Below are 57671 nucleotides of genomic sequence, written 5' to 3'. Positions count from 1 at the left end.
AGCCCGCCGTACCAGTAGGTAACATTAACACGATAAAGACCAACGTAGCGGATCGATGTTGAATTGATTCTATCACAGAGAGCGCGAATGATTGCCGTACCAGACGCGTCGGTTATAGCACTTCCGTACACCGTACCATTTATGTAGTTTACGACATTCACATACGCCCCAGACAAAGGCGCCCCAACTCCGTCAAGTACTGTTACCGTGAGCCATCTGTAGTGCCATGCCTCTGCTGCACCCACAGGCGATATTGAAGGTATTGAAATACTTGTGAGATACGCTTTCGCACTTCCACCGAAGGAGGACCAAGTCTTAGTGAAGGTCGTATTGAAGGCAATAATGGTAGCGTGTGAGGCGGAGGGCGTAATCACGTCGCAGTGGATCACTGACGCTTTAATCGATATTGTCGAATTCCCATCCGCCATGATAGTGATTGTGGGCCCAATGATGGAGTTATTTGCAGTGATCGTAGCTCGGTCAAAAAGATAAATTTTTAGGTTAAAGTTCGAAGCTAGTATCCCAGAATTGAGGTTGAGGACACCGTTGTCCTCAATAACAATGAGGAATTCATCAGCCGCTCTTTGATTGATCGTTAATGTCGATTGGTCGAGAATCAGAGTACCGTTATCCTTTACAACTATATTGCCGCCGAACGAGAAAGACCCAGGGAGGAAAATGAAGGTATTGTTATCATCGACGACAAGATCACCTTCCCCCGTGGATAATTGAACACTGATATTCTTAAATGCTAAATTGTTAGCATAGGAGTACTCCACGATAGATCTCAGCCTATTGATGTACACATAAATTGGATAATTGCCGATCTGAGACGGTATCCAACTAAAACTTGTTCCGTTTGATCCACCTGCTGGAACATTGATGTACCGAGTGCCCAATAATTTGCCACCACTCAGAGGATTACCCGAATAAAACTCTACGCTCCCATTTATTGCGTTTGCCCGTCCTAAATTATTATGAATGGTGACATTCACAAAGGTGAGCTTGCCAGTATAAATCGGTTCGGGTCCAATGGTGATATCAGCTGATGTAACTGACAAATCGGGCAAAAGAGATAGAACTGTTACTTGCGTTGAAAAATGATTGTTCGTTTCATCGAATTCGGGAATGACCATGAATTTATCCACTTCGACGCTAATCGTATGCGTCCCAGGTGATGTGCCATTCCAATTGATTGTCACATCCGCATAAGATCCCGCAGAAATATACGATATCGTACGGTTACCGATCGCGATGGATGAGCCGCCGTAGAAATCCGAGAAATCTATTCTGACATTAGAAACTGCTGTAATACCAACATTTGAGATGCGAGCCGTGAAGATTACTACATCGTTTTCATAAATCGTAATTGGCGTATATGTAAGAGACACGACTGTAAGATCTGGCTTATCGATAATCAAATTGGACAACACAACCGTCTTCGAAGTCATCTGATCGTTTTCACCGATTGCTGGATATGCTGGAAAGTCGACACCGCACGACCCGTAGAACATGCTCCCCGTCGTGTTTCTATATGTTATATTTACAGAGTATCCGCCGACGATCTGTTGCGCATTCGGCAATGTTGTTTCGTTGATAACCTCCCACAGCAGCGGTATCTTAACTTCTCCAAATTGTCCTGTCTGCTTGAAACTTGTTGCATCCTTTCCGAGATACTCAAGAACTACACTCGGCGGAATTGTATCGACACCGTCAGGAGAGACATAATATGCTGGAATGCCCGACCCTGATACAGTTACGTTTACGATGGCATTGGCGACTGGTAGAGATTGAGAATCTAGTAATGTGAGATTTAACCATTTATAGATGTATATGTTTGGCCTCAGTGTGATCTCGAGCCAGACTCTGTCAAAATAAACCAAACCGCCTCCTTCATTATTAAACATTATATTGAGATTTGATATCTTCTGAAGGGAGTCAACACCCGCTGAAAATATGTCGTAAGTTTCGATTTGTTCAGTTACCGTGTTTTCAATCAGAATTGAAGAGTTTCTTTCACTCTCTCCTGTCACATTCCACGAAATATAACTGCTCGAAGCATAACCAGGCTCAGTAGAGTAAATCACTTTCAGAGTAGCACTTATAATATCTCCAGTTAAGTCGCTCGTGTTGAATCCCAAAATATGCATCGTTTTATTGTCACCGACAGAATAATACGAATTATCGTCTGCTGTAAGGTTCGCGAGCTGTTCTCCAGTATTATCATATACGCCCTTTGCAAGAGGCAGCGCAATCACTACCCTGTCGGTTGGGACGTAGGCCATTGAGCGATCAGGCAATCTGGCGATCCCCTGCAGAGTATCGACGTAAACCCCATACAGATACGCCCTAGCGCCATCAAGAACAACTAGCTGGTTATGCTCAGAAGCTTCGCTCGAAAAATCTACGCCGAGATACGAATTGACAGCGGTCAGTTGAGTCGATCCAGCTAAAGTGATGTTCCTGTACGTGCTAAGAGACATTTCGACCGTGACCCAGATCCTGTTAAAGTACACTTTTTTGCCATTGGGATCATTGTTTTCGAAAGTGATGTTCAACTTGCTGAGGTCGGCGGAAGACATATCGGGAAGTATTGAGGCGGCAGTGACTTCATTGTTGATCGAAGGGTCATAAGGAGCTGCCGTGTCGCTAGGTACGATCGTTGACGACGATACACCACCGTTTCGGAAGGACCAGTTCAAAGCATTTGTCCCGGTGTATCCTGCATCGGTCTTGTACTTGGCGTATAGTGTAACCCTAACGCCCTCTCCTTTTTCAAAAACTAATCCCGCAATATCGATGCCCTCGATCGCGAGTTTCTCATGTGGGTCAACGGCGAAAAGCTTTCTATCGTCGATCGTCAAGTTAGAAAATTCTTCACCAGCTGCCGTGTTATCATCACCAAGTGCAAGAACATTCCGTGTGAGATTATAAATGACAGTTACCTTCGATCCGTCGTCAGTGGCGAAACTGTAGCTGTGATCATACGCAGGGGAAGTCGAGTTTCTTTCGAGTAAACCAGTGATGCTCGAATCATAAAGATAAATATTTGATGAGATAAAGGCTAGCACTGCAAAGTCGTCGAAAAAGTCAGCTGGGAATTGCGTCTGATTGCAATACTTTGCGATGTCGGCCGAGGAATGTCCTTTCATCGTCGAATTTCGCATAATAAGTGTTGAATCGTCAACAACCATGTGCCCCGGGAACTTCAGGACGGAATTGATCGCTTCGAGCACGCCGCCATTCCTAACGATGACACCGAGGCTCGGATAATCATTAATTTGATTAAGATTGGTCGTGAGGATCGAATTGTTGAGGATGAGCTTCCCGCCGTCCTCAACAATTAAGGTATAAACATGATCGTCATCAGTTCCCGCAATCCCATCAGGACCTGTGTCCTGATCGAAAACGAGGCCCCCGTTTACGACATTGACAATTCCACCAGATCGTATAATGAGATTACCCCGCATGTGATAGAGCGTATCCGTGATGTTCCAGTAACGTATTGAATAATCCGCACCAACAATCATATCGTTCGATGGGGAAGCGGCTTCTCCTTTTTCGGGGATCGTAAAGACAAAGAATCCGGCCAGAGAGGAAAAAATCAAGCTCCACACAGTCAGGATACTAACTGATTTGCTCACAAGATCTCGCCGTAACATTATCCCACCAAATACATTTCCGCCAGTTGAAGTAGCTATTAAACATTATAAATACATATCCATTCAGGTAATTCATCATGATAATAAGGAAAAGATCTGATGAGTAACCATCTTTAAATCGAGATGTGCTTCGTTTCATGAATCGATAATTGTGTTCGGATCCGATGTGAGCTCATAAGAACTCTGGTGGCTGGTAGCCACAAACTGATTTGACATCCAGAATTTGGCGTCTATTGATTAATTTTGCATACCAGATAGATATGTCCATTCTACTTGCGTCTTGATATTTGCAAGATTGCGAGACTGCTAACCCAACGAGATATCCTTTAAGGTACTTTTGGACGGAATAAAATATTGAAGAGAAAGGGTGATGAAGACTCTGACTCTCAGAAATTGGTTTATTTCTTCCTTATAATCTTTCTGATCGAAATCGAGCGCTTGACACTAGGCTCCTTCTTCTCTTCCGCGGCTTGAGTTTTTTCTTCAGTCTTTTCTTGTATTTCTTCTCCAGCTGGCTTTTCTTCGACCTTCTCTTCAGGCTTCCTTTCTGCCTGAATTTCCTCTTTTTGCTTTGGCTCTTCCTTCTTCTCTTCCTTGAGAATCGCTCCACAGGCGTAACATCTCTCCGCATCTGCATCGACAATCGTCCGACAGTTCGGGCAGAATTTCTCCATCGGCCGCTCACTCGCCTTCTCCTCGATCTTTTCTTCCATTCTCGCTTCGGTTCCGCCCACACCTACCTCAGACATAGCTAGAGTTTCCTGAGTCGCTGACACAGAGCCCGCCTCTGCATGAGAAGGTTGACTTATAGCCTCACCTTGCGAGAATCTTTCAGATCCAATTTCTGATTCCGCCTGTACAGCCGAAACTTCGGGAGCTCCAGTTCCGGAGATCGATGGCGCTACCGAAGGCTCAGTTATCGGCGATACCTTAACTTCCTCAGTTTCTTCCGCTTCAGAAATCAGAGCTTCTCTCCTCGCAAGGATCTTTTCGCGCTCGCTGAGCGCCGCCTCTCTATCGTTAAGAATCTTTTCCCATTCAACCAATCTCTTCTGTTCATTCACCAAGATTGCCTTGCTTTCGGCAAGAAGTGTCTGTTGCTCCTCGAAAATCTTTACCTTCGCAAGGATCTCCTCTCTCTTCGCAGAAATTTCTTCGAGAATCTTTTTCAGATCCCTTTCCTCCATGAGCAATCTCTCTTCGAGTTCTAGAATTCTACCAGCGGCCTGCCTGATCTTTTCCTCGTATCCCTTTACCTGTTCGCCGAGTTCAAGAATTTCACTTTCTTGTTCGGTGATTTCTTTCTGGCGCTTTTCAAGGATAATACGCATCGAGTGGTTCTCCTCTTCACGAAGCTTGAGTTCCCTTTCTAATTCGAGTAATTCCGCTTCCGTCTTCTTGACCGCCTCTTCACGCGGTACTAATTCTGATTCCCTTTTCAGTAACTCCTTTTCTTTTTCATCGAGTTTTCGTGCATATTCGTCAAGCTGCTGCCTCCGCTCCCTCAACTCCGCGTCTTTTCTATCAAGCTCTTCCTTTCGTCTTCTAATTTCGACTTCCTGCGCCTTGATTTTCTCCTTGAATTCCTCAATGACCTGCCAAATTGGGATACTGTCCTCCGATGACACTCACCTTCCTCCTCACATCGCTACTTTCATTCATTAACTCCCTCTCAGGGATTTAATATCATTCCATCTGCGATTAATTAATTGTGCTACGCCAATGTAGGGCCAAGAACCATGAGACCGTTGCTTCCAATCTCAATCGTATGCTTTTCCATACTGTGCTCACAAGCCCTCATTTTCTCAACTCGGATAAATCGGACAAGTTTGCCGCGTGTCCGATCGAGACCTAACTCAATGATTCCATCCGCAAGGAAAACCTCGTTGCCAACGAAATCGACCGATCCTCCTTGGGAACGTTCCATAATGATGAAAGAGATGAGATTAAAATCGCGCAGCGTCTTGAAGAAATAGAACATCTTCTTTCGCATTCCTCTCATATCATCCATAAGCGAGTAGAGAGCACCTAGCGAATCGAGGGCGAAGACCGTGAACTTGTCCTGATGTTTTTTCTTGAAGTATCCGATGACTTGCTCAACAAAGTGAAGATAATCTGTCGGCGCTTCGGATTCAATGATTTCATCGAGTTCTCTGAGGTCTGTAAAGTCGGATATCTCAAGATTTGACGCTATCTTAATTCCCAGACTTCTCATATTCTTAACGTGACTTTCCGCCGATTCCTCAAGCGTTACATACAATCCATATTCGCCTGTCTTTTCGAGATATGTGGAAATCAGGGAATATGTGAAACTCGTCTTAAGAGAGCCCGGCGGTCCTGTGACGAGTACGACCTTCGGCGACTCGATATCTGTCCGAAAGACCTTTTCGAGCCCCTGTATCGAATTCTTGAACATCTTTACGCACCAGTACCTGGGGGGAATTCATTGATATTGCCACTAATAAACCTTTGTGAATGAATTATCGATTTTGATAATTTAATTAATGGTATCTGAAAACGATTGAAATCGACACAGATCTCGTGTACTTATCGAAAAGCAATGTTTTGTTTATAGATTGGCATTACGATTTTGTGCGTATGATTGCAGGTGAGATTGCAAGCCAGCAACAGAAGGGGCCTCTTTCATCGATGCTCAATCCAATAGTCCCTATTTGATTTTCATCCTTCATTTGTTCGAAAAAGCTTCAAAAAATGTAAAAAAAAAAATAAGGTAATGAAATTGAATGTTGGATTATACACGATCCTCAGAACTCATCGATAGAATCGAAATCCTCGTCAGAGACCTCTTCCTCTGGTTCCCGCGGGATCATATCTTTGTCCTCGGTCACTTCCGCCATGTCGACCATTTTCTCTTCCTTCTCACCGATCAGGCGCGCGATGGCTGTAACCTTGTCGCCCTCGCGGAGCCGCATGATTTTCACGCCCATTGTCGCCCTTCCCATGACCCTGATGTCAGCAACGGGAATCCTGATCACCATGCCTTGCGTGCTGGTCACAATGATTTCGTCGTTTTGAGCGACATCGAGAACTGAAACGACTTTGCCATTTCTTTCTCCAGTTTTAATCGTAATGACGCCTTTACCCCCTCTCTTCGTCTTCCTGTATACAGACACTGGCGACAACTTGCCATAACCGTTTTCGGTGATCGAAAGAAGCATCGAGTCTGGCCTCACTGCCGCCATGCTGACGACCTCGTCGCCAGGGTAGAGTCTGATCCCGATGACACCTTTTGCAGGTCTTCCCATCGGCCTGACTTCTGTTTCGTTGAATCTGACTGCTTGGCCTCCCTTCGTTGCGATGACGATTTCCTTCGTGCCATCCGTCAGTCTCGTGTCGACGAGCTCGTCGCCAGGTTCGAGGCCTAGAGCGATGATACCAGACGATCGCACATGGGAATAAGCGGTGAGAGGTGTTTTCTTGATGATACCTTTTTTCGTCGAAAAAACAAGGTAATGATTTTCGTCAAATTCCTTGATGGGGATCGTGTCCAAAATCTTCTCCCCCTCCGAGAGCGCTGGTAAGAGGTTAACGATCGGTTTCCCTTTCGAGTGTCGACTGCCGACCGGCACTTGGTAAGCCTTCAGCCAGTAAGCTTTTCCCAAATTCGTGAAAAACATCAGGTAGTTGTGCGTAGATGTGACAAAGAGATTTGTCACGTAGTCCTCCTCCTTCGTCTCCATCCCGATCAGGCCGACCCCCCCCCTCCTCTGCTGCTTGTACATATCAAGGGGCACCCTCTTGATGTAGCCGTCATGCGTGATCATGATGACCATTTCTTCATCCGGAATGAGATCTTCGAGATCCATTTCCAGCACGTCGTGAACGATTTCTGTTTTCCTTTCATCACCGTGTTTTTCTCTGATCTCGAGCATCTCTTTCTTGATAATATCCATGATCTTTCTTTCATCCGCCAGAATACTTTCTAGTTCCCGCACTTTCTTCTCGATCTCGATGAACTCGCTGCGCAGATTTTCGATTTCCAGACCTGTCAGGCGTTGTAATCTGATGTCAAGAATCGCCTTAGCCTGTTCTTCCGTGATTGCCAGACGCTGCATGAGTGCGATCCTCGCCTCCTCAGGCGTCTTCGCCGCCCTGATCATCGCGATTGTATCATCGAGCGCGTCGACCGCTTTGATGAGACCTTGCAGAATGTGATCGCGCTTCTTCGCCTCTTCAAGCTCAAACCGCGTTCTCCTGATCACGACGCTCTTCCGGTAGTCGATGAAATGCTGGAGCGCTTCTTTTAACGTAAGAACTTTCGGCTCGTTGTTGACAAGTGCGAGGTTGATAACGCCAAAGGTCACTTCCATCTGGGTATGTGAAAAGAGTTGGTTGAGGACGATGTCCTCCATCACATCTTTGCGAAGCTCAATGACAATCCGCATGCCCTCGCGATCAGATTCATCTCGCAGATCGACAATGCCATCGATTCTCTTATCTTTGGCGAGTTCGGCGATCGATTCGATGAGATTGGACTTATTGACCTGATAGGGAATCTCGGTGATCACGATTCTCTTCTTATTCTCTAACTCTTCAACCTTCGTCCGCGCTCTCACCTTTAGCTTTCCTTTACCCGTTGAATACGCTTCGAGGATGCCACTAATCCCGTAGATGATACCACCGGTCGGGAAATCGGGTCCCTTGATGTACTCCATCAGATCCTGCGTTTCCATTGATGGGTTATCAATCAGATGGACGATCGCATCGACGACTTCCCTGAGATTGTGAGGCGGGATATTCGTCGCCATGCCAACGGCGATCCCCGATGAGCCGTTGACGATGAGGTTCGGAAACTTGCCAGGGAGCACTGCCGGCTCCTTCAAACTCCCGTCAAAATTATCGACGAAATCGACCGTATCTTTCTCGATATCGGCCAACATTTCTTCCGCAATCGGCGAGAGACGGCACTCGGTGTACCTCATCGCCGCCGCTGAATCGCCGTCGACGCTACCAAAGTTACCCTGACCATCGATCAAGGGATACCGCATTGAGAAATCCTGCGCCATTCTCACAAGGGCATCGTAAACTGCCATGTCGCCATGGGGATGATATTTACCGAGGCAGTTGTGCGAGACGATACCGTTTGCAACAAATTCATGCGGTCCTGCGACCTCGAGGTCATATGTCTTCTGAGGCTCAGCACTCTCTACGCAGTTTACGCGAATGAAGAAGAGGTTGTACTGAAGAGCGTCCCCCAGCAATGGCAATTCTTCGCCGACCACATCGCCGATCAAATTGCAATCTGTTTCCTCATCAACCAACGACAAGACCGATACTGGGAATTGCGATATTTGATCTGCGAGTTTGCAAGAAAGAGATTGATCAAGTTTACACCTTTCTCTTTGATCGATGAATTTGGCAATCTGAGAGCTAGACCACGCTACCTTATCGACGCTGGTCCTCGGAACCTTTTTCTTGATATATGTAAGAGGCGATTGTTCCGTGTCATTCCTGCCTTGACGTCGATGCCCAGTCAGTTTTAAAAGTCTTTCAGCGAACAGACCATTTACTTCGATTGCATATGCGGAATTGGCGTGAGTCTGATCACGCTCAACTGGCCTTTCGCTGGATTGTTTGTTAATTGGGGTTAGGGAAGCGATTACGCCCAGATGATGTAAAATCAGCTGGACATCGGCCGCCATTTTTCGCGATACAAAAGGTAAACGGATTGATTCACTTTTAATAAGGGGATTGAGACCAGCATCAAGCATTCCTTTTAAAAGAGAAAGCAAGACATCACGAGGCGAGTGGAAAAGGGGCTCGGGAATGCCATCTTTTTCATGAATCAATTGAACGATCTGTTGAAGAAGTGAAGATGAGACATCGGGAGAAATATGGGCAAGCGATCCATGACATAAGATAGAGGAGGTCGTGCCATCGGTACCTTTTCCGTTACAAGAAATCTGGTTCAGTGCTTTAGAGAGTTGTTCTTGAGTTGCATTATCACAAATGGTTAAAAACAGATGATCTTTTTCCCTGGTCATCGAGTTCCGCATCAGGAGATAACCGAAAAGATAGGCAATTTTCTCGTTGATTTCGATCTGCTTCCCGTCTTTCAATCGCATGCTCGCATAACCAAGATTTTCTGGATAGATGCACCGTGCAACGACAAGATCTCCTTCCGTAAGATCTTTTGCAGCCTTCCATTCGTAAGATAATGAAGAGTTGAGAATTTTAATCGGCTGCTCTGGTGTACAAACAATTTCTGCGCCAGTTTCCAATCTTATTCTGACAAGCGGTTTCGGAGGCATCTCGTATAGCTCGATCACCGGTGCTCGTCCGCGGTGCGTGTAAACAATGTCACCGTGTTCAATCTCTTCAATCGGGATGAGACCACGATCAGTCAGCACCCGCGTTCCGGCAACAAAACATTCACCAACAACACGCGCGCTCTTCTTGTGTGGTCTGTTCGAAAGGAGCCCCATATCGTACATCGCGTAAAGGATCCTTCTTTGAACTGGTTTGAGTCCGTCCCTGACGTCCGGAAGAGCTCTGCCCACGATCACGCTCATCGCGTAATCGATGTAGGATTTCTTCATCTCGATCTCAATGGGGCGCTGGATAATTCGCGTCGCTTTGTCTTCCATGAAAACACCTATACGTCAAGATTCTCCACTTCTTTGGCATGGGCACTAATGAATTCCCTTCTTGGGAGAACCGCATCACCCATGAGGATATTGAAGAGCAAATCTGCCCTTCTCGCATCCTCGATTGTCACCATTTTCATCACACGTGTCTCCGGGTTCATCGTCGTTTCCCAGAGCTGTTTCGGGTTCATTTCACCGAGACCTTTATATCTCTGAATCGATACACCTTTCCCGAGGCGCTCGACTGCGTTGATTCTTTCTCTTTCTGTGTACGCGTATATCTCCGCATTTCCTTTCGAAATCCGATAGAGTGGTGGCTGCGCGATGTAAATATAACCGTTTTCGATCAGTGGCCTCATATATCTAAAGAAGAGCGTCAAGAGGAGAGTCCGAATATGTGCACCGTCCACATCGGCATCTGTCATGATGATGATTTTGTGATACCGCGCCTTGCTAATATCGAAATCTTCCTTGATACCAGTGCCGAGCGCCGTGATGAGATTCCTCACCTCAACATTCTTCAGAATCTTGTCCATCCGCGCCTTCTCCACGTTGAGGATCTTTCCTCTCAGCGGAAGAACAGCCTGGAACTCCCTGTTTCGGCCCTGTTTTGCGCTACCACCAGCCGAATCGCCCTCAACGATGAACAACTCTGATTTAGCTGGATCCTTTTCCGTACAATCCGCTAATTTGCCGGGAAGACTCGTCGATTCAAAAAATCCCTTTCTTCTCGTCAGCTCTCTTGCCTTCCTCGCGGCTTCCCTTGCCTGAGCCGCAAGAATTGCCCTCTTGATGCAGGCCTCCGCGACCTTCGGATTCTCTTCAAGGAATTGATATAATTTCTCGTAAATCATCGAATCGACGAGACCTCTGATCTCGCTGTTTCCGAGTTTTGTCTTCGTTTGCCCTTCAAATTGTGGCTCGGGCATCTTGATGCTGAGAATCGCCGTCAATCCCTCCCGGACATCATCGCCACTGAGACTTTCGTCTCCTTCTTTCAAAAAATTGTATTTTCTCGCGTAGTCGTTCATCGTCCTAGTCAGCGCTGATCTGAATCCGATGAGATGCGTTCCACCTTCGATCGTATTAATATTATTAACGAATGTGTGGATGTTTTCGGAGTAAGAATCGGTGTATTGAAGAGCTGCTTCAATCAGAACATCTTCACGTTGTCCAGTGATGTAAATGGGCTTATCGTGAAGTACATTCTTCGTCTTATTGATGTATTGAACAAATTCCACGATGCCCCCTTCATAATGGAATTTTTCTTCTCTCCCTGTTCTTTCGTCTCTGAATGTGATGATGACATTCTTGTTCAGGAAGGCAAGATCCATCAACCTGCTTGCCAATGTGTCAGCATCAAAGCTAACATCCTCGAAGATCTCTGGATCTGGTTTGAATGTAATTGTCGTGCCCGTTGTGCGCGCATCTCCGATTACGCGTAGCTTCTCAACAACGACACCTCTTTCGAACCGCGCGAAATGTTCCTTTCCTTCTCTTCTGACTTTAACCTCGAGCCATTCCGACAGGCTGTTGACGACGGAGAGACCGACACCATGAAGTCCTCCAGAGACCTTGTAACTCTTCCTGTCAAACTTCCCGCCAGCGTGAAGGGTTGTCATCACAATTTCGACGGCTGGACGATCATATTTCGGCAAAATGCCAGTCGGAATGCCCCGGCCATCGTCTTCAACAGTGACACTCCCGTCCTTGTTAATCGTCACATTGATTCGTGTGCAAAAACCGGCCATCGCCTCGTCGATACTGTTATCGACGACTTCGAAGACGAGATGATGGAGCCCTCTACTATCTGTGCTCCCGATATACATGCCCGGTCTCTTTCGAACCGCTTGCAGGCCTTCGAGGACCTGAATCTTGTCTTCGTTATAACTTGAGTCTTCCATCCGATCCCAACCTCATGTTTCTCAGGTTGAACTTTAGCGTGTCAAATGGACATGTTCACAGTTTAAAGGGATGATATGCTCTCCCATCCCTTTTCTGACATACTTTCCTAATGTACTCATAGTATTAATATTCTTCTAAATGTCTGGCTATTTAAATAAAATGTTGAATTTTAATGATGTAATGACTCCTTTTCCGGAGGGAAATTACACGAAATCACCATTTTTCAATTTGCAACTTCAAATGCTCTCCTTAAGGTCGAAATTGAAGATATCAAAAGGAGGGTATTTCGATTTTTCAAGAAAGAATTGAGAACTCGTAAATTTGATATTGTAGCATCGAAAACTAGATGTGCTCAGGCACAAACACTAAAAACCGAGAATCTGTTGGACCCGGCAATGGTAACGATTAAAGATGCGAAAAGAGGACTCACAGACGAAATCGTCAGTGTCGCACGCCGTGAGGGTGTTGACCCAGAATTCGTGAGAAGGGGTATTGTAAACGGTCGGATCGTAATCCCCTCAAATCCCATTCATTCGCCAGAACCTTGCGGAATAGGCGAAGGTCTCACCGTCAAGGTCAATGTCAATGTCGGTACATCGAGGGACATGCCGCGTATGGAAGATGAGATAGAGAAAGTGAGAATCGCTCTCAAATATGGGACAGACACCATCATGGACCTGAGCACTGGCGGGGATATCGACCTCATCCGACGGACAATCATTAAAGAGGTCAGAGTCCCTGTTGGCACCGTCCCGATTTATCAAACTGGTTTGAAGGCCGCGAGGGAAAGCGCCGTTGTGGACATGGACGAGGATGATATATTCAACGGCATCATCAAGCACGCGAAGGATGGCGTTGATTTCATGACGATTCACTGTGGCGTCACAAAAGAAAGTGTTGAATATTTGAGACGCTCGAAGAGGATCACGGATGTTGTTTCGAGGGGGGGATCGTTTCTTGTTGCATGGATCTTGCACAACGGAAAGGAAAATCCCCTCTATGAGAACTTCGATTATTTACTGGAACTGGCGTCAGAATATGAATTCACGATCAGCCTAGGCGATGGACTTCGTCCCGGATGCATCCATGATGCCACAGACGTTCCGCAAATTCAGGAACTCATCATCCTCGGAGATCTTGTTAGAAGAGCGAGGGAGAAAGAAGTCCAGGTCATCGTCGAGGGCCCCGGACATGTACCGATTGACCAGATTGAGGCGAACGTGAGAATTGAAAAAACGATTTGCGATGGTGCGCCATTTTATGTGCTCGGCCCCCTTGTTACGGATATCGCACCTGGCTATGATCATATTTCAGGTGCCATCGGCGGAGCGCTCGCAGCCTACTACGGCGCAGATTTCCTCTGCTATGTCACACCAGCTGAACACCTTTCCCTTCCGAGCGTCGAAGATGTAAAAGAAGGGGTGATTGCGGCGAAGCTCGCAGCGCATGCTGCAGATGTTGCAAGGGGGAGGGGTCTGGAAAGGGATCTCAGGATGTCAAGAGCAAGGAAGGCGCTTGACTGGGAAGGGATGTTTAGGGAGGCGCTCGACCCTGAAAAGGGTAGGATGTACAGGGCGAGAGGAATTACCGAGGCGAGCGAGGGTTGCTCAATGTGTGGCGATGTTTGTGCGATCAAGATTCTGAGGGAATACCTGAAAAAGGATGGTGTTTGCTGAAAGTTTGCTTTAGAAGCTCCGACAGTTTACTGTGAACACCAAACCTAGATTCTGCTGCTTAAGAGACAACAAAAAAAATGGAGCCACTGGAGGGATTCGAACCCCCGACCTACGGTTTACGAAACCGTCGCTCTTTAGCGATCAGAGATTACCGCTAAGCTACAGTGGCATCGATCCGGCACATCAAATCGTCACGTTGATTTAAAATTTTCTTAGGTATGCGATGAGCTGAAGATGCAATCATCCAAAGGCATGGATGCCTTGTGTTTTGATATCGTGTTGTTTATTCCCACAAGAAATGCCATCCTTCGAATAAAATAGTGGATTTTACCTGCAACTGGCGATTTTGTGCGTCTTTTGGGAATTTTTGGCGAATTTTTCGGCCTATCCTTTTGTTTAATGAAAATAGATACTCTTCAGATAAGCCAGTAATCCAAGTACATAAAAGATTTAATCAATCATGTTGATTGAGTCTTGATCATTTTGCTGATCGAAGCAGGAATCCCTGACGCGAAAATCGTCGAAAGAATGAGCGGTGGTGAAGGTGTTTTATCGAATATTATCGATAAAATCAAAAAAGAATTTTTTTCTGGCTATGTAAAAGTGAGCCTCCAGCTACCACAGAATGAATCAGAGGGTGTAATTTTTTTCGACGCAGGCGAACCGATAGGCGCTTTGTATGTTGACAAAAGGCGGCAAAATAATGCTGAACAGATTTATGCAGGAGAGAGGGCACTCAAGTTCATTTTCGAGGATTCGCAGCATATCAACGCAATTGTCTCTCTTCACACCGGGTTGGATCCGAGGGCGATGTTAAAAAGATTCGAAGGGGCCGAAATCAAGGGCCTCCAACTCGTGTCCTCTTTTTCGATCCCTTCACCATCGAAACCGATCGATCTAGGTGTTCTCGCTGATGATACGAGTGCGGTCGCGAAAAAAATTGAGAAATGGGCCCGCGAAGGTTTCAATGTATCCCAAATACTAAATATATATCTGGACGATCCTGAAAGAGCTTCAAAAATCCTTCCGTATTTCGAGGCGAATATCGAAAGGGTGAAGGCTCTCGTCGAGCGTCTTCGTTTTCTGAAAAGAGCAGGAATCGAAAGGGACATCGACTCGATCCTTCGAAAAGCGATGAATCCCGAACGAATTGCCGAGGTTGAAATGGAATTCGATCTCCTTGTGAAAAAATTAGAGAGATCGGAAAAGGAAAGGCTTGCGGAGAAAGAGATCCGCCTTGATATTGAAAGAAAAAAACAGAATGAGCGGATCGATCACGTCTATGATCTCATTCTCCAATATCATAGGATGAGGGCTCTTGGTGTAGAGAAAAGAGCGAGATGTCCGAAATGCGGCGAAGCTTTGGACCGCGATGGTTTCTGCTCAAAATGCAACGAATTTGTGCCTCAGAGACCTCGATATGGGAGGGCGATCAACACCCGATACACCTTCTCGCGGTTTGTTGTTGGTCATGGCAACAGATTTGCCGAGGCCGCGGCGAAAGCCGTCGCGAGCAACCCAGGAACCGCATACAATCCTCTTTTCATTTACAGTAGATCCGGACTCGGCAAAACTCACCTCCTGCATGCGATCGGCAACGAAATCGTTGAAAAACATCGGAACCTCTTGGTGATTTACACATCGATGGAAAAATTCGAAACAGAGCTCATCGAGGCAATATCATCAAATAAACTGGATGAATTTCGCAAAGCCTACTCGGGCGCGGACGTGCTTTTGATCGACGACGTACAATTCATCGCTGGTAGAGAGCGGACGCAAGAAGAGTTATTCCAGATCTTTAATGATCTCCTGGAGAGTGAAAGGCAGATTGTGCTCGCCTGCGACCGGTTGCCGAAGGAAATCCCGTCGGTCTCAGATAGGCTTCTGACGCGATTCGAATCTAGTCTCATTGCAGATATTCAGCCGCCCGATTACGAAACACGCGTCGCGATCCTCGAAAAAAAGGTGAGAGAAGAGAAAATCATCGTGCCGAGAGAAGTGCTTGAGTTCATCGCGGACGTCTGCAAGGACAACGTGAGACAACTCGAGGGCGGCCTGAATAGGATCGTTGCGTTCTCTTCGCTCATGCGCACTGAAATCGACCTCGAGCTTGCGAAAGAGGTGTTGAGTCATGAGACCGAATGGATGCGCGTCAAAGAGTTCAAATTTGACCTTGCTGGCGGTCAAAGTTATTTGGTCGAAGAGCCGAAACCTGAGGTTGCTCATAGAGCATTCGTTACAAAGGTCCAGGAGGGTTACAAAGGACTCGCGATCACGAGAGGGCACCCGAGAAACCTCGCTGGAAAGCTTGGACAACTCGAGGCTACGATCTACTGGCTCACCGATCGCGAGTCGGCAATGGCACAGACCTTACCGCCATCGCTTGAAAGAATCATGCTCGTGATCGAAGAGTTCATCAGAATGAATGGGAAATGCGTCATTCTTCTTGACGATATCCAGTATTTAGTCAGCAACACGACCTTCGAAGGAATCGTGAGGTTCATCAGAAGTGTCGTCGATGAGATCTCAGAAACACCTTCGATTTTTATCGTCTCGGTTAATGAAGAAAGTCTTAACCCTCAGGATAGATCGATCCTAGAAAGGGAAATGGAAGTCCTCAAGCCTTCCTGATCACGAGAGTCGCTTCATTTCGGCCTTGAACTCGACGAGTCTCTCGAGCGTTTCCTCAATATCATTTCTCTTAAAGGCTACAGCTCCATCTTTCAAAATCTTGATGAGGGAGCTGACATCTTTACCTTCGGCTTTCGCATCGAGGAGTGCTTCCTTTGATTTCTTTAACTCTTCTCTTAGGACCTCTGGAAGCATTTTCAGCAGTTCTTCCCTCCCCTTTTTTGCGAGAACACCCATCATTGTCCAATCGCCATGTTTCCCCGCATCTCGAGCCTCGTTGAGAAGCCTTCTCGCTTCCCTAACGTCGACATAGAGATACTCGGAATTCTTGATGAGTTTCTCAAGAGCTTCGCACATCTCGCTCGCTTCGACGTAACGACCCGTGATCTGTTCGGCGACACTCTTGGCATTTCTTATCTCGATCAAGGCTCCCTTCAAATCACCGCCATTTCTCTTTGCCTTGATCGCCTCAATCGATTGAAGAATCACTTTCGGATCTGAGCCTGTTTGACTTGAGACTTCCACGAGCTTTTCGAGATATTCGATTTCCCTTGCAATCTTTTCCTCGATAGTTTCTCGCGCCCTCGCCAGACTTTCCTGCACAAAATTGACTGCAGAAGTAACATCTCTCTGCTTTCCGGCTCTAACCGCTTTGTCGATGAATCGCTTCGCCTCATTCACTTCAATGTTGAATTCATTTGCCAGTGCAAGAAGCGATTTGACTTCCTCGACGAGAAGTGGGAATTGCTTTCTCAATTCGATCTCTTTCTCTTCGGCTTCTCTCTCCTCAGCTTTTGCCGATGGTTCTTCAATTGTCGTGCCCATCGCTCCCACTTCTCCCTTCATTGATGTCTTGACTTCTCCAGCGCCTTCCTTCGAAATTTCCAACTTCGCATTGCACTTCGGGCAGCGTTCGAGATCGGCAGGAACAACCGCTCTGCAATTGGGACACTCAACTTCGATGACTTCTTCGATCACAAATTCGACGCCACACTTAGGACATTTCGAGACTTCGCCAACGATATGCGTCCCGCACTCAGGGCAATCGAATTCCACTTGATTACGATCCTCATCATTTCCAGAGCGGTTGGCTTTCAATAAACCACCAGTGTCAGGTATCGATAATCTCTATTGAGATATTTAGTTATAATCATGATCACTCAAACAATGGCATCGAGTGAAAAATCTCGTTCAATGTGATTCCGATTGACTCTCGTTTCCATTGGCTTGATAATTTCCTTTAAACCCTAATCCTTTACATTCAAGAGTATTTCTCTCATCCTAACCGCGTCTTTTTCGAGTAATGGAGTCTCGCTGATGATCGTGATGTCGTTAGATCTCTTTTTAAGACAGGGAGCGAGAAGTGCAAAATCCGGAGATTTCGCATCGAGAGGCAAGTGTTTCTTCTCACCAGCATCGGTAAATTCAACGGAGCTGAAATGAATGTGAAGACGTCCAGTGTAGATCTCTTCAAATGACTTGATCAAGTTTTCAAAATCATCTTCGGTCTTGATACTACCGTTGCTCCTTGCATGAAGATGCGCAAAATCGATTACTGGACAGGTGCCTTCAATCTCTTCGACAACTTTTGCAATTTCTTGAGGCGTTCCCCAATATCCTTTTTTCCCCATCGTCTCGAGCCCGAGGTATACGCCGCTACCTTCATCTTCAAGCTTCTTGCAGCAGCTCCTGATGCCTTTGACAATATTCTTTGTCGCGACGTCTGGGGATGTCGTGCCGTAAGAGCCGGCATGAATGACAACGATCCATGCACCCATCGCATCGGCAGCCCTCGCCGATCTCAATACCCATTCTACACTTTTCTTGATCGTCTCTTTATTGGAAGAGTTGAAATTGATGTAATAGGGCGCATGAACACTCAGCAGAATACCAAAATCCTTTGCTTTTTCGCCGATCAATCTCGCTTTCTCTTCGGACATCATGACCTGCCTGACAAACTGCACTTCGAGCGCGTTAAGACCGAGAGTCCTAATTCGTTCAAGGGCGTCAACTGGTCCTTTGCTACCCTCTGGATATCCCGCAGGTCCGAAATAATACACAAAGATGAATCGACGAGCAGCGATATTAACACTGCTTTTCCACCTCGACGATCATTCATCGATCGCGCGACAGTTAAAAAGTCGTGCGGTAATCGGTCTTTGAAGTTTTCTAGTAGATTGTAATTGTTGAGCTTCATAGTAATTCGCTGGTGCGAACACTTCTGATCGCATCAATTCCGGCTCTAAAGATTTTTATTGGTGGAGATGATGTATACACTGGGATGAAAAGATGAAGATCGAATCGGTGCTCATTGAGAAACCTCACGACACGAACGTCATCATCGGGCAGTCACATTTTATCAAGACAGCTGAGGACCTCTACGAAGCGCTCATTACTGCCGCACCTGGCATTAAATTCGGGATCGCATTTTGCGAGGCGTCTCAGGACAGGCTGGTGAGAGTTGAGGGCAATGACGAAGAATTAAAATCCTGCGCAAGTCGCAATGCGATGAGAGTCGGCGCTGGTCATTCCTTTATCATTATTTTGCGGAACGCGTATCCGATCAATGTTATGAAGAACATCAGGGACGTTCCAGAAGTCTGCTCGATTTTTTGCGCAACTGCCAATGAAGTCGAAGTGATCGTTGCTGAATCGCAACGAGGACGTGGGATCGTCGGCGTGATCGATGGTCAGCCACCAGTAGGAGTCGAGGGTGATGAAAAAGTTAAAGAAAGACGTGAGTTCCTCAGGAAGATCGGATACAAGCGATAGGGGAGCATTCGAAAGTCTGGATGAATACGAAGCATCGGCGAAATACTACGATATCTGGACGGAAGATTTCAAAGACGACATCGATTTTTATGTTCAGCTCGCTGAAACGGCGGGATCACCGATTCTCGTCTGCATGTGCGGCACAGGCAGAGTTCTGATTCCGCTTGCTGAGAAAGGTTATGAAGTGACCGGCGTCGATAGAAGCTCCGCGATGCTCGACCGATGCGCTGAGAAAATTGAACTTCTCGATGAAAAGATCCAGGAAAGAATTGATATCATCCAGGGCGATGTGAGATCGTTCAGAACATCGAAACGATTCAAATTGGCGATCCTTCCCTACAATTCATTCATGCATCTTCTTGACACAGAAGATCAAGAAAAGGCACTAAGGAACATCGCCGCGCATATGACTGATGATGGTTTGCTCACAATCGCTATCATCAATCCGAAGTTCACGAGGATGGGCGGAGCACTATACCATGCTGGAACGAAATTGACGCCCCAGGGTGAAATCATTTCTCGATTTGAATCATGGGATTATGATTTAGCTTCGCAGAGAATTACGATTCACTCTTTTTACGATATCTCGAGACAGGACAGGCAATTGAGGCGCGTGACGACGACATTTACGCTTCGATATTCCTTTTACAGAGAAATGGTTGAACTTCTCAAACGATGCGATTTCGACATGCTCGATGTTTATGGAGACTACTCGTTCTCGCCGTTCAAGAAGGATAGCGAACTAATGATATTCCTGGCAAGGAAGATGCGATGATCGTAAGACCGATCAACCTTGATCACACCCTTGGTTGTGGACAAGTCTTTCGATGGAGAAGGCAAAAGGATTGGTGGGTCGGAGTTGTTGACTCGAGGATCATTGAACTGAAACAGAAAGATGATTCGATTGAAGTGCGTGGAAATGTTGATGAGGATTTCCTTTGCCGATATTTCAGAGCAGAAGATCAGGTTGAGCGGATTTACAGCGATATTTCCAGGGACAATTATATCTCAAATCTCGTGATGCGATACGCAGGGCTAAGACTGATCAGACAAGATCCCTGGGAATGTTCCGCATCTTTCGTCCTTGCTACCTACGCAAACATTCCGCGCATTGAAAAAATGATTGAGAATCTATGCATGGCTTATGGAGAAAGAATCGATGGCCACCATTATTCATTCCCCACACCAGAGAGCATTGTAAAGAATGAGAGAGCTGCACATGATTGCGGTCTTGGCTTTCGATGTAAAAGATTCATCCAATTTGCCAAGCAAGTTTATGACGGCAGCATCAATTTTGATGAGCTCAGAGAAATGGAATACGAGGATTGCATTCGGGAACTCAAAAAGTTTGAGGGGATCGGCGATAAGGTCGCAGACTGCATCGCGCTCTTTTCTCTCGATCAACTGGAGGCTTTTCCAATCGATGTTAGGATTGCGAGAGCCATGAAAAGGCACTATGGTGTCGAAGGAAACTACAAAAAAGTCAGCGCCTTCTGTCGATCGTATTTCGGCGATTATGCTGGTTATGCACAAGAATTCATCTATCTTTCAGAGGCGAGGCGTGATTCGGGATGATTTTGCACTGATGAAAAAGCCTGTTATTCCATCTGAGGGCAGATGCATTGAGGTGCTTTAACGCCCGTATAACTTTCGTAAATCGAAACGAGCATCCCGCTCTTCTTGACCATTTCGCAGATTCTGCAGGTCTCTGTCACAATGTCCGATCCATTGAGGATCCTCATGGCTGCTCGCTCTACCTCTCTCTTAAATTCCTCGTATTTTTCACTTGTCTCGATTTCCCTGCTCGTACCGCGCTTCGATTTCAGATACTGCGAGATCGCAGCGTCAGTTACTCCGAAACGGCGGGCGACCTCGGCCTGCGTCATTCCGTGCTTTTCAACAAGTTCCCTAGCCAATTCCCTGCGTATTGATGGCAGCACATACCAAACAATCAGCTCACATGGGATCTTCATATCGACCCGTGATATCTTAACGATATTAAAGATTTTATAATTTCTCTTTCGACTTTCTTGTAGAATCGACAAAAAACTTGGCCAGATGCAGCTTCAGATTCTTCGTATTGATAAATGAGATCTTCACCAGAATTTGCGAATAAAAGGTAATCGAAGGAATTGATTCAGAGGCAGATCACAAACTAGATTTTCAATTTCAGACCATCCCTTAGAACAATTTCGTAATCGTGCGGCACTTTTGAACTCTGAGGTTGCTAGAAAATATGCGGGATTTTTCATAGCTAGGAAGTTCTCAAATTTATGTAAACGCACAGCGTTGCCTCCAGATTTCACAGTTGTTCGCATTTCAAACAACAAATTCATAAAGGAAGATTGTTGTTTCATGGGTAATCCTAAAATTGAACAGGTGTCGTCTCATGCCAATTGACGAGGTTATCATTACAAGAAAAATCGTCGAACGGTTTTCGAGAGAGTTTATCGAGAATCTCGATGTAGATGTTGTCATTGCGGGTGCTGGGCCCTCGTCCCTCACGGCTGCGAGATATCTGGCCAGGGGAGGAAAAAGAGTCGTTATTTTCGAGAGGCGTCTCTCGCCCGGTGGCGGCATGTGGGGAGGTGGAATGACTTTCCCGATCATCGTCGTGCAGGAGGAGTCAAAATTCCTTCTCGAGGAGATCGGAGTCAGGCTCAAAGACGAGGGAAATGGCTATTACACAGCGGATTCGGTTGAATCATCAGCTAAGATGATTGCCGCTGCAATCGATGCAGGCGCTCGACTTTTTAACGCGATTACGGTCGAAGACGTGATGATCAGGGACTCAAAGGTGACGGGTGTTGTCATAAATTGGAGTGCCGTGGAGATCGCGGGTCTTCATGTTGACCCAGTGAGTGTAAGAGCAAAATACGTGATCGACGCGACAGGTCATGCAGCGGAGATCTGCAAGATTGTGCAGCAAAAAGCAGGAAAACTGCGCACGCCTTCAGGCAGGATCGAGGGCGAGAAGAGTATGTGGGCAGAGGTTGGCGAAAAGATGACTGTCGAGAACACCGTCGAGGTATTCCCGAATCTTTACGTAACGGGTATGGCCTGCAATGCTGTTATGGGAGCGCCCCGGATGGGGCCGATCTTTGGCGGCATGTTGCTATCCGGAAAGAAAGTCGCCGAACTCATCTTAAGCAGAAAGGAGTGAATCAAACTTCGCCCGGATGAGTTTTCTCGTAAAACTCCTGCACTTCCCAGTCAGGGATCTTCTCCTCCCTGCTCTTTCTAAGCGTGAAATGATTAATCCGTAAATGGGTGTTGAGTATTCTCTTCGCCTCCTGACCACCAGAGAATTCGTCGAGGTACAGATCGGTGCCAAGGCGATGAGCTTTGAAACTGCCGATCAAACGAGACCCTTTGAAAATCGCTTCAGCACGCTGTCCAATCTCTTTCTTTAACCACGGTTGCAAGTAGAAAAAGAGATGATCGTCCGTCGTGAGAACGAATCCGTCCTCACATTCGATCTCCTTCAAAGGCAGATCGTCCTTCAACATCCAGTAAAGCGTTTCATCATCGCTGACGAAATATCCTTTGACAAGGAGACCATCTTTCTCGAGAGAAGCGAGCAACTTTCTCAATTCCCTCATAGGCATGATGAAGTCCAGCATCCTCGCGAGGTTTTCAGCGCTGAAGATACCGTAATTCTCGAAGAGATGTTCAACGAGTTTGACGCGCGCGGCGTCCGCGCTGAGATCGATCTCTGGCACGACCGATATTCGCCTTCTCCCATCAAAATAGACGGCTGAATTTTCCACGAGTTTTTTAAGCGCCTCATACGTTTTTCCGTAGCCAAGCGGTGACGCCGAGAATAATTCCTCTTTTGAGATTGAAGAATGGTCATTGAGGACGCGGAGGAGGAGTTTCATATCATCGGTCATTTCGCCATTCCTTGCCTTTCGGCAAAGTGAGGCAAATTCGATGGTCGTGTAAGTCATGAAGGAGGGGATCACCTGCGCTCGAACAAGCATTCCCTGTTCAACGAGTTTTCTTAACGGGACCTTCACCCTACTCCTGAGAAAGGCGGGCGGATCGGCCCTGAATCCCCCTGTTTTCCTCACCGCCTCGAGCACGTTCTCAAAGTTATTCTGCGGATAAATCGATTGTTTCGAGAAGATGTATTGAAGAATCTGTTCCCATGCGTAGACCTGCGGAACAAAGTTTCCTTTGATCAGAGATCTTCCTATTCGGTGATATCCAGCATTGAAAAATTTCCCGAGGAGCTCGCTGGATATCTCCTCAGCTGGTACGCCAAGTGCTTCTTTTACTCTTACAATATCGTAGCCCAATTGCCGATAGAAGACCATGGTGTCATCGATCGCATTCAAAACCTCATCGAGTGCGCCATGGTCATCAAGATCGATCGCCCTGATTTCGACGCATCCGCTCATTTTCCACTTTTCGATTGCTCCAATCAGTGTCCCATCACGCATGACTGGATAAATCCATTTATCGCCGTACCTCGATGTGATCTCGGCCCAAAGGAGTTGAACCGAGGGATCGTGAAGCGATCTGATACGAATCTTTTTTCCGGACTCAGAGAAACTTTCGAGCTTTTCGAGCTCATCCGCTAAGACAAACATCTCCGCTTGCGATTCTCCCACAACAATTTTCGCTATCCCCTCTTTATCAAGAATCGCTTCAATTTCTCCCGATGAGAAGCCAGTATAGCCTACAATCGCTTGCATCGAAACTGGACCATAAGCTCTGATGAATCGCCTAACAATTTCCTCCTTCGCATCACCTTCGTACGGTGCGACATTGAGATAAGCGTAAATGTTCTCTCTCGAAAGATTTTCGTTTTCGTCATACAGCCTGATGACCAGGAGATTTCTATCGAGCCTCTCGAGACTTGTTCTCAGCTGCTCTTTCGTCATGTTGACCAGGGAGGCGAGTTGCCTGAAACTGAGGCCATCGTGGCGCCTGATGAGATCAAGTATCTCCATTTCCCGCTGTCCAATCGCCGATGTTCTGTATGCAGAAACGTAAAGTGGCGCATCATCCGACAAAACATACCTAACCCTCCCCCTATGGAAACGTCCGAGGAGTATCTTGCCCGACTTTCTTAAGCGCTCCCATTCATCCATCGTAAACCCTGATACACGGTAAAAGACGTCGAGGGGATCACCCACTCCTCCAAGGAAACGAAGGCATTCCTCAATCGAATTGAAAGGTCCATCAAGCTTCCACCTGCGATAAGATTCGACTGTCTTCGAATCGAATGCCGCAAAGTTCTCACTTCTCAACCTGAGATAGTCGATGCGAAGCATGTACTGTGGCTTTTCTGAGACGATGAACTTTCCTTTAACGAGGATGCCCTCGTTGACGAGCGATTCAACGGTATCGAGAACCTTTTCCTCTGCCAACATCAATGCATATGCGATCTCCTCAACTGTCGCTGGACCGTTTGAGGCGAGGAATTTGCGCACAGCGATCTGCAAGGATTCCTCATACGGTCTTCTCGAGATTTCTCGTCGCTTAAAGTACCACTGGCCACCTCTATGTGCAACTCTTCCGACGAGCTGGGTTGACTCTAGAACATGGATAATCCTGCTCACCGTATCAAAATTAATTCCGAGAATTTGGGCAATTTGCGCCTGCGTTTTTTCCTCGCTGAGCGTTTCAAGAGCTTTTCGCTCGAGATCGCCAAGCGGTCGTTCTCTGCTGAAAATGGTCGCGTATGTATTGAGATCTTCAGCAGCAACGAAGTAAAAGTCATCGATGAAGACCGATGCAATCTTCATCTCTTCGAGAAGTTCCTCTGCCCACTTTTCGACGATCTTTCTTTCTTTCGAAGCATATGGATAGATACTCCGCGCTCGCTCTTTGAAAATTCTCATTGGCCCTGTGAGTTTGAGCAAATTGAGAATATCCTCTTTTTTCTCGATCATCCCGATTTTCTTTCTGAAATAAGCGGTGACCTGCTCCGCCTCGAACTCAAATTCCGATAGTTCCGTAACAAGAACTTTCGAGAGAATCTTGCGATGGAGCTCCTTCAGGAGAGAGCTGCGGTCCTCCATCAGCACGATATCCGAGATACCAGCAAGGATCACTCCGTGCGCGAACGGCGAAGGAATAGAAGAGTAGTCAATCGCCTCGACAGCGATCTCCCCTTTTTCAATTAATGATAAAATGAGCTTTGCATTTTGAAGATCCATGACGTCGTTGAGAATTTCCCTATAGGTCTCCTCAACGATCGGCATGTTCTCAATGTTACCAAGTGCGTCGAGAAGATAACTCGAACGGATCTGTTGCCTGTTGACGGAAACCTCCCTCCCTTTGTAGTTACGCAGAATCATGAAGCTCCTTGCGGCCGTGTGGCGAAACCTTTGTTTGAAAATCTCGGAATCCCTGACGGCGCGCCGGAGAATATTCTCAAGCTCGTCGCTCGACACAAGCTTCTCAATCCCATCGAGATCGACCCGCTTCGGCACGTTCAACAGGAATGCGTCGTCGGTCACTGATACGCTGACATTGCAGTTGAGAGATTTTGTGAGTTGGAATGCGTACGCACGAGAAAGAGCATCGTTGACGCGCCTTCCGAATGGAAAGTGAAAGACGATGCTGTAATTACCAGCCATATCCCTGTAACCTTCGACCGCGAGTACGCGATCATTCGGTATTACGCCGCAGGCTGCCTGCTGCTCCTTGAAGTAACTGATAATTGAATTGGCAGATCCGTAATCGATGTTGAAATCAGAGACGAGCCACCTCATTGTTTTTTCGTCACCTTCCTTCAGTTTCGCCGCCATCTCCCTGCGGAAACGTGCAATCTCGATGGAGAGATCAAAGCTCCGCGGTAACATCTCGCCTGTCCACGAAGGGACGGTCGGTTTCCTGCCTGTCGCCGTCCTGACGAAAACCCTCATACCTTTTGTCCTAACATACTCGTAAGTTCTACCACCAAGAACAAAGATGTCTTTTGGCGTGAGACGCTCGACGAATTTTTCCGAGAGATCACCAACTTGTCCTCCTTTTTCCGTATAAACGGTGTAATTCGCTTCCTCGGGAATCGTGCCGAGGTTGAGCGAGTAAATCATCCTCGCTCCCCGTTTCCTCCCAAAACGCCTTTCCTCCTCATCGTACCAGATTTTAGAATAGACACCCTCAAACTCATCCTTGCTTCCCAGGTAACGGAGGACATCGTAAAATCGCTCTTCCGGCAGATTCCTGTAGCAGTAGGAGCGACGGATAATTTCCAGCGCCTCTTTCACATCCCACCGCTTTTCGATCGACATGCCGACGATCGTCTGTGCCAACACATCGAGACAGTTCTCGGGGATGCTCACCCTGTCGATTTGATTTCTCTTAACAGCCCTCGAGAGCACGGCGCATTCGACAAGATCGTCATTGTCAAAGACAATGATTCTGCCCTTCGAAGTCTGCCCATAACCATGGCCGCTTCTCCCGATTCGCTGGAGCGCTTTCGCCACCGACTTAGGCGAGCCGATCTGGCACACGAGATCAATCGACCCGATGTCGATTCCCAACTCGAGGGATGTCGATGAAACGACGCATTTCAATTCACCTTTCTTCAGTCGCTCCTCGACATCAAGCCTTGTCTCCTTGCTCAAACTCCCGTGGTGCGCTTCAATCGCCTCGACGCCTCTTTCTTTAAGCTTGTAAACGACGTTTTCTGTGCCAGATCTTGTGTTGGTGAAAATGAGGGTTGTCGTGTGCTGCTCGATGAGATCCTTCAATAAATCGTACATCTTCGAATTGACAATTTCGTAAGGCAAGGCGGTCATATCGTCGGTCGGACAGAGGACCTTCAAATCAAGATTCTTCTGGCTTCGAACCTCAACAATCTTGATAGGCCTTTGCCTTCCATTCTCAAAACCGACGAGAAACGCAGCAATCTCCTCAATCGGAGCGAGGGTCGCCGAGAGACCGATTCTCACGAATGGTCTTTCGCAATACGCTTGGAGCCTTTCAAGCGTCAGGGAGAGCATCACACCCCTCTTTGAGTCGCAGAGCTCATGGATCTCGTCTACGATCACGTATTCCACTTTCGAGAATCGCTCTCGAAACTTCGGGGCTGCCAGAACCAGCGCAAGCGATTCCGGTGTGGTGATAAAGATGTGAGGCGGCTTTCTCAGCATTCTCTGCCTTTCGTAGGAGGAAGTATCACCGGACCGCACGCCAACTCTGATATCTGGAAATTCTAAGCCTTTTTTTTCAGCGAGTGCTCGCATTTCCCTCAACGGTTCCTCGAGGTTTCTGTTGATGTCGTTCGCGAGCGCTTTTAAGGGGGAAACATAAACTGCGTAGACTCTGTCTTCCAGTTTTCCTTTCTTTGAATAACTGATCAGTTCATTGATGATCGCCAGGAAGGCGGTCAGGGTTTTCCCTGAACCAGTTGGCGAGGATACGAGGACGTTTTCCCTCCGATGGATGAGGGGGATCGCATAAGATTGCGGCTCAGTCAGATCCGCAAACTTGCTGTTGAACCATTCCGCGATCAGCGGATCCATGAGAGCGAGTACTTCTTCTTTCGTATAGCATCGTGTAACTCGTTCCATCATCGGTTTATCTCTCCAAATTGAAAATCAAAATTCATTGATCATTCTTGTATTACTAATTTGCGAAGGGGTGCCTCTTGAAGAAGGAGTCGACCCACGTCGATATGGATTAGCGCAGATCGCCGTGATTTCTCATGTTTCGCAATTAATTTATTCTCAGCAGTCTATAGTGCACACCTGCCATGAGAAACCTTTCTGCCTTTCTGCTCGCCGCTATCCTAATCTCCTTTCTTTTATCGCCAATCTCTATTCAATCGGTTGCGCAGGAGGGCAACGAAGTTTATGTCAGAGGGTTTGTTTTCAACGAAAGGGGCGCGCCACTTGCTGGGGTCAACGTAACTGCGATCAACACGACGACAAACTCCGTGTTTTTTTCCGTCTCAAATATTTCCGGCGAATACAACTTATCACTTCCTTCCGGCACTTACAACATTTCAGCCTCGTTGACAAATTACACGGCAAATATCACCTATTACAACATTATCATCGACCCGTCACATCTTCCAATTCTCAATTTTACGATGTCCGAGATCCTTGGAACTTTAACAGGTTACGTGACAAACGGGACAGCGCCAGTACCGGGAGCGACCGTCCACCTGCGAAGCTCTAAAAATAATTACACAGGTGTTTCGACGAGTCCGCTTGGCGAGTATACCATCAGTGGGATTGCGCCAGGGATCTATATCGCTTATGCGGAGAAACAAGGATACTGGACTTCATACTTTAACGAGCCAGTCGTCATCATCAGAGGGAAGAAGACAGTCCTCAATTTCACCCTCGTCGAGCAACCTGCGAAGCTCTATGGACGAGTTTATTTCGGGGATAGTCCAGTTGCTGGTGTACAAGTAGTGTTGCAATCGCAGTCTTTTTCAGCTTCAACGACAACAGATGCAAACGGCAATTACACACTATCAAACGTTCCAGCTGGAACGTATTCCCTCACGTTCAGAAAACAGGGATATCAAGAAAAGACTGTTCAGATTACCCTTTCACCATTCGAGGAAAAACGCTACGATTTTTCCATTGAAAGAGAGGCGATCGAGGAAAGCAGTGGATTCATTCCAGGCTTCGATCTCCCGCATTCCCTGATGGTCGTCGCTCTTTCCGTCGCGATCATCATACTGATCATATCCTTATTTATCCGATTCAAGATCGTCCAGAATCCCGAATTGATGGCTCAAGAAGAGCCTGAAATCGAGGAGAAAGAGAAAGAAGAAGCTGAAGAAGAGAAATGATAGCCTCGTAATTTCCATTTTATATTTTGAAAATAGAATAAATTAATCTTTTCATTCTCTTTTGAGACCTAGCATCTGTCGTACTGCGAGAAGATTACTCATCACATTTCTCTCGACCTGTTCGTAAAGACTCTCACCGTTTGTATCGATCGCGACGATGAGCGGTCCGAAGTCTTTCACCTCAAAGATCCATAGTGCTTCTGGCATTCCTAAGTCGAACCATTCAACACCGACAACCTTCTTGATACTTTTCGCCGTCGTAACAGCGGCGCCACCCGTGACGGCGAGGTAAACGCAGCCGAAACGCTTCATCGCATCGACGGTTTGCCTTGACATTCCCCCCTTTCCGATGATCGCTCTCACCCCAAAAATCTCAATGAACTTCGGTTCGAGCGCGTTCATCCTTGCACTCGTCGTTGGACCAGCGGCGAGAACTTTCCATTCGCTACCTTCATTCTTCATAATCGGCCCACAATGAAAAAGCGCCGCACCTTTCAGATCCACTGGAAGCTTTTCTCCCCGTTCGTGCATTTCGAGCGCACGACGATGCACCTCGTCCCTCCCCGTATAAATGATGCCATTGAGTCTGACCGTATCACCAACCCTAAGCGACCTCACGAGCTCTTCAGAAAGCGGGGTGCTGAGAATCATTCAAATCCCTCTAACGAATAAAGAACCGTGCCGTCTTCAAAAATCCTCGCCGTCGCCTTTCTCGCCGCCCAGCACTGCAGGTTGATCGCAACTGGCAAACTCGCTGTGTGGCAGTATGCCATTTTGATCTTGACGCCGAGGACTGTTGTTCGTCCGCCGAGCCCCATTGGCCCGATACCAGTCTGATTGAGCGCCGTGTGGATCTCCCGTTCCAGCGAAGAGAGAATGGGATCGGTATTTTCTTTCTCGAGAGAGACAAGAAGCGCTTCTTTCGCCAGAGTCGTCGCGATATCAGAAGATCCACCGACACCGATACCCACAATAATCGGCGGACAGGGCTTCCCTCCGGCGTTGACAACAGTCTCTAGAACGAGTTCCTTGATTCCCTCGATGCCATCGGAGGGGTTGAGCATTTTCAACGCGCTCATGTTTTCGGATCCGGCACCCTTCGGCATGACGGTGATTTCGAAATAATCTCCCTGTGACGGTAAAAAATGAACGAAAGGCATCCGTTCACCGAGATTGTTGCCTGGGTTCTTGCGCGTAATTGGATGGACGACATTTGGTCGCAACGGAATCTCTTCTGTCGCCCGTCTCACGCCAGATCTAATCCCTTCAAACACTTCCGAGCTGCAATCGCCCCTGACGAAAAAGAGGGGGATCCCTGTGTCCTGACAGATCGGGATCGAACATACTGATGCCATTTTGATGTTGTCAAGAATCGCCTGGAGCTGCACCCTTGCGACATTTGAAGTCTCTGATCCAATTGAATTTTCAAGTGCACGGAGGACATCGCGGGGAATGGCAGTCGAAGCTTTTCGTAGGAGATTGACAACAACCTCTTCGATTAGCTGAGAGGAGATCATCAGATCACATGAAATGTATGACGACGTTTGGAAAAAATGTTTTGCTTGCCTGACCAAAAGATTAATATCGCAACTCCTTCGTTCAACGGTTTACTCAAAAACCGCAGGTCATTCATATGGATGCGCCCATTGTAATTGAAAATTTGACAAAGGAATTCAATGGTTTCAAAGCAGTCGACGCGCTGAATCTGACGATCAAAAAGAAATCGTTTCTCGGTTTTCTCGGCCCGAACGGTGCTGGAAAGACGACAACGATCAAAATCCTGACGAATATGCTTTCCGCGACTTCAGGGCGCGCATTCCTCAACGGGATCGATGTGACGGAAGATCCAAAGAGAGCGCTTGCTGGTGTTGGCGCTGTCGTCGAGACGCCTGAGTTTTATCCTTATCTGACGCCGATCGAAACGTTGAGCTACCTTGGCACTCTGAGAGGGATGTCCAAAGGAGAAATTGAAAAAAGAAGCAGAGAGGTTTTGGAGATTGTCAAGCTCACGGAGTGGGCGAATAAGAGGATCGGAAAATTTTCAAAGGGGATGAAACAACGCCTCGCGATCGCACAGGCGCTTCTGCACGAGCCGAGTGTCCTCATCCTCGACGAGCCAACATCTGGTCTCGATCCGAGGGGAATGGTCGAGGTCAGGAATATTCTCAAGGAATTGAAAAAGGGTGATTACACGATCTTCATGAGTTCACACCTCCTCAACGAAGTCCAGGAGGTTTGCGAGAGCGTCGCCCTGATCGATCGGGGGAAACTTTTGCTGCATGACACCGTCTCCTCGTTGATCAGCAAGACAAGGGTGAAAGACATCGAGGTGCGCGTGCTACAGTCTTTGGATGGCTATATGGTCGATCGCATAGCTCATTTCGATGGTGTCATTTCAGTGGATCCTCTAGGGGATCGACAACTCAAAATCGCCTTTGACGGTGATGAGCAGATGCAGGCAAAGTTGCTGACTGACATTCAGGCACTTGGACTCAGGGTCGTGAGTTTTAGAGAGACGGGGGTCGCGCTGGAGTCGCTTTACATGTCGTTGATCAAGGATTCAAGGTGAGGAAATGACAGACAGTAACAAAATCCCATCAGATCTCAATCAAATGATGACCGTCACGCGATACGAATTCCTCAAATATCTGAGAAGCAAGCGCCTCCTTGGGATTTTTGTTCTTGAATTCCTCATGATCGCGCTCATCATGATCGTCCCTCCTGCATTAGGAAGAGATTATCCAGAAGATCCTGCAGAATTCTCACAGCTTTTCATTCAATGGGTTTGGTTTTTGATCATCGTCGGAACGACTTTACTGGCAAGCGATTCCCTTGTTTCGGAATTTCAGAACAGGACGGGGTACCTCATCTTTCCCAATCCTGTGAAACGAGGCGTCCTCTTTGCAGGAAAGTTTCTTGCATCGATCGGCATCATTTCTGCGGCGCTGGGAGTTTTCTACGGCGTTTCGTCTGTTCTCGTGTTCGCGATCAATGGCGGTCTTTCTGATCTGACAGCGTCATCATTTGGCCTCGCGATTCTCTTCGCGATTGCGGCCGTGTCCGTCGCATATCTCATCAGCGCAGTCATGAAGGGCTCAACTGGGGCACTCGTTCTCACCTTCGCCCTCTTCTTTCCGATCCTTCTGATCGCAGATGGCATTCTAACATTCGCGAAGGTCAAGCCGGATTTCTCGATCAGTTTTGCCTCCGGCGCGATCAATTACATCATGGAGACGCCGTATCCAAAAGATTTTGTTCAGACAATAGATCTACCAGGCGGCGGTGTCTTTGAAATCGCAAATTATTATCCCGATGTGACGACAGCGATACTCGTGGCCATTGCGTACATCGTCATTTCATTATTACTCGCATTCGTGATTTTCTCGAGAAGAGAGATGTCAGCGTAGTGGAGGAGATCGATTGAAAATCGAGATCATTCATATCGGCGATGAGCTTCTCACTGGCGAAATCAACCCTTATCCAACACAGATGATACATTTAATCAGAGAGAGAGGCGCCTCGATCAATATGATCACCATACTTGGGGATAATAAGGAAGAGATTGTTGATTCATTACGATTCGCCGAGCAGAGGGGCATCGATTTGGTCATTGTGACTGGTGGCCTCGGTCCGACACTCGACGATGTGACGCGGTACGCCATCGCTGATTTTCTCGGCGTTGACCTTGAGATTCATCAGGAAGCGGTCGGCTGGCTGAGCGATGCAGTCGAAAGAATGTACGGAAAAAAACCAGTTCTGACCGACGAGGCGCTTAGAATGGCCACAATTCCTAAAGGCACGATTGCCCTCAAGAATATCACTGGAGCGGCTTGCGGGATCGAGGCGAGGAAGGGAAAAATGACAATATTCTGCCTTCCTGGCTTTCCGAAAGAAATGATCCCGATGTTTGAGGCATACATTCTCCCGAGAATAGAGGGTGAAAATGTTTACACGATGGAGATCAGAGCGTGGAGGGGCGAAACGACAATGGAACCTCTTTTTAACCAGATCGTCAAGAAATACCGAGTGAAAATTGCTTCTTTGCCCGACGAGCAATGGCGGGAAAGAGGAAATAGAGTAATAGTCAAAGGGGAGAAAGAGGAAGTGGAGAAGGCTGTAGAGGAGCTGAAAGAGCTCATCGAAAGATCAAAGGATGCTTTCCTCGAGGAATGAGTCTTGATTTTGCTTTTTTTCATTTCCCCGTTCATCTTTCATGTAAGGACGGGATCAAAAAGATCTGGTTTTCGTGAACGACGACTTTCACTTTCTTTTCTTTGACGTTATAAGAAAGCGGTTTCCTGATGACAACGGGCTTCATCGTTCCCGGGTCGAGGAGCTCGATTTCCTTCTTCTCTTCTCTCAACACGACCGTTTCCGCGATCCTCTCGCGTTCCACGACCACACGGGCAGACTCCAATTCACCGCTACCGAACATCATTGATTCATGAGTCTCGAGGTTAACCAATTTCGCCCCATGCGCACCGATCCCCTCGACATAATATATCTGTCCGTTGTGACGAATAATATCGCCCACGCGATAAGAAGGTAGCCTGACGAGGTAAGTCACCCGCTTGACATTCTTCCCATCTTTTCTACCAACGAGCTTCGCGGACTCTTTGAGCTCCGCTCCATGCAATCTCGAAATTTCCCTCGAAATGGATTTGCCAAGCGATGATGATGACAGATAAACATCGAAACCACCCTGTTCTTCCTTGATCTTCGAGATGAACGCGTCCCTGCTTTTCCTCGAAGCAATTGCGACAAGCGCCTCGATCTCAGAAAGCAGCGCTTCTCTTTCCTTTGCCGGAAACGCTCGATTCCTTGTTCTCACTTGGATGATCGATTCGTAATAGGAACCTTTGATTTTGCTGCAACGCTGACACAATCCCTTCTTGACGCGCACTGTCGTATTCAACGGTTCATTTTTGACGAGATTTTCGAATCTGATAGTAAGATCAAGAGCCAAATTGTAATTCCTCTCGTCTCGCTGGCTGATGATGACAGTGGCGTCTTCAACCCAAGCACCTTTACGAAGAATAATCGATTGCAACGCAATTTCTTTGGCGGCGTCTTCAATCGAATCGTACTGTTTCCACTTGCCTTCAAATAAAAATTCGCCGCAGAGTGTACACTCAACCAGGTCGACGTGATCCGGGATATCCGAAAAGCGCGTCTGAGCAATGAAGCATGATGCGCATAGATTTTCATATGTAGGACCTTCACGGCCGCACTTGACGCAGAACATTCTAAATTCTCACCATCTGTGCGTGAGGAACACCGGCGATCCTCAGCACGCACTCCTCATTGATAAATTTATGCTCGATCGCGATCCTCACCGTCAGCTCTCCAACGAGATTGGCGATCGTCGCGATCGAAAGCCTGTTGACCAACGTCTCTTCATCCACATCCTCGCCTTCATAGAAGTCCCTGACCACCTCGAGGTGCAATTCCCCTTCTCTGAACATTCTCCCGAGGAGGTCTTTATCGCACGCCGCAACGACGATATCCTTTCCCCTCCGATAAACACGCGCTGTGATCAACTCATTCCTCCGACGCCAGCTTGTAATAGCCTGGTGAGGGCGAATAAATTTCGCCAGCCGTGCTCAAACGTTTCAGAAGAAGCCTCACTTTGTCCTCTGAAATTCCTTCCCTATCCGCCGCCTGGACCAGCGTTTCAACCGAGACGCCTTTCCTTGGATCCGATAAATCAGAAATCAGTTTCCTCAGCACACCGATCTGCTCGCGCTGTGACTTGCTCGTCCCCGTTGTGATGATGTCGATATCCAGTCTTCCAGCTTCGCCGGCGATCTTTCTCAAATAGTATTCAACGATCCTGACCGCGCGATTTGCATCCTCAGCTGTGACAAGAGGGCTCAGCCTCGCGCGTGCACTCGCCTCGGAAAGGCGGATGAAAGCCTCAAGCTGTCTCGCGGTGATTGGGACAGAAGCGCCTTCACCCTCCCCCTGTTTTCTGATCTGAAGATAGTAATCATGAATGATTTTCATCGCTTCATCCGTCAACACAGGCACAAAGCGCTTCGAGTACGCGATGTACTTCCTGAAGAAATCCCTCGAAAAGACTGGTGTAAGCTCCTGGCTATCGGCGATGATTTGATCGACCTTGATTTCCTTGATCTCGCTCGGATCCTTGTATTTTCTCAGCTGTCCCCACCGATGCGCTTTAAGAATGTGATCGGCGATCTTCGCATCGAGCTCTGCGTCTGGCTTATCAGTCATGGCGAAAATGAGATCAAATCTCGACAGAAGCGCGGGCGGGAGGTTGATCTGGTCGGCAATATAATTATGCTCTTCAAATCGACCGTATTTTGGATTGGCAGCGCCGAGAATCGCGCATCTACACTGCAATCGCGCTGTGATTCCCGCTTTTGCGACTGTGACGGTCTGGCTTTCCATAGCCTCGTGCATTGCGCTCCTGTCATGTTCTTCCATCTTATCGAGCTCATCGATCGCCGCGATTCCCTTGTCAGCGAGAACGAGGGCCCCAGCCTCCAAAGTCCAGCGACCCTCGCCGAATTCATCTTTGACTGCTGCAGCGGTCAATCCAGCGGCTGAAGACCCCTTTCCCGATGCGTAGATGCCTCGGGGCGCGAGTTCGGACATGTAGCGCAGCAATTGGCTGTTGTGCGAAATGATGCCATTCGCAATGAAATTGTGCGTCTCCTCGACCTCAATATCATAGACCCATTCGTCCTCAGCCCGGATTTTTTCAATCGAAACGATTCGATCCCAAGAGAGCCCCCTCGCGTAGCCGATCGTCTCGTCCGGTCCGGCCCTCCCTGGCCCCTCCGCAACCGCGATATACCTGCCGATTTCAAGTTTCGAGATGCTGCGCGGCTGTACCCAGGGACCGTTCTGCACGAAAAGCGGGTGTGTCGAGGTCGCAATTAACGTTCTACCCCCAGCAGTTGTCACGCGAAGAAGGTGATCTGGTGATCGCCGCTTCCACACCCTGACTGCTTTTCCTTCTTCGACGATTCCGCGATGCGAGAAGGTGAGAACCGTGAAATCGGTTTCGGCATAAACACCATCGTCAACTTCTACAGAATTCTTTCTTGCCAATACCTCCTCCACAATCTCCCCGATCTTTCGCTTTGTCCCATCGCCCAGTGTGATTTCAGTCTCATACGTCACACATTTCGCAACACCAGGATCACCGACGAGGAGGATGTGAATGTCGCCCCTGATCCTCGTCCCGTCTTCGAGTTGCTTCGGTACACCCCCAAAAAGCTGAAGGGCGATCGCCTCCTTTTCAATCTCATAGCCATAGATCGCTGGTGAAATCGACTTGACGATTTTTTCAAAAATATCGGGGCTTCTCGCCTGACGTATGATTTCCTGCTCATCCTCCTCGCTGATCGTGATCTCCTCATATTCGTGTTGTTGAAATTCTACGGAGTTGATATCGAGATTAATGTCGAAGAGCGTGGACTTGATCTGAGCACCTTTCTGCACAGATCGCAACACGCCATTGAGAATAACCCTGTCGCCTGGAGAGATCTTGCCAGCAATGTCATCTTCAAGATATCCGATGAGCCTTTCCGGCTGAGCGCCTCCCCTCAGACCTTCCGGGCTCTCCTGAATCTCAATTTTCTGTGTATCAACATAATGTGACTCCTCCGTTAGCAGCTTGAATTTTGTTGTACTCGCGGTCCGACCGCATCCGCCTTGTTCCTTGTAACATTCGAGTGGTTCTTTGAAATAAAGGCCTTCCTGTGGCTCTCTAATAACCTGATTGCAGCGCATGCATTGAAAAAGTGCGCTCGTGATTTTTGGTCGGACTTCTGTCGCCTTTCTCACAAGACCTTCGACAGAGATGAGTTTGCCGAGGTGCTTGCTGCGGAGCTTCCTGATCTCGATTCTGCTGTCTCTTGGAAGACTAACGATTCTCAAATGGATATCAACGCCCTCCCTGCCAGGAGGGATCATCTTTCTGATTGCCTGTTCGCCTGTCCAGAGCGTTTTATGTGGATGTTGAAGTAAATAATCGGCGATGTCGGGATCGAACTGGTCAATGTCAGAATATGAAACGAGAACGCTTCTCAATTCAGGGTACATGTCCGAGACTTCTTTTACTTTCAGTCTGTACTCTGTTGTCTCGAAGAATTCTTCCCATCTGGCGATGAGATCCTCATTCGTGTACTCGATAGGCAAAAAATCCCTCCTTTTGGCGGACGGATCGGCTTTGCATTCTTGCGAAGAACAAAGAGGTATAATAGTTTTCCAATTAAACTAATTTAATTAACAACTGAAGTTGAAGTGAAAGTAAAGTGAGAAAATCAATACCACCTATCAGAAGAATGAAAGGAGAACGCTGGTATCATCTTACTCGCTTTCACAATATTCCTTCTGAATTTCAACAACTTCAGCGCTCGTCTTCGCACGAGCGTAGCGTTCAAGAGGCTCTCGATTGAGCGCGAGGAAATTATCACCCCAGGAAAACTTGGAGAGGATCTTTCTTGCCTCATCAGGAAATCCCAGTATGAAAAGCGCCGCGGCGACAGCCTCAACGCTGCTCAATTTCGTCGGTTTCCCCCAGTTGACTGGATTGGCTGCGAGAAGATAGGGAAGCGCGCGCTGCTCGACGTCCTTTCTGATTTTCGGAAACAAATCGATATGCTCCCATGAGATGTCCATCACGACGATCCCCCTCTTCATCGCCCTCTCCCTGTCTTCGACGGACAAAGCCTTCTCTGCCATTGGGTTGAGAACGATGCTGCCCCTCGGAATCTCGCGGAGCAGCTTAATGGTCTTTACCAGACGTAACCTGGACATCTTCTTAGCGGTACATTTTTTTGGATCGCATTGGTCACCGTTGTAAACATATAATGGGATCATCTGCAGGTACTGGTTATATGCATCACTATTAAAGATTTGGTATTTTATCATTTGGAAGGGAGACCAATAAACATTTCCTTTTCATATTCATATTATTCTACCTAGATTTTTCTATTTTTGCAGATAATATTACCACAATCATGATCTTCCATTGCATGTCCAGCATCCGTCACCGAAAAGCATGGATTCAGATTTTTCAACACGAATACAGGAATACCCTCTCGTCTTTTTCAAACAGTTCTTGAACAAATGTTCTGGCATATATAGATAACACAATTGGTCGCCTCCAACTTATTCTTGGAATTTCCCCTCTTTCGAAATGAGCATCTTGAATATATTTCCAGATTACATATGCAAGTTACTTTTTTGACTTCTTTTTTGGCGCCAGTTGTATCACCTAACTGGATAAACGCAAGATAAAGAAGTTTTTGGACAGACCCTTTTGGCTGTTGCATCGAAGACATTATTCTATTCACAATCAGTGCTTCGATCTCCCGTCTTTTGCCCAGATCTTTCGCACAAACCACAAATGCATGAAACACTGCAAAAAACATGATATGCTTCTCAACCCAGTGACTCAGGCTATCTCTTGAAGGGCAGCGCCGATTTCCTGCATCAATCTCCATTTTCACATGTTTTAAATAGTGACAAGAAATCTTTGCATTGGACGCTTAGCCATCACGGAAAATTAATTTTCAAATTCTTGGCTTCGGCTTTTGAGTATGCCTACCTGTAACTAGGTATAGCCTCTATTACTTAGCATTCTCGTGGCGAAGTTACTCTGGTAACGACTCCTCCCTCAAGCCTCGCATCAGGATTGGATCCGCAATTGAATACTTTCCGTCCCTCTGGATTATGACACCGATTTTGATCAGATTCCTGATGAGAGTTGTAACGGCACTGTTTGCAATGGAGCGCGATTCCGCTACCTCGATCGTGGACTTGATTTGCGACCAAGTTGCCTCTCCCATCTTAGAGAGGAAATTCAGAATCATGCCGTAACGTCTCGAGTAAGCAACCATTTTCATGACTTCCTCCCTCGAAAGCTTCCCAGCTTCGGAGGCGACCATATCAACAATTTCCTTTGAACATGTTTTCTTGTCTCTGCACCGCACGCCAAATAATGTTAGCCAGCCCGGTACGCCATCAAGTTCTTGAACAGCATATGCCAGCAGATCTGCGGAAGGTTTCATTTTGATCTGTTCGAACCCCACAGTAAGAAACTCCTCAGACATTTGAGGAGTGAAGGTTTTCATTTGAATCTCGACAAAGTGTCTCCCATACAATGGAGAGTCCGGCTGATCAAGTCCCAGGAAGTCGAATAAGAGGCCGACCTCGGAGCCAGTTATGACAACGGTGATATTGTGATAGGTATCAATAACATGAGCCAGTATGCGGAGAATCCACTTATCTCCACGTATAACTTGGATTTCATCAAACGCTATTACGAATTTCTTTTTCCTGCCCTCGGCCCACTGGTTAATCTTGGAGAAAAGTTCAGCGAGATCCAATCCCTTTTTGCTCCACTCGAAGCTGATTTCGCTTCCAAGAATGGAGACTCCTTTGATTTGCTTTAATGAGTCAACAAGGTCCGAAAGCCACTTCTTATCAATCTGTCTGAATGCCACTTCCAATCTTCGAATGATGTCAGCATGGGAGGGATTGAAGGGCAATCCTCGGAGGTCTATCATAATGTAAGGGTGCCCACATTCAGCCAGTGCTACATTGACAAATGAGGTCTTTCCAGTTCTGCGAACGCCTGTAACTACAATCAGAGGTGCGTACACCAGGGCATTGAAAAATTCTTCCAGTTCCTCTTCGCGATCATAGAGGTCTTCCTTTCTCGTTTTAGGTCTTGGATCAAAATACATGTATGGGTACCCCTACCAAGTAAGGGTCCCCCTACTAATAAAACCTTCGTAAGCATCTGCATCTATCTCCATTAAAATAAGAACGCAATCCGATCAAATTCTGCAAAAAAAAGCTTCACATTGAATGGCGAAATCGATTGTCGAACAACGGAGATATCTCAACGAATGAGAGGTTGCTGGTCATGTCGCCAGTGCGATGTCTACATCCAATTCCTTGCGGTAAAATGTTTAACGCTTAAGGGATTGCCTACGGCTGAAGGATTAATTGAAAAACATTGAAATTGAACCGATGCGCCAGCAGGTTGTTTTCGATTCGACCTCGCTATAAATGATTAAGAGCTGGCTTCTACCTCAAGATCGGGACGAGAAAATCTGAGAGATAACCTGTGAATATCGCGATGCCTAATATCACAACGATGAAAGCGGCAAGCAATTTCCTTTTGAAAATCGCGGCTAGCATCGTAAGCTCGGGAATACTTGCTCCCGCCCCTCCGATGATCAAGGCAATTGCAGTACCGACACTCATTCCCTTTTCGACAAGTACGAAACCGATAGGGATAATTGTTTCTGCCCGAATGTACATTGGAATGCCGATCGCAGCCGCCACAGGGATAGCAAATGGATTGCCAGGTCCAGCGTATTGAACGATGATATCCTGCGGTACGAAGCCGTAAATAAACGCGCCGATCCCAGCGCCGATGAGTAGATATGGGAACATGTGAAAGAAGAGAGACCACGCGAAAGTACCAGCCCTTTTCAATCGCGGCGCGTGTCTCCTCCAGAAATCATCAGTCGCCGATATCGGAATTTCTTCTTTCTCCTCTTTGCCAACGACCTCGACGGACTTCAAATAGCACGCGAACCCCATTGCGTCGAGAACAAGACCAATGATAATGGCCGAGACAAATGCGACTACTACATAAATGACCGTGATGCTCGACCCCAGAAGTAAAAGCAGCAATCCGATGATGACAGGATTCAGCAGCGGAGAGGCGATGAGAAAAGACATTGCGATCGCAAACGGAACGCCAGCGTCCACTAGACCGATGAATATCGGAATGGTCGAGCACGAACAAAATGGAGTCAGAGATCCAAACACCGCCCCGATCACACATCCAAAAACCTTTCTCCTATCGCTCCCAAGAGCCCTTCTTATCTTTTCCTCCGACACATACTCCTGAATGATTCCAACGAGAAACGTGATCCCAATGAACAGGATCGTCAGTTCGATCATGATGATCGCGAAGAACTCGCCAGCTTGCGCTAAGCTGTTGATCGTTTCACTCATCTTTTCACCTCATCGAGAGGCGCCACTTTTACGACATTAGAAGTGAAGCTTCACTTCTTCGAGCCTTTCTCTGCCTCCTCCTTCGGCACGATTTTGACGCCGCAGCACCCCTTTTTCGACTTCGCTAGCCGTTCCTTGAGACTCTTCTTTTCTCCTTCCGACACTTTTCATCCCTCCCTTGATTTTGATCGGAAACTTCACCCTGAAGGGACGAGGTGCCCTCCAGTTCGTCAACCGCCCTCTGCAGATAAGGAATGACCTCATTCCATGTTGTCAGCGCGCATTCGTAAGCGTTTTTTCCCTTCTCCGTTAGACTGTAAATTTTCCGCTTTCTGCCATTGACAGTCTTACCTTCAACGGTCGCGTATCCATCCGACACGAGATCCCGCAGGATCGGATAGATCCCTCCGAAGGTCGGCGTGCAACATCCGCGCGTGAACGCCGCGAGCTTTTCCAGAATGGCATAGCCGTGGGATGGCTGATGATAGAGAGTCCTGAGTACGAGAAACTTCGTGAGCGCCATGTTGATCATCGATTTCCAGTATTCCTCATCCTCGAGTTTCACCATCGTCCTCCTTCTCTTGATTGATATTCAGAGGGTCTAGTGATAATATGAAGATCATCTATATATTTTTTCTTGGAGAACTCGCCCAACAAAATCAATTTCTGAGTTCCGCTAGATTAAGTTTTACCAGACGGCGTTTTTCTCATGAGGTAAAGAAGCGGAATGGAAACAAGCTGGGCGATGACCGCAAAGAGGGCAATCCAGGAAATTGAAATCTCGTAAAGGAGACCCATGACCGTGCCGCCGAGAAGCCACGACGCACCGTACGCAGTGTTAAAAATACCATAGGCAAGACCCCTCCGCTGCACTGGAGACATATCCGCGATCGCCGCCCTCATGATTGTCTCGTGAATCCCCATGACCGCACCCCAAAGGACGACACCGAGTAAAACAAGGGAATAGGAAGTGGTGAACGCAAGGAAGGGGATCGGGATTGTGAGCAACGGGATGAGTGTGAGCGACCGCATACCAGCTTTATCATAAAATTTTCCGATGATGAGGGCTACGAGACCATCAACGCCCATCGCCAGTGCGTAAAATAATGGCAGCTCTGCATCCGAAACGATCGAGGATGTCTTCAGATGGTACGAGATGAGCTGAAAATTCGCGAATCCCGCGACTGCAAGTATGATGAACGCAGTGTAAATCCAGAAGATCCGGGGGAGTCTTTTTTCACCGTTCGATTTTTCAACATCTTCGCTTTCGAGTTTTGCTGGGGAGGGCACCTTCCTTTTCGCGAGGAAAAGAATCGCGATCATAAAAACAACTGGGATGAGCAGCAGCGCAAAGCCGTTCTCGTAGCTGCCGTTGAGGAGGAAAACGAGGGTGAAGAGCAGCGGCCCGATGATCGCACCGATCTGATCCATCGCTTCGTGGATCGCGAATCCCCAGCCCCGCCCGACCTGCTTCGTCGCGTGCGAGAGTATCGCGTCCCTCGAGGGTGATCTGATCGCCTTTCCCATTCTCTCGGAAATCAAGAGAATCGCGGCGATCTCCCAGCGACCAGCGAAAGCGAGCAACGGGATGGAGATGAGGAGGCCGTAACCGATGAAGGTCATCAGCCAGTAGCGTTCAGTCTTGTCTGCGAGGTAACCTGATACGAGTCTCAGCGCGTACCCGATAAATTCTCCGAGGCCCGAGATGAAGCCGACGATCGCCGCGCTCGCACCAAGAAGCGCGAGATAGGGTCCAGTGACGCTTCTCGCACCTTCGTAGGTAATATCGCCGAGGAGGCTCACGACTCCGAGTAAAATGATGACATGCATCGCGAACGCGCGTTTTTTCTTCCCCTCTTGATTTTCGTCAGAAGGCATGCGAGCACGGGCCTCTGTTGTTTCGATCGATGATGGGGGAGAAATGTCAATCGAGGCGTTAAATTTAATTGATGATCTTGAGTTACGATAAAATGCCACGATGATGATAAACCCAGCGCAGAAATGTGAAGAGAGACGGGCGAGCTGAGTGGCATTCCTGTTTTTAATGATGCCGTCGACCAGTTTTTCCAGAAGATTGATTTGATTCCGTTGCGCGAAGTGTTCGCCCCAAGTTGAATCCGTGAAAAATCTGTTGAAAGAAAAGGAATGATCGAGCATATTTTAAAAAATTCGTTTTCTTCGCAAATCCGATCTGCTCACGAGAAACTCTTTTGATCCAGGCAAAAATATATAACGGCATTTGAACAATATGCAATACCGGTGGATGGGATGCCAACAGGATACGATCTTTTGGAGCACAGTAGTGCTTTGAGGAGGCATTGGTTGAGGAGGGCTGCTGCGGCGATCATCGATGCATTGATCATCTTCATTCCAATCAGGGTCCTTTTACTTTTCATCAATTCTCCGTATCAAGATATCATCGCTGGTGTTGCGGCGGGAATCGCCTGGTTTGTCTACAGCTTCGTTCTTGAAGGAATCTATGGAAAAACGATCGGGAAGAGTCTGTTTAATTTGAAAGTCATCTCGGTGAAAGAGAATGAGAATCTGTCGATACATAAGACTTTCATCAGAAGCGTGCCGAAGATCTTCTGGTATATTTTTCTACCCCTTGATGTATTGATTGGACTTGCCATCGATGGAGATCCGAGGCAGCGTTGGAGTGACACGATTGCTGGGACTTCCGTCATCATGTACACGCCGGAATTGAAGCGAGTTGCGAAGATTGCGCGGCGATCGAGGAACAAAGAGAAAAGAGAAGTTGAGAAATCGACGATGAGTCCTCAGGACGCTCATTGACGCAAATTGACTATCACGAATGATGTTGATATGGGATCGGGTGGCGAAAAATTGCAGTAGTGTTAAAAGAGTTCTTCACCTATGACCGCATTCGATCATCTCTTCGAAAATCCCATATGGGTTGCGCTGTTGCGAACCACGATGGACCATGAAACTTGGACAATATCAGATCACCCATTCAATCTGGAGTAATTCGATAAATATTTTTTGCGAAGACTCAAAGACACAATTCCATTGGAACTAGAAACATGCGAGCGACTTGTAGCGCAAGAAGAGAAATCTCAATTTCATGGCAGTCTTGGGCAGGTGGATTTTCGATTTCTTTAGATAAAACCGCCAAAAGCGAGGGTTCCAATACCCTTATGGGCTGATTATGGGTAGCGAGACTTCTTGCTTGTTTCATTTCTTCCCCTCGTTCACTTGAAAATTCCTGCCACTACAGGATCGATCTGCCTGATCATCCCCTCTATGATCGCGGGAGGCTTCACATACAATTCCAGTGCTTCCCGGGAACAAAGATAGGTGCATCGCCCGCATCCACGGCAGAGGCGGTCATCGACCCGCGCTTTCCCGTTAGATACGGAAATGGCACCGATCAGGCAGAAACGTTGCCTCACGCATGCCCCACAGCCAGTGCATCGATCCTCCCTCACCCGGATGTGGACACAGGGCACCCTTGTGAGCTTGAGGGCGAGATCTTTGACGATCTTGGGCGTTTTCTTTCTCAAGAAACATAGAGGGCAGAAGTCTTTTTCTCCGCTCATTTATTCTCACCACTTGTCTTAATCTTTGTACAGAGAGACTGGACGATATCTTGATTTACTTTTTAACAATTTTTCTGTTTCAATCCCTTATAGGTAGCTCTGGAAACGGGATATTCGAGGAGCGTTGGGTTTCCGCTCCTATATTAATGTCCTATGAACTTGCAATCCAGTTTCTGGCTGGGATGTTGGGGTTGCTGACATGCGTCCTTTTCGTGGTCGCTGGAATAATGATAATGGTGGATAATAAGAGACGTTGCCGCAACGTATGATCACTTTCAATCTTCGTTTTCTGAGGTTCTCAATTGAAACATATCGACACGCAGCTAGTTGACATACGCGATGAACGCTTTCAATCTTCTTTTCTGAGGTTCTCAATTGAAACTTAGTTGTATTCGGGCAACCGTCGTTGACGATAATGACCAAATTTGATTAAGGAGAACTCGTTAGAAACTTTGGATGCAGGCGGCAAGGTGATTTTTGAAGAGACTCAAAGCACAGGCGACGTGAGTGGAAATGGAGAGTGGACCTGGACCTACACTTTTTCTGCAAAAGATCTGGTAAGCCAATACGATCGCCCATTCCTCATCGTGAAGCAAACATCATAATAAAGCGAACAGGATGAGAAAAATCGAAATACTTATCGAAATGCTTAAATAGAAGTGTTATTTGCTCGTCTCTAAGAGACCCAGGAAGGATCATCACCCCCAATTCTCCTCCTGTCGCATGAGTTTTGTATTCTGCGGCCAACCTTCCTGGGTCTCTTGAAGATTTAAGATGACGCTGAGAGAGGCAGCCTGAAACGAGATGCCGTATGTGCCTACATGGCCTGCAATCAGAAGAAGAGAAGGAGAAGTTGAGAGAAGCAACAGAAGCAGAAGTTTCTTCTGAGGCCAAGACAGAAGCGGCAGAAGTGCCGGGACAGAAGCACAGGATCGGTTCACGATCAAACCGCAGGCAGAAGAAACTTCTGTCCCCGCCGTCTGTAAGCTCAGGGGAGATTTAATGGAAAAATTTTAAAAAAACAAACACACGTAAGTTGTTAAATTTTTTGAATTTCATAAAAGTCGAGAAAATCGAAAGAGAGGCTTTTTTGGGTTTTTCTGTCGAAAAATTTAAACTTATTTAAATAATCATACATTACACGCATTACACATAACCCGCGTCATTTCATTCTTCTCTAGAAAACAGGCGATGGGAAATGGCCATGATCCGGAAGAAAATAGTGGCAATCGCTTTGGCCATAGTGATTGTCGCTGGATTAGTCTCAGCTGAGACGACATGGCATATCATCTCGAACATCTTTAGGGGGCAGACTGAAGTCGAAAAAGCACAGCTTTTAACCATCTACCCAGATTCTAGTACACCGTTCCCCACCATTACGATCACCGGACAGCCCTTTAATATAACAATCGATGTTGAGAACCCAAATCCTGTAACGATCAACGGATGGATCATGATCAACTTCACAAAAGCGGGGATCACTCTCAATGATGTGTCGGTATTCTCAGATGCAAAATACGAGGGTTATTGGCTTTGTGTCAATAAGAAAGGCGTGTACGGAGATACCCTAGTCTTTATCATTTCGGTAAATTCTCTTGTCCCTTCAGACCCGTACTTCCATTTTAGACCAGGTCTAAACGATAATATCACATACTTTACCGTTCAGTACAACGCTGAGGGAACATACAACTGGGAATTAGCCGTAATTCAATGAGTAAAGAAAAAGTACGAGGAGGAGTTGAAGTCGTTCATGTAGACGCTTTTTCTCCCCCTCATTTTCTTGTTTAAAGGCCATTTCGATCGTTCTATGAACCAACGACTGATATCGAGTATCTCAGCTCGCAATCGATTTCATCAAGAAGGTCATCGCTGCCGTCATAGTCCCAGGAGCCGGTAAATGGAGCTGAAATGCTGTGGACGAATCCCGTATATCCGGGGTTTGGATTGTAATCAATGACTTCGTACCCTCCCACATCGCTATCGTAGACGAGTATCTCGAACTTCATGGCTCTTAAATTGTCAGGTGCATCTATTATGATCGAATACGGATGGTCGAGCGTCTCGGTATCAGTGAAGACGGCGCTTGTATAGGTAAGCTCGAAAATCCCATCGTTGTCAAGGTCCACGCGAATCTCAAAGTACGGATCGCCGTATGTCCAAAAGTCTGCGGTCCCGTCTCCCTGGTACCAATCTATCGAGATCTTGATTTTTCCATTCCCGTTGTCGTAGAAATCGGCGTTGTCGCCGACACCATCCCTATCTGAGTCTTTCCATTCAGTCGGGTCATCAGGGAAGGCGTCTGGGTTTTTTCCAGACGGATTGTCACCGTATCCGTCCCCATCCCTGTCGGACCACTGAGTGCTGTCATATGGAAACGCATCGGAGTTATCTCCAACGCCGTCGTTATCGCTATCTACGTGTTCGTAGGGATTGTTTGGAAACTCATCTGAGTTATCACCGTAGCCATCACCATCTGTGTCTTTCCATTCATTTGGGTCGTTAGGAAATGCATCGGGATTATTACCCGTTGGATTGTCGCCGTACCCATCTCCATCCGTATCAGCCCATTGGGTGCTATCACTCGGAAAGGCATCATCGTGATCGGAAATGCCATCCCCATCAGAATCGAGAATTCCTCCACCAGAGGGACTGAAAAGCCAATATATGGCAACGGCGACGATCACGAGTGAAATGGCGATTACGATTGCTATAGCAGCCTTTTTAATTCCTTTTTTAGGTTGAGCAGGTTCCGCTTCTTTTTTCTCATTGTCAATCTGATTCTCCATAATCCCCCGATGAAATGAATAGAAAATGCAAATATAAAAAATCTTTCATATTTTCACAATGAGAAAATCAAGAAGCCAAATTACAAAATTGTCAGTTCGAGCGGCCTGATTTTTTGGTTTCCGATCGATCAATTGAACACAGGTTTTCTTTCAGGTCAACATAACTCCAAGAGCGGCGCACAGGTTGAAACATATCCAATTATGAAGTCTAGCCAACGAGCGTCAATGGCGCAAACATTTCCATTTCGATCATGCAACCCGATAACTTCTTTCTATCTTATTTCTAACATATAGTCAAATTAGTTCATTTCAAATTCTTGCGGCATTCCAACATTCTCAAAGCCTTTGACGCAGATTCATTTTAATTCTACGTCGAGCCAAATTATCATACGATCTGTTAGCAATGAGTAAAGTAACAAGACGTCTCTCTTTACATCTTCCTTGATATCTGGCCCTCCAATTTTACACTCCCAGAACATATTCTCAAAATCATCAAGGCTCAATCCTTGATTCAAGAATTCTTTCTGATTAACGCTACTTCTTGTCGCGAGAACGAATGCAACTTCCCATGTATGGAACAGTCTCTCTTCCCTGACTCCCTGATTACTCATCACTAAATGATAAAATGCCGCACGGACAGGCGATGCGACGATGGTTGGAAAAAATCGATACCACTCTCGTCCTTCAAACTCCAGATGAAAACAGAAGGCCGAAAATACCGGTTCAAAACTGCACGAACCTAAATAAACTAGGGAACCATCACAGATCTGCCTCTCCACCTCAATAAGTTTTTGTAGCTGAAATCTATTAAAAACTATTCTTCCATTATCGCCAACTCTCTTTGATTGAACAAATAGAATTTTTCTATTTTTGACTTCCAAGAAAAGATCCGCCCCTGTTGCACTTTCTCCTTTTCTGCCGTGGATCAGAGAAACTCTTATTGTACATCTTTTCCCCTCAAACTCCCGTACCCATTGATTGCTTCCCTGCTGTTCCAGTAATCCTTTACGTCGGATTTCTTCACACAAATCGTTGAATTTTCTTTTCAACAAATCAATTTCTGGTTCTATTTTTTCAAGAAGCTTTAAAAATAAAAGAACGAGATTGTTTATATCTTCCCGAGGGTTCTCCTTAAACACCATATAAACTCCACCGGCTATGTTGCAACAGTACATATGCTTGAATTAAGTACTTGAGATTTGGTTAGACGTATTGCCATAATAGGAGTCTTAAAGGGTTAGTTAGAGAATAATTAAATTAGAGATGCGCTTAGAATAGTGGAAAATGCGGTCGGGGCGCACGGGGCGGCGGGGAAGCTAGCTGCTCGAGACCGCGGACAAGCTCAAAGCGCTCTTCAAGACGAGTCCCGAAGTTTCGGCACTCGAGAAGCTCTAAGCGATCCCGACACGCTTCCGACACGGTGCCGACACACTTCCGACACACTCCCGCCGACACACCCCGACACGCTTCCGACACACCACTCCGACACACCCCCGACACACTTCCGACACGCTTCTCTTCCCTTTTTTGCCCCGTTTTCCCGCAGTTCGGAAACGATTTTCCCAGCTCCCTATGCTGGACGGAAAAGCGCGGTTGTAAAAAAACACGCCGACACACCCCCGACACGCCTCCGACACACCCCCGACACACGTCCGAAACACCGTGCGACACGTTTCCGACACGTTTGTACACCGTTTCGTGTTCGGTTCATTACACGATGCCGACACGTCTTTGAAACGGTGCCGAAACACCCCCGAAACGTTTGCACTCCGTTTCGTCTTCGACTCATTACACGATACGGACACGGGCGCGGACACACCAAAAATTAAAAAGCGGACACGCCGACCGGGCTTCTTATTTTAGCTTATGAGCTCAGAAACAAGATCCTCGTTCGATTTTCAATATCGAGCCGGGATAAGACGGATTGCGAGAAGAGTCCTGTAGACGGCATGAGTACAACATTGTACATGCTTGTAAACCTGATCGCTATGCGACGCATATACAATAGAAATGACTCCTTCTTTGACAATGGATGACGGGTTAGAATCACCCTCGAGATGAATTTATATTTGATACTTTCGAACACAGAAACAATTGCGCAGAGCGATTGAGATCGTATACGTCAACGATAAGCTTGTAAGAAAAGAGATGCCAAAGTTTACAGCACTTTTTGGAGACACTGCTTCAGTGCGGGGGTCTGATTTGAGTTTCTTAATAGAGATAAGTCAAAATAGAGCGAATAACGAAAATTGCCGAGCCTCAAGGTGTTTCAATCCTTGTTTTGATGGACTGGTTATTGCAACATCATGTTTTGGCAGCGTGCAATTCGGGAATGATCGGGTTTCAATCCTTGTTTTGATGGACTGGTTATTGCAACCAGAAGTGATCGAGTTCCCGCGCTCGTCCGTCACTTGTTTCAATCCTTGTTTTGATGGACTGGTTATTGCAACTTCGAGGATCAGGTCATATACTTCAGCCCCCCAGTTTGGTTTCAATCCTTGTTTTGATGGACTGGTTATTGCAACATGCACAACGTAAAAGTTATGCGCAGCGTCGTTAAGTTTCAATCCTTGTTTTGATGGACTGGTTATTGCAACAGATGCTCGAGGACCTGCAGCAAAGGCACGAAATCAGTTTCAATCCTTGTTTTGATGGACTGGTTATTGCAACACATCCGCCCGTCGAGGAAGGAGGAATGAAGGAGGAAGTTTCAATCCTTGTTTTGATGGACTGGTTATTGCAACACGTGTGGGGTTTGGAGCGCCACAGGAGGATCAGAACGGTTTCAATCCTTGTTTTGATGGACTGGTTATTGCAACTAACGAAACCATGAGGGGCTTGAACTTATGGAAAATAGTTTCAATCCTTGTTTTGATGGACTGGTTATTGCAACACGGATCCAACGACAGCTGTAGCATTCTGGGAATAGTTTCAATCCTTGTTTTGATGGACTGGTTATTGCAACACCAGACTCATTTTTAATAACGGCATTTCCAATTGGTTTCAATCCTTGTTTTGATGGACTGGTTATTGCAACGTTACTCATGTGCTTTACCTCCTTCGATCGCCGAAAGGTTTCAATCCTTGTTTTGATGGACTGGTTATTGCAACGAAGCAACCGAGCTAAACCCCGCGCCAGATTTATTATGTTTCAATCCTTGTTTTGATGGACTGGTTATTGCAACACTCTGAAAAAAATGCGAAAAATAGGCAAATACTTGTTTCAATCCTTGTTTTGATGGACTGGTTATTGCAACCCGAATTCTCTCGGGTGGCAGAGGAATGGCTCACCGTTTCAATCCTTGTTTTGATGGACTGGTTATTGCAACGCCTTGGCGCGATCTGTTTCGGGCGGCTACAATTGGGTTTCAATCCTTGTTTTGATGGACTGGTTATTGCAACTTCGCAAAGCAAAACGCTCTTCCCTCTTTTATTTGGGTTTCAATCCTTGTTTTGATGGACTGGTTATTGCAACAATTATTGTAAAATTTTACCACATCGGATGGAGTATCGTTTCAATCCTTGTTTTGATGGACTGGTTATTGCAACATGAGATACCGCTCGACATCCCCATCTGTTTCCACAAGTTTCAATCCTTGTTTTGATGGACTGGTTATTGCAACATGATTTGGAAACTATTAAGAAAGAAATAAAAGAAAGTTTCAATCCTTGTTTTGATGGACTGGTTATTGCAACTTAACGCATGGGGTGACATCGTGGAGATCGTGGAAGAGTTTCAATCCTTGTTTTGATGGACTGGTTATTGCAACGTCGCGGCGTGAGGGTGGATAGAATGAGCGGACGTAAGTTTCAATCCTTGTTTTGATGGACTGGTTATTGCAACCGTGCCATGTCATACGTATCATTACAATAACTTATAGTTTCAATCCTTGTTTTGATGGACTGGTTATTGCAACACTAATCGTAGTGCTGCGGGTATCGCCTGCGCATCCGGTTTCAATCCTTGTTTTGATGGACTGGTTATTGCAACGAATGAAGTGGAGATACCGATACCCATCGCAAAGAGTTTCAATCCTTGTTTTGATGGACTGGTTATTGCAACGACGCCGTCCCGCTCCCCCTCGCCTCCGCCCATCCGAGTTTCAATCCTTGTTTTGATGGACTGGTTATTGCAACCGCTTTAAACCCACACCCCAGAGGGCACTCCAAAAAGTTTCAATCCTTGTTTTGATGGACTGGTTATTGCAACCTTAGCCGCGATACCTGGGTCTGGAGAATATACATGTTTCAATCCTTGTTTTGATGGACTGGTTATTGCAACCATTCCCCTGTGTTACTAAGTCCGCATCCACCGACGGTTTCAATCCTTGTTTTGATGGACTGGTTATTGCAACATGGATATAGGTGGCGGGTAATGAATCCATCGGAGCGTTTCAATCCTTGTTTTGATGGACTGGTTATTGCAACATCTCGTTCGGGACGACCCCGTAGCAGCCGATGCACTTGTTTCAATCCTTGTTTTGATGGACTGGTTATTGCAACTGTTGCCCTTTGTTGAGCGTACCCTAGCCGAGCGAATGTTTCAATCCTTGTTTTGATGGACTGGTTATTGCAACCACCCTTGGAGGCCTCCCTCCCACGTAAAGTACAGGTTTCAATCCTTGTTTTGATGGACTGGTTATTGCAACCGGCTATGCGTCACGATTTTCGCTAAGTACTTTTGGTTATTAGTAACTTCTCACATCCCCCTATTGGAGATTTTTCAAATCAAGAAGTGCGTGTTTTAGCATCTCAGCTGAAATCTTACCCAACACTTATTGAGAAAGAGAATTTGGCGTGAAGGTCTTTATAAATACTACACCGGAAATGAGACATTCACAAGATAGTTTTCTCGTTAAGGGGTTCAGCATTACAGCGTCATGCTCTCTATTTAGATTTCAAGGATCTACTGAACTTTTAAGGGATTCGCTAAGTGATCCAGTCATAGGCTTTGCAAAAGAATCGTTTGTTTGGATTAGAAAGGATCCACGAAAATTGGAGGTCATCCCTTTCGATTGAAATAACGCGACCTTGCCAAGAGTTACGCCTCTACATTTGATATTGTCCCAAAGCCCTTTGAGGCCCCCTTACCCAACCCTGCGTGCGCAGGCAACATGATGTTGACTTGGAATTCGCCAATGAAACCGATATGTGGTATCCCCTTGTAAGTCACATTAACCTGGTCAAGCCTCGTCCTCGCCCTCAGCTTCCTTCTCACGACTGTGTTCAGCCCCTTGCACATCGATAGTATATTGCCAACGAGTATGCCGTTAAGGAGTCTCTTCCTCTCCAACCACCCTTGGGAGAGTTTGTATTCCAAATAATTCTCTTGATTGAGTGCGAGCCAAGGCGTGCAAAATCTGTAGCGGATCATCTGCTCAGTCTCACAAATCACAGTTTGCTCCTCGATGATATCGACATCTAATATCTCATAAATGTGCTTGCCGAGTAATAGATGATCAATCCCGTCGACGAGCGACTTCACGAGCTCTGCCCCCTCCGCTATCCCCCATATCATTGCGATTCCATCCAGCACCTTATACTGCACCAAGGGATAGGAATAGATTAGACCACCCTCAAGGTGGTGGTGGAAAATGGGGTTGTCCCTTTTCATATTGGCGATGAAGCCCCGCAACTCAGAGCCGCCTTCTAGAACGGGCGTTTTTGTCTTAAAGCGCGCTATTGCCAGCGGCAGTCGCTCCATAATTACAATCCTTTTGCAAAGTCAGGAAATTCCAGAGATCTTCGGATGTCCTCGAAGTCCTGCTCGCTTAGCACCAGTGGAACAATATGTACCTTTGCGAAGTCCAGGAATTCTATTGCCTCATTTCTAGAAATAGGATTTACACCATGCGCTAGCACAGAAAAGTTTCGAATGTTGAGGTATTTTTTCAAAACGTCCACATCGATAATCTGTCTCCCTTCAATCTCTGAAAGCACTTCGAGAGCTCGGGAGACACCTATTCTCAAAACCTCATCATCGCCCTTCCACCGCCTGAGTTTCTCCTTGAGCTTGGGGGGATAGATTTCCATTTCCGTGTCGACATCGCTTGTCGATATACCATATTTCTCCCATAGCAGCAACTGTACGACCATCTCTATCATCCGGTAAACCCTCGCCGTGGCGTCATCGTATTTCCCTTCAACCATTCTCCTCTCCGCGTTTAGGCACAGGTCAACGATATGCCACCTGCCGAACCTCAGCTTCGAATTATCCTTTTCATCCTTTAGCTTCTTCATCGCATTTACATAGGTTCCACGCCTTTCCTCAACCGCATCGCTGAATTTTTCCTTCTTCTTCAAAAGTTCAAGCGCTTGCGCATGCTCGAACTTATCCCAGAGGGAGAGGAAATGTAATGTGCGTTTGGCCATCAGGAGTTTTTCGGAAGGATTGACCATCGTTTTAATATGCATATCAAGGAGGTTGAGTGCCCCTCCGTAGTCCTGATTTTTTGCAAGGGCGATCGCTTCTCTCAGCGTAATTTCCTCCCTGATCCTTCCTACCTCGTGCATCAATATCTTCTCATGACCGACAATCGTTTTTCCTGTTTCCTCATCTCTCTTTCCAGATATGTAGACGAAGTTGGCACAATTCTGAAGGATCGCTGCCAGGCAAAGGCCAATGACCACTGGTTTCATGGCGAGCGTGTAATTGATGTATATTTCTGCATTTGGGGAATTCTGGCGCACGATTTCACTGAGAATGCCAAGGCATTCATCGAACACCAGATCAAAATTCTCTGGGTCAGAAATGAACCTCATTTCAACATTCAGCCCAAATTCCGCTAAACTCTTCATCACTTCGTCGTGCGACTTCTCGTGACTCTGCCTCGTATGGACAAGCACCACCTTATCTGGATTTAAGCGATTCACAGATAGCGTGATGACCCTTACCGCCCTGTCGACGTCGATCCCGACTGTGCAGACAAGGATCCGCTTTCTTTTCGCCGGAGACATCAGTAACCACTTTGGGCGATCAGTTGACCCAACTCATAGCCTTTCTTTGTCGGCCTTATCACCGATCCATTGCTGTGAAGGATCTTGTGCCTCACGAGCACGTGGATGAAATTTGCGCTCAAACCGCACCGCTCGATTTCCACGCCCCTTTCATTCCTCAGCACGTTTCCCAGCTGACTCACCATCTCTGGCGAATACGGAATGATCGGTAACTCCACCACCGAGTAGCTGTCCGCAGGCGGGAACATGAGTTTGTTGAAAACATCGCTATGCTTCTCGTAAAACTCCAACGGGGAAGGCGAGCTAAAATGTTCCGCAATCAAATTCCTTGCCCGTTCCAATTCCATGTTAACCGTGGACACACTCGGCATGACGACGTGATAAACGCCATCGACAGCCCACAGCTGACCGCACAACGCCAAGAGAACTGACTGCGTCTTTCTGCCACCAGAAATGCAGAGGTATACCCTTTCCGCATGATGCCTGACTTTTTCATTCCTGATGATTTTTGAGACAAGCGAAATGAAATCGATGGCCGAACGATCAGAAGCGACATCGGTGTAATTGGTTTCGTAAAGATGTGAATTGATGCGCCAAGGCGAAGCCTTAAGTGCGGATTCAACTAGCTTCGCCGACTTCCTCACCTCTTCCTCCATGGTTGAGATGAGAGCGACATCTGACAGAAACACCTCTCCAGATTTTATCAACCACTGAGCCATTTCGGTCACAACTGGAGGTGTCGTGCCAACAGGCGCAATTAATGAAGCTTTCAGCTTTCTGCCCGCATCTGGATCCACCCAAATTCGCCCCCTGGCCTTCCGTTTATGGTGTATATTCTCTTCGTCTTGGGATAGTTACCAGCCCTTACTCGCTTCAGCACTTTCTTGGTACTCTTTCTGATGGCATCAATGTGCAAGATCTCGTCAATAACGCCCTCATCGATGTCATGCGAGACGGTCATGCCTGGATATCCTGTCCCCCAGCCCAGCTTTAGCAACGCCGAGTTCTGCTCCGCCGTCCCTACGATATTTTTCAGCCTTTCCGCTTCCTCCTTCAATCCCTTGAGTGTAACGACCTCATCGTCTTCAATCCCACTCCTCCGGCAAGCGGGGCAGAAGTATTTCGCACGATTCCCCATATCCATACGCAAAGCATTCATGCAATCGAGGTGCAATTTCATATCCGAAACCCCTCCAAGGAATTCGTTGGCACTTGCCAATATGGATTCGGATTTCCGGTTGCAGGCACGAAAGATTCTTTTCACAATCGAATCGACGAGATCGCTGTCTTCGTCAAAATCATCTGGCACGACTCCGAAAAGCCTCTTGATCTTCTTATCCGCCCCTTCCCATTTTTTGTCATTCCTCATCTCCCACATCTTCCTCAGAAGGGGCACGTCCACGTCCAGCTCGCAGGAAAACGATGCCCCAGGACGGATTGCCTCGACGAAATACGGCTCTCTCAGAGATTGCCTAGTCTCTATAGAGCCCCTGGATTTTTGTACGTAACGGAAGCATATTACCCTCAGTACGCCGCTTGGCGATTGAGCAGAGGAGTCAGATATCCTTATGCAGCGCATGAGATCATAATTGGGATTGACGCGCATGATGTCCCGATCAGAAACGGCCATGCTACAATCAAAAATTATCTTCTCAAGAAGCTCCGCTCCCTCGAGCGCATTGCGATGCGTTCTCTCTGCTACATTCAAGAATTCGTCGCAGATAGCTGGATCCTCCCTTATTGCGAGTCCTGCCAGTGCCGTTCGGATCGCTCCCTTTATCGAGCTGCCAGGAATGTAAACCTCTCCTCCCCCTGTCTTGATTTGACCGTAGATTGTGTATCCCTTCCCAGTTGCGATCGCATCTGCGAGAAGGTTGCTGACCCATTGATCGCATCCGATTTCATACAAACCATATTTTGATGATTCCTCTAGGTCGCCACCGATCAGGTCGTTTATTAAATGGCTACGCCCTTCAACAACAGTTTGATTGAAATACCGACTGAGCTCATCCGCTCTCTCACGAATAAATCGATCGGCGTCGATTCTAACGATTTTCCCTCCAAGCAAGCAAGAATTCCACGCATCGAGAGCTTCGTCTTCCGACCTAATGTGCAGAGGCGATAAAGTCTTAAGTGAAATCTTCAAGCTTCAAATCCCCCCTCAGATAAAAGGAAAAGCCGTACTGCTGAACCTTATATTTTTTATCATGAACAACAGGGTTTTGGCCGTACACCTCGCGATTCTCGATTGCCGGAAAGAGAGAGCCTTCGCCAAAGCACATCGTCCTCGCTTTCCAAGGATTCGATTCGCTTGCGAGGCCGCTCTCGATCACACCTCCCCTCACAAGCAGATTGTAAATCGGCTTCGTGCCCGCGTTCTTAAATTGGACGATTTCTTCATGTGTCGGTATGTAAGTGGATAGATTCAACACCGTCTTACCGCTGCTCATTTCCGCAAGTTTCTCGTCGATATTCGTCCGTATCTGAATAATCTCGAAAGCGCCTTTTCCAGAAGAAATCTTTCCTCCGATGCCTCTGTCCTCCAAGAAACGAAGCGCAGGGCGCACGATATTCTCACAATTCTTTCGATGCTTGATAATAAAATACATGGCGCCCCTTCTCGACATCGCGTATCCCTTGTAGAAGAAAAAGTTCTCGCCAGTGCTGCTTGTAATCCTATTGATCGCATTTCCCACCATGTCGACTTCTTTGTATATCGGAACATCATGTCTTGAGAGAACGCCATCTTTGTAGTTATAATCCTGAAAGCACCAATCTCCTTTTCCGCTATCCTTCACTTTCTCTATACTCTCGAGAATATCATAGATTGTCACTCTTCCTTTGAGAATGTCGAACACTAGAGAGGCGTCTGCCCACCTGACTTTTTTCAATTTTTTGTAATTGCCAACAATTTCCATTCTTTTACTCGCAGATAATTCAAAAAATTTTGATGGAATTGTAAAAAAGGGCATCGGTATGAGATACTCCACAACCGTTGCGACCGAGAGGGCACAAGGGAAAGCTGAAGAGATGACAAACGGCGGGTCTCCGTTCCTGAAGTCTTCGAGCATTTTTTCTAATGTTTCATTGCCACTGATGAATCGAATACCCCAACAAAGCGCGCCGAAAAGCGTATCGCTCTTGGGATAGCCGGCAAGGGAAAGCGACTTTGGCCGCAGAACCACCGCGTCCAATCAAATCACCCTCGATCAGGGCGAGCCGATTAATTTTCTGACTTCATCGATCGCCAATGTTTCGCCAAGTGAAATCGATTTCCCCTCCTTGTTCTCTTCATAGTCCTTGGCAGTTTTCCATGTGCAGGTGATGTCC

Annotated in this window: 44 protein-coding genes, 1 tRNA gene and 1 CRISPR repeat array (2 of these 46 cut by a window edge); of the genes, 14 read left to right on the top strand and 31 right to left on the bottom strand. The window is 46.9% G+C overall.

The window, feature by feature from the left end; all coding sequences use genetic code 11:
• The 5 genes from H5T41_06550 to gyrB form a co-directional block, all read right to left on the bottom strand.
• A protein-coding gene (locus tag H5T41_06550) for a hypothetical protein (protein MBC7108429.1) crosses the window boundary here: on the bottom strand, positions 1-3662 show its 5' portion. Its footprint begins 2560 nt before the window's first position; the window shows 3662 of its 6222 coding nt (coding positions 1-3662); it begins with the start codon at positions 3660-3662; its stop codon lies beyond the left edge, outside the window.
• Between the two features lie 398 nt (positions 3663-4060).
• Positions 4061-5290, bottom strand: a complete 1230-nt coding sequence (locus tag H5T41_06545) for a hypothetical protein (GenBank protein MBC7108428.1) — start codon at positions 5288-5290, stop codon at positions 4061-4063.
• Positions 5291-5376: 86 nt separating this feature from the next.
• Positions 5377-6078, bottom strand: a complete 702-nt coding sequence (locus H5T41_06540; protein ID MBC7108427.1) for a signal transduction protein — start codon at positions 6076-6078, stop codon at positions 5377-5379.
• 349 nt (positions 6079-6427) lie between these two features.
• Positions 6428-10270 (bottom strand): DNA gyrase subunit A, encoded by a 3843-nt coding sequence (gene gyrA / locus H5T41_06535; protein MBC7108426.1) that lies wholly within the window; start codon positions 10268-10270, stop codon positions 6428-6430.
• Between the two features lie 8 nt (positions 10271-10278).
• Positions 10279-12174: a DNA topoisomerase (ATP-hydrolyzing) subunit B gene (gyrB, locus tag H5T41_06530; protein MBC7108425.1), complete on the bottom strand. Its 1896-nt coding sequence runs from the start codon at positions 12172-12174 to the stop codon at positions 10279-10281.
• Positions 12175-12570: 396 nt separating this feature from the next.
• Between gyrB and thiC the strand changes: the two genes are divergently transcribed.
• Positions 12571-13851 (top strand): phosphomethylpyrimidine synthase ThiC, encoded by a 1281-nt coding sequence (thiC, locus tag H5T41_06525; GenBank protein MBC7108424.1) that lies wholly within the window; start codon positions 12571-12573, stop codon positions 13849-13851.
• 78 nt (positions 13852-13929) lie between these two features.
• Here thiC and H5T41_06520 read toward each other — a convergent pair.
• Positions 13930-14020: transfer RNA gene (locus tag H5T41_06520), tRNA-Thr, on the bottom strand.
• A gap of 314 nt (positions 14021-14334) precedes the next feature.
• Between H5T41_06520 and H5T41_06515 the strand changes: the two genes are divergently transcribed.
• Positions 14335-16482 (top strand): DUF835 domain-containing protein, encoded by a 2148-nt coding sequence (locus H5T41_06515; protein ID MBC7108423.1) that lies wholly within the window; start codon positions 14335-14337, stop codon positions 16480-16482.
• Here the strand turns inward: H5T41_06515 and H5T41_06510 are convergent, their stop codons facing one another.
• Both H5T41_06510 and H5T41_06505 read right to left on the bottom strand, forming a co-directional pair.
• A complete protein-coding gene (locus tag H5T41_06510; protein MBC7108422.1) occupies positions 16483-17580 on the bottom strand; it encodes a zinc ribbon domain-containing protein in 1098 nt (365 codons plus the stop codon).
• 149 nt (positions 17581-17729) lie between these two features.
• Entirely contained in the window at positions 17730-18542 is an 813-nt protein-coding gene (locus H5T41_06505) for a TIM barrel protein (GenBank protein MBC7108421.1), read from the bottom strand.
• 229 nt (positions 18543-18771) lie between these two features.
• Between H5T41_06505 and H5T41_06500 the strand changes: the two genes are divergently transcribed.
• The 3 genes from H5T41_06500 to H5T41_06490 are packed head-to-tail and all read left to right on the top strand — an operon-like array spanning position 18772 to position 20829.
• Positions 18772-19254, top strand: coding sequence for an adenosine-specific kinase (locus tag H5T41_06500; GenBank protein ID MBC7108420.1), 483 nt, complete (start codon positions 18772-18774; stop codon positions 19252-19254).
• Positions 19199-20029, top strand: coding sequence for a class I SAM-dependent methyltransferase (locus tag H5T41_06495; GenBank protein ID MBC7108419.1), 831 nt, complete (start codon positions 19199-19201; stop codon positions 20027-20029). The genes H5T41_06500 and H5T41_06495 overlap by 56 nt, the downstream gene beginning before the upstream one ends.
• Positions 20026-20829, top strand: a complete 804-nt coding sequence (locus tag H5T41_06490; protein ID MBC7108418.1) for a DNA-3-methyladenine glycosylase 2 family protein — start codon at positions 20026-20028, stop codon at positions 20827-20829. The genes H5T41_06495 and H5T41_06490 overlap by 4 nt, the downstream gene beginning before the upstream one ends.
• 23 nt (positions 20830-20852) lie before the next feature.
• Here H5T41_06490 and H5T41_06485 read toward each other — a convergent pair whose 3' ends face one another.
• On the bottom strand, positions 20853-21227 hold the full coding sequence (locus H5T41_06485; GenBank protein MBC7108417.1) for a helix-turn-helix domain-containing protein: 375 nt from the start codon (positions 21225-21227) through the stop codon (positions 20853-20855).
• A gap of 416 nt (positions 21228-21643) precedes the next feature.
• Between H5T41_06485 and H5T41_06480 the strand changes: the two genes are divergently transcribed.
• Positions 21644-22417: a thiazole biosynthesis protein gene (locus H5T41_06480; protein ID MBC7108416.1), complete on the top strand. Its 774-nt coding sequence runs from the start codon at positions 21644-21646 to the stop codon at positions 22415-22417.
• 1 nt (position 22418) lies between these two features.
• Here H5T41_06480 and H5T41_06475 read toward each other — a convergent pair whose 3' ends face one another.
• A complete protein-coding gene (locus tag H5T41_06475) occupies positions 22419-27788 on the bottom strand; it encodes an ATP-dependent helicase (GenBank protein MBC7108415.1) in 5370 nt (1789 codons plus the stop codon).
• Positions 27789-27970: 182 nt separating this feature from the next.
• On the opposite strand from H5T41_06475, the gene H5T41_06470 reads away from it, so the two are divergent.
• The gene (locus H5T41_06470) at positions 27971-29023 is read left to right on the top strand and encodes a carboxypeptidase regulatory-like domain-containing protein (GenBank protein MBC7108414.1); all 1053 of its coding nucleotides are present in this window, start codon (positions 27971-27973) and stop codon (positions 29021-29023) included.
• A 51-nt stretch (positions 29024-29074) separates the two neighbouring features.
• Here H5T41_06470 and H5T41_06465 read toward each other — a convergent pair whose 3' ends face one another.
• Together H5T41_06465 and H5T41_06460 are read right to left on the bottom strand one after the other, a co-directional pair.
• On the bottom strand, positions 29075-29674 hold the full coding sequence (locus tag H5T41_06465; protein ID MBC7108413.1) for a fumarate hydratase C-terminal domain-containing protein: 600 nt from the start codon (positions 29672-29674) through the stop codon (positions 29075-29077).
• On the bottom strand, positions 29671-30540 hold the full coding sequence (locus H5T41_06460) for a fumarate hydratase (protein MBC7108412.1): 870 nt from the start codon (positions 30538-30540) through the stop codon (positions 29671-29673). The genes H5T41_06465 and H5T41_06460 overlap by 4 nt, the downstream gene beginning before the upstream one ends.
• A 116-nt stretch (positions 30541-30656) precedes the next feature.
• Between H5T41_06460 and H5T41_06455 the strand changes: the two genes are divergently transcribed.
• Genes H5T41_06455 through H5T41_06445 form a run of 3 tightly spaced genes read left to right on the top strand, consistent with a single transcriptional unit; the run spans position 30657 to position 33196 of the window.
• A complete protein-coding gene (locus H5T41_06455) occupies positions 30657-31592 on the top strand; it encodes an ABC transporter ATP-binding protein (GenBank protein ID MBC7108411.1) in 936 nt (311 codons plus the stop codon).
• Positions 31593-31596: 4 nt separating this feature from the next.
• Positions 31597-32430, top strand: a complete 834-nt coding sequence (locus H5T41_06450; protein MBC7108410.1) for an ABC transporter permease — start codon at positions 31597-31599, stop codon at positions 32428-32430.
• 13 nt (positions 32431-32443) lie between these two features.
• Positions 32444-33196, top strand: a complete 753-nt coding sequence (locus H5T41_06445) for a competence/damage-inducible protein A (GenBank protein ID MBC7108409.1) — start codon at positions 32444-32446, stop codon at positions 33194-33196.
• Between the two features lie 31 nt (positions 33197-33227).
• Here H5T41_06445 and H5T41_06440 read toward each other — a convergent pair whose 3' ends face one another.
• The 8 genes from H5T41_06440 to H5T41_06405 form a co-directional block, all read right to left on the bottom strand.
• Positions 33228-34268, bottom strand: a complete 1041-nt coding sequence (locus tag H5T41_06440; protein MBC7108408.1) for a hypothetical protein — start codon at positions 34266-34268, stop codon at positions 33228-33230.
• 1 nt (position 34269) lies between these two features.
• Complete coding sequence (locus H5T41_06435) at positions 34270-34563, bottom strand: DUF424 family protein (GenBank protein ID MBC7108407.1); 294 nt, start codon at positions 34561-34563, stop codon at positions 34270-34272.
• A 1-nt stretch (position 34564) separates the two neighbouring features.
• Complete coding sequence (locus H5T41_06430; protein ID MBC7108406.1) at positions 34565-37195, bottom strand: ATP-binding protein; 2631 nt, start codon at positions 37193-37195, stop codon at positions 34565-34567.
• 171 nt (positions 37196-37366) lie between these two features.
• Entirely contained in the window at positions 37367-37879 is a 513-nt protein-coding gene (locus H5T41_06425) for a DUF367 family protein (GenBank protein MBC7108405.1), read from the bottom strand.
• Positions 37880-38655: 776 nt separating this feature from the next.
• Entirely contained in the window at positions 38656-39750 is a 1095-nt protein-coding gene (locus H5T41_06420; GenBank protein MBC7108404.1) for an ATP-binding protein, read from the bottom strand.
• Between the two features lie 346 nt (positions 39751-40096).
• Positions 40097-41038, bottom strand: coding sequence for a permease (locus H5T41_06415; protein ID MBC7108403.1), 942 nt, complete (start codon positions 41036-41038; stop codon positions 40097-40099).
• Positions 41039-41162: 124 nt separating this feature from the next.
• Complete coding sequence (locus H5T41_06410; GenBank protein ID MBC7108402.1) at positions 41163-41606, bottom strand: PadR family transcriptional regulator; 444 nt, start codon at positions 41604-41606, stop codon at positions 41163-41165.
• 113 nt (positions 41607-41719) lie between these two features.
• Complete coding sequence (locus H5T41_06405) at positions 41720-42916, bottom strand: MFS transporter (protein ID MBC7108401.1); 1197 nt, start codon at positions 42914-42916, stop codon at positions 41720-41722.
• A gap of 381 nt (positions 42917-43297) precedes the next feature.
• Here H5T41_06405 and H5T41_06400 point away from each other — a divergent pair, with 381 nt between their 5' ends.
• Positions 43298-43834 (top strand): RDD family protein, encoded by a 537-nt coding sequence (locus tag H5T41_06400; protein ID MBC7108400.1) that lies wholly within the window; start codon positions 43298-43300, stop codon positions 43832-43834.
• 217 nt (positions 43835-44051) lie between these two features.
• Here H5T41_06400 and H5T41_06395 read toward each other — a convergent pair whose 3' ends face one another.
• On the bottom strand, positions 44052-44237 hold the full coding sequence (locus H5T41_06395; protein MBC7108399.1) for a hypothetical protein: 186 nt from the start codon (positions 44235-44237) through the stop codon (positions 44052-44054).
• A 13-nt stretch (positions 44238-44250) separates the two neighbouring features.
• Positions 44251-44598, bottom strand: a complete 348-nt coding sequence (locus H5T41_06390) for a hypothetical protein (GenBank protein MBC7108398.1) — start codon at positions 44596-44598, stop codon at positions 44251-44253.
• A 452-nt stretch (positions 44599-45050) separates the two neighbouring features.
• Between H5T41_06390 and H5T41_06385 the strand changes: the two genes are divergently transcribed.
• The 3 genes from H5T41_06385 (at position 45051) to H5T41_06375 (ending at position 46312) form a co-directional block, all read left to right on the top strand.
• On the top strand, positions 45051-45203 hold the full coding sequence (locus tag H5T41_06385; GenBank protein ID MBC7108397.1) for a hypothetical protein: 153 nt from the start codon (positions 45051-45053) through the stop codon (positions 45201-45203).
• Between the two features lie 206 nt (positions 45204-45409).
• The gene (locus H5T41_06380) at positions 45410-45601 is read left to right on the top strand and encodes a hypothetical protein (GenBank protein ID MBC7108396.1); all 192 of its coding nucleotides are present in this window, start codon (positions 45410-45412) and stop codon (positions 45599-45601) included.
• Positions 45602-45796: 195 nt separating this feature from the next.
• A complete protein-coding gene (locus tag H5T41_06375; protein ID MBC7108395.1) occupies positions 45797-46312 on the top strand; it encodes a hypothetical protein in 516 nt (171 codons plus the stop codon).
• A gap of 91 nt (positions 46313-46403) precedes the next feature.
• On the opposite strand, the gene H5T41_06370 is transcribed toward H5T41_06375, so the two are convergent.
• The 9 genes from H5T41_06370 to csm3 form a co-directional block, all read right to left on the bottom strand.
• Positions 46404-47384 carry a hypothetical protein gene (locus H5T41_06370; protein ID MBC7108394.1) on the bottom strand — a complete coding sequence of 327 codons (981 nt, stop codon included), beginning with the start codon at positions 47382-47384 and terminating at the stop codon, positions 46404-46406.
• A gap of 356 nt (positions 47385-47740) precedes the next feature.
• On the bottom strand, positions 47741-48526 hold the full coding sequence (locus H5T41_06365) for a hypothetical protein (GenBank protein ID MBC7108393.1): 786 nt from the start codon (positions 48524-48526) through the stop codon (positions 47741-47743).
• A 127-nt stretch (positions 48527-48653) separates the two neighbouring features.
• Positions 48654-49076, bottom strand: a complete 423-nt coding sequence (locus H5T41_06360; GenBank protein MBC7108392.1) for a hypothetical protein — start codon at positions 49074-49076, stop codon at positions 48654-48656.
• A gap of 574 nt (positions 49077-49650) precedes the next feature.
• Positions 49651-52033: direct repeats of the CRISPR family, unit length 37 nt; unit sequence GTTTCAATCCTTGTTTTGATGGACTGGTTATTGCAAC.
• 392 nt (positions 52034-52425) lie between these two features.
• Positions 52426-53088 carry a hypothetical protein gene (locus H5T41_06355; protein MBC7108391.1) on the bottom strand — a complete coding sequence of 221 codons (663 nt, stop codon included), beginning with the start codon at positions 53086-53088 and terminating at the stop codon, positions 52426-52428.
• 2 nt (positions 53089-53090) lie between these two features.
• Positions 53091-54341 carry a TIGR02710 family CRISPR-associated protein gene (locus H5T41_06350; GenBank protein MBC7108390.1) on the bottom strand — a complete coding sequence of 417 codons (1251 nt, stop codon included), beginning with the start codon at positions 54339-54341 and terminating at the stop codon, positions 53091-53093.
• Positions 54341-55138 (bottom strand): CRISPR-associated protein Csx14, encoded by a 798-nt coding sequence (locus H5T41_06345; protein MBC7108389.1) that lies wholly within the window; start codon positions 55136-55138, stop codon positions 54341-54343. Before H5T41_06345 ends, H5T41_06350 begins: the two co-directional genes overlap by 1 nt.
• The gene (gene csm5, locus H5T41_06340; GenBank protein ID MBC7108388.1) at positions 55111-56487 is read right to left on the bottom strand and encodes a type III-A CRISPR-associated RAMP protein Csm5; all 1377 of its coding nucleotides are present in this window, start codon (positions 56485-56487) and stop codon (positions 55111-55113) included. The genes H5T41_06345 and csm5 overlap by 28 nt, the downstream gene beginning before the upstream one ends.
• Positions 56471-57535, bottom strand: coding sequence for a type III-A CRISPR-associated RAMP protein Csm4 (gene csm4, locus H5T41_06335; protein MBC7108387.1), 1065 nt, complete (start codon positions 57533-57535; stop codon positions 56471-56473). Before csm4 ends, csm5 begins: the two co-directional genes overlap by 17 nt.
• A gap of 15 nt (positions 57536-57550) precedes the next feature.
• Positions 57551-57671, bottom strand: the 3' portion of a protein-coding gene (gene csm3, locus H5T41_06330; protein ID MBC7108386.1) for a type III-A CRISPR-associated RAMP protein Csm3. 644 nt of this gene lie beyond the right edge of the window; the window shows 121 of its 765 coding nt (coding positions 645-765); its start codon lies beyond the right edge, outside the window; its stop codon occupies positions 57551-57553.

This window comes from Methanomassiliicoccales archaeon (assembly GCA_014361295.1).
GTDB lineage: Archaea > Thermoplasmatota > Thermoplasmata > Methanomassiliicoccales > JACIVX01 > JACIVX01.
The sequence above is the reverse complement of the archived record's forward strand: the minus strand, read 5'-3'. Positions and strand labels throughout refer to the sequence as shown.

Excerpts from the sequence above, each read along its gene's own strand:
- H5T41_06540 (MBC7108427.1), bottom strand. The coding sequence starts at position 6,078 with ATGTTCAAGAATTCGATACAGGGGCTCGAAAAGGTCTTTCGGACAGAT.
- gyrA (MBC7108426.1), bottom strand. The coding sequence starts at position 10,270 with ATGGAAGACAAAGCGACGCGAATTATCCAGCGCCCCATTGAGATCGAG.
- gyrB (MBC7108425.1), bottom strand. The coding sequence starts at position 12,174 with ATGGAAGACTCAAGTTATAACGAAGACAAGATTCAGGTCCTCGAAGGC.
- thiC (MBC7108424.1), top strand. The coding sequence starts at position 12,571 with ATGGTAACGATTAAAGATGCGAAAAGAGGACTCACAGACGAAATCGTC.
- H5T41_06500 (MBC7108420.1), top strand. The coding sequence starts at position 18,772 with ATGAAGATCGAATCGGTGCTCATTGAGAAACCTCACGACACGAACGTC.
- H5T41_06495 (MBC7108419.1), top strand. The coding sequence starts at position 19,199 with ATGAAAAAGTTAAAGAAAGACGTGAGTTCCTCAGGAAGATCGGATACA.
- H5T41_06490 (MBC7108418.1), top strand. The coding sequence starts at position 20,026 with ATGATCGTAAGACCGATCAACCTTGATCACACCCTTGGTTGTGGACAA.
- H5T41_06485 (MBC7108417.1), bottom strand. The coding sequence starts at position 21,227 with ATGAAGATCCCATGTGAGCTGATTGTTTGGTATGTGCTGCCATCAATA.
- H5T41_06480 (MBC7108416.1), top strand. The coding sequence starts at position 21,644 with ATGCCAATTGACGAGGTTATCATTACAAGAAAAATCGTCGAACGGTTT.
- H5T41_06475 (MBC7108415.1), bottom strand. The coding sequence starts at position 27,788 with ATGGAACGAGTTACACGATGCTATACGAAAGAAGAAGTACTCGCTCTC.
- H5T41_06470 (MBC7108414.1), top strand. The coding sequence starts at position 27,971 with ATGAGAAACCTTTCTGCCTTTCTGCTCGCCGCTATCCTAATCTCCTTT.
- H5T41_06465 (MBC7108413.1), bottom strand. The coding sequence starts at position 29,674 with ATGATTCTCAGCACCCCGCTTTCTGAAGAGCTCGTGAGGTCGCTTAGG.
- H5T41_06460 (MBC7108412.1), bottom strand. The coding sequence starts at position 30,540 with ATGATCTCCTCTCAGCTAATCGAAGAGGTTGTTGTCAATCTCCTACGA.
- H5T41_06455 (MBC7108411.1), top strand. The coding sequence starts at position 30,657 with ATGGATGCGCCCATTGTAATTGAAAATTTGACAAAGGAATTCAATGGT.
- H5T41_06450 (MBC7108410.1), top strand. The coding sequence starts at position 31,597 with ATGACAGACAGTAACAAAATCCCATCAGATCTCAATCAAATGATGACC.
- H5T41_06440 (MBC7108408.1), bottom strand. The coding sequence starts at position 34,268 with ATGTTCTGCGTCAAGTGCGGCCGTGAAGGTCCTACATATGAAAATCTA.
- H5T41_06425 (MBC7108405.1), bottom strand. The coding sequence starts at position 37,879 with ATGATCCCATTATATGTTTACAACGGTGACCAATGCGATCCAAAAAAA.
- H5T41_06420 (MBC7108404.1), bottom strand. The coding sequence starts at position 39,750 with ATGTATTTTGATCCAAGACCTAAAACGAGAAAGGAAGACCTCTATGAT.
- H5T41_06415 (MBC7108403.1), bottom strand. The coding sequence starts at position 41,038 with ATGAGTGAAACGATCAACAGCTTAGCGCAAGCTGGCGAGTTCTTCGCG.
- H5T41_06410 (MBC7108402.1), bottom strand. The coding sequence starts at position 41,606 with ATGGTGAAACTCGAGGATGAGGAATACTGGAAATCGATGATCAACATG.
- H5T41_06405 (MBC7108401.1), bottom strand. The coding sequence starts at position 42,916 with ATGCCTTCTGACGAAAATCAAGAGGGGAAGAAAAAACGCGCGTTCGCG.
- H5T41_06395 (MBC7108399.1), bottom strand. The coding sequence starts at position 44,237 with ATGAAACAAGCAAGAAGTCTCGCTACCCATAATCAGCCCATAAGGGTA.
- H5T41_06390 (MBC7108398.1), bottom strand. The coding sequence starts at position 44,598 with ATGAGCGGAGAAAAAGACTTCTGCCCTCTATGTTTCTTGAGAAAGAAA.
- H5T41_06380 (MBC7108396.1), top strand. The coding sequence starts at position 45,410 with ATGTGCCTACATGGCCTGCAATCAGAAGAAGAGAAGGAGAAGTTGAGA.
- H5T41_06375 (MBC7108395.1), top strand. The coding sequence starts at position 45,797 with ATGGCCATGATCCGGAAGAAAATAGTGGCAATCGCTTTGGCCATAGTG.
- H5T41_06370 (MBC7108394.1), bottom strand. The coding sequence starts at position 47,384 with ATGGAGAATCAGATTGACAATGAGAAAAAAGAAGCGGAACCTGCTCAA.
- H5T41_06365 (MBC7108393.1), bottom strand. The coding sequence starts at position 48,526 with ATGGTGTTTAAGGAGAACCCTCGGGAAGATATAAACAATCTCGTTCTT.
- H5T41_06355 (MBC7108391.1), bottom strand. The coding sequence starts at position 53,088 with ATGGAGCGACTGCCGCTGGCAATAGCGCGCTTTAAGACAAAAACGCCC.
- H5T41_06350 (MBC7108390.1), bottom strand. The coding sequence starts at position 54,341 with ATGTCTCCGGCGAAAAGAAAGCGGATCCTTGTCTGCACAGTCGGGATC.